This window comes from Bradyrhizobium sp. SZCCHNR3119, from assembly GCF_032487775.1.
In the GTDB taxonomy this organism is placed as follows: domain Bacteria; phylum Pseudomonadota; class Alphaproteobacteria; order Rhizobiales; family Xanthobacteraceae; genus Bradyrhizobium.
The window spans coordinates 3,976,588-4,034,258 of the sequence record NZ_JAUEUV010000001.1; the positions used below are offsets into that span (position 1 = coordinate 3,976,588).

Genomic DNA, 57,671 nt, shown 5'->3' on the forward strand with positions numbered 1-57,671 from the left:
GCGTGCCCTCGCCGAGCAGATGCAGGTCGAAATCGCTCAAGATCGGCGGGAAGCGATAGGGATCATCGAGGTCGACCACGTGCTCGCCGAAATGCGCCCGCAGGCGGTAGCGTTGCGGGCCGCCTGCGATCGCCCCGGCGAACAGGCCGGATTCGTGGATACGCGCCAGCGGCGCGACCTCACCGTGTTCGCCGACCACGTCAACGCGCGACGCTTCGGGCAGCAGCGCGCGGACGACCGTCTTATCCTCAACTAGGTGTTGGCCGAGATAGCGAAACGGGTCGGCATGCCGACCCTCAATGATCGCAAACGCCTCGGGGGAAAGATGGGTCATGAGGACTCGCTGGCTGACAGAGACATAACGCGAAGCAGGTTACTGAAAGCAATACGCAGCCGATCTGGCCGGTGAGCCAGATCATAATCGAGTTCTGCGACAGCCCTTTCCAGCATGAAAAAGCGCAACATTGCCTCGGCCGCGTGTGGATCGGCCGGCCAGAGGCGTTGATTCGCCTTGATCTCGCGGTATCCGGCCAGAAAGGCGGCGACAGCGTGATCACGCCAAGCCATCAGCGCTGTACCGAGCCGGCCATGATCGTCGGAAGCGGTGGCCAGGGCGCGCTCGAGCGCTGCCCGCGCCGAGCAATCGATCGACCGGACGAAGCCGGCAACGTCGCGCGCCGGCGGCGTCTTGCGACGGCGCTCGGCGAGCGGCAGCTCTTCGTCGCCGTCGAAGTCGACAATGAAGATGTCGTCCTTCACGATCAGGACCTGTCTCAGATCGAAGTCGCCATGACCGCGAATCTTGAGACCATCAATGTCCTGGGGCCGCAGCGCACCGAGCTGCTCGGAGAGATCTGACTGTCTTGCGAGCACCTGATCGACCAGGGCGCGGTCGGCGTCCTTGAAGCGGTCACGGCGCTCACTCAAGGTCGCGAACACCCGGTCGGCTTGGGCGCGGATGCCGTCGACCCAATGCTCGATATCATCGGGGCGGATCGATTCGGGCGCGAAATCAGGGAGGTCTGCGCGCGATGCGAGCACGGCGTGCAGTTCGCCGACGCGACGGCCGGCCTGCATCATATAGCGCAGGTAAGGCGGCTGTTCCTGGCTCGAGCGCGGGTCGTCGTTCGTCGCCCGGATGCGCTGTTCGTCGATGAAACGATCGAGGTAAGCCGCGCTCACGGTCCAGCCGTCGCCCTGATTCTCGATAAAGCCGTGTACGATCCCGACCGCCTGATGTTCGTCCTCGTGGATCAGCTCGACGCTGCCGAGCAGCGGCGGGACATTGGGGAAGGGGGCGATCTCGGTGAGGAAGCGGCCGATCTCGATCTCGGGATGTGGGCCGGCCTCGAGCTGGCGGTAGATCTTGATGAAGAACGCGCTGTCGACCACGGCCTTGCTGCTGCAGCGATCGGTCTCGATGACTTTGATCTGGTCCGTTTCGCGGATCGGCTTGTGGGGAAATCTGCTGGTCGGGCGGAATTCCAGCCGCAGACCGTTCTCTTCCACCGTCAGCGACTGCCGCAGATTGCGCAGCAGCAGCGCCAGGAAGATTGGGCTGGTCGGGACATCAAGCAAGGTGCCTTCGCGCGCGCCCTGGCGGACGGCGGCAAAGGCTTGCGGATTGTAACGCTCCCGGTCGAAGCGCACCCATTCGATCTGCATCGGCAGCAGATAGCGAAGCGACTGCGGCCGTTCCGCGGCTTTGAAAAAGATCAGCCAGGGCCGATTGTCGCCGATATCGCAGAATGGAATCGCGGCGGTGAGCGTCGGATGAATCTCCTCTGCCTGGTGGACGGGGTACCAGCGGGTCCGTGCCAGGAAGCCCGGTAGAACGTCGCGCTCGAAGACGCTGCGGGTGCGCGCGAGCGACACCCAGGTGGAGCCGAGCGGCACCACCAGCGTTTCGAATTCCGGCACCACGCGCTGGACGACCGGCTCGGACTTGTCGCGCTCCTTCAGTTGGAACCAGTAGAAGCCGTAAGGCCCCAGCGTGATCATATAGGGCAGCTCGCCGATCGCGGGAAAGCGCGAGCGGCCCAGCATCTCGATCGGGATGCGGTCCTTGAATGCGGAGAGATCGAGCTCGGTCGCCTGCGCCGAGCGTGAGAGGTTGGCGACGCAAAGGATCACCTCATCCTTATATTGCCGGACATAGGCGAGCACCGCCCGGTTGGCCGGCCGGATGAAGCTCATGGCGCCGCGGCCAAAGGCGAGCGTGCTCTTGCGCACCGAGATCAGCTTCTTGGTGGCATTCAACAGCGAGGACAGGCTACGCGACTGCGCCTCGACATTGACCGCCTCATAGCCATAGACCGGGTCCATGATCATCGGCGCGTAGAGCCGGGCAGGGTCGGCGCGCGAGAAGCCACCATTGCGGTCCGGCGTCCACTGCATCGGCGTGCGTACACCGTTGCGGTCGCCGAGATAGATGTTGTCGCCCATGCCGATCTCGTCGCCGTAATAGATGATCGGCGTGCCCGGGAACGACAGCAGGAGCGAGTTCATCAGCTCGATCTTGCGCCGATCATTATCCATCAAGGGGGCGAGCCGGCGGCGGATGCCGACATTGATCCGCGCCCGCGGATCGTTGGCATAGGTCGACCACAGATAATCGCGCTCGACATCGGTAACCATTTCCAGCGTCAGCTCGTCATGGTTGCGCAGGAACAGCGCCCATTGGCAGTTCGTCGGAATGTCCGGGGTCTGGCGCAGGATGTCGGTGATCGGAAAACGGTCTTCCTGGGCGATCGCCATATAGATGCGCGGCATAAGCGGGAAATGATAGGCCATGTGGCATTCGTCGCCCTGGCCGAAATATTCCTGCACATCCTCCGGCCACTGATTGGCTTCGGCGAGCAAGAGCTTGCCTTGCGCGTAATTGTCGAGCTCGGTCCGGAGCCGCTTGATGACGGCATGCGTCTCGGGAAGGTTCTCGTTGTTGGTGCCATCACGCTCGCAGAGATAGGGAATGGCGTCCAGCCGGAAGCCGTCGACGCCGGCGTCCAGCCATCGCTTCATCACCTGGATGATGGCGTTGACCACGCGCGGATTGTCGAAATTGAGATCCGGCTGGTGCGAGAAGAAACGATGCCAGTAGAACTGGCCGGCTTCATGGTCCCAGGTCCAGTTCGACTTCTCGGTGTCCGTAAAAATAATCCGCGTGCCCAGATATTTCTGGTCGGTATCGCTCCAGACATACCAGTTGCGGGCACTCGAGCCCGGCGCGCTTCGGCGGGCGCGCTTGAACCAGTGGTGCTGGTCCGAGGTGTGGTTGACGACGAGCTCGGTGATCACCCGCAAGCCCCGGCGCTTCGCCTCCTGGATGAAGCGCTTGAAATCCTTCATCGTCCCGAAATCGGGATTGACGCTGCCGTAATCGGAGATGTCGTAGCCGTCATCGCGGCCGGGGGAGGGATAGAACGGCAACAGCCAGAGTGCCGTCACGCCGAGGTCCTGCAGATAATCGAGCTTCTCGGTCAGCCCGACGAAGTCGCCGATGCCGTCATTGTTGCTGTCGGCGAAGGCCTTCACGTGCAGTTGGTAGATGATGGCATCCTTGTACCAGAGGCCGTCGCCTTCCAGGTCGGGGGCGAGATCGGTCGCATCCAGGGACGACAAAAGGTTCATGAGACCCTCACGCTTCTCAGCTGCGGACGAAGTGGCGGACAGAGAGAAAGGTGGGTTCGATCCGCCGGATGCGGCTCTCCCGACAAGAGGGCAAAATAGGGGAAAATCGGTCGGGAATGGAGCCGCTCCCGACGGTTTGAGAGAATTTGTTCACGGTGATGCCATTGACAAGAAACTGACGTCCCGTTTCGTTGCCGAAACGAGACGCCGACCCTATACAAAGCCGCTCGTCCGGCCTTGGTTCCCTGCGGAACCCAAGGCCGGGCGGTGCGTTAGGCGAGACTATCCTCTTGTGGTCCCACAACAATTCCGTGACGTCTGACCCCGTTGCGGGGAAACTGCGTGCCGAATGGATCTCTTCAGCCAAGCCCAAAGCCTCGGAATCCTGACCGAATTTTTCGATGGTCAGGGGCGCCGCCATGTCACCGATGAAGCAGCGCTGAAGATCATCATCGAAGCCTTTCCCCAACCGACGCCGCGCCGGCTGCTCGACGGCACCGTGGTGATTCGTACCGGTCAGCCGGCGCGCAGTCGGCTCGGCGAGGCCGCCAAGCTGCCGGTCAGCTGGACCATCAGAAGCGGAGACGAGCCGATTGCGGTCGGCAAGGCCGACGAGCCGATGATCGAGTGGCCGGACGATCTTCCTGTCGGCTCCTATCGGCTGCAACTCATCGATGCGTCATTGTGCCGTGAGGAGCTACCGCTGATCGTGGCACCGCAGAAGGCATTCGGTGGCGACTTCGACCGCGGCTGGCTGCTTGCCGTGCAGCTTTACAGCATTCGCTCCGGCCGCAATTGGGGCATGGGCGATTTCACCGATCTTGCCGGCCTGGTCGAGCTTGGCGCGCAGCTCGGGGCCGATGGGGTCGGGCTCAATCCGCTGCATGCGCTGTTCGACGACCGGCCCGGGGACTTCAGTCCTTATGCGCCGAACAGCCGGCTGTTTCTCAATGCACTTTACATCGATGTCGAGAAGGCGCCGGGTTTCCAGGGCGGGATCGATCGTGCCGGGCTGAAGGCCGTCAGGCAGACCGAGCATGTGGATTATAAGAACGTTGCGGCCTTGAAGTGGCCGGCCTTGCGCGCAGCTTTCGCCGCCTTTCGTCGTGGCGGTGCGGCCGCGGATGCGGCTGAGTTCGCAGCCTATCGCGCTGAACGCGGCGAGCTCCTCGAACGGTTCTGCTGCTTCGAGGTGCTGCGTCACCGGTTCAATCAGCCCTGGTGGGAGTGGCCGCAGGAATGGCGGCAGCCAGATGCGGCCCGATGCCGTAAGCTGCTGCAAGGCCCTGAGCGCGACGAAGCCGACTTCGTGGCCTATGTGCAATGGCTTGCTGAGCGCCAATTGCGCGCCTGTAAGGAGCTCGCCGGCCGGCTCGGCATGAAGGTCGGGCTCTATCTCGACGTGGCCGTGGGCGTGCAGGCCGACGGTTTCGATGCCTGGAACGAGCAGGAGGCGATCTCGCGAACCTTATCGGTCGGCGCGCCGCCCGACCCGTTGAACACGCTCGGACAGAACTGGGGCCTTGCCGGTTTCAATGCGCCGGGTCTCGAGCTCAGGTCGTTCGAGCCGTTCAGGGAGATGATCCGCGCCTCGATGCGCCACGCCGGCGCGATCCGGCTCGATCACGTCCTCGGATTGAAGCGGCTCTATCTCGTGCCGCATGGCTTTCCGGCGCGGCAAGGCGCCTATGTGCAGATGCCGTTCGATGCGCTGCTTGCGGCCACTGCACTGGAAAGCGACGCCAACGCATGCGTGGTCATCGGGGAAGACCTCGGCACGGTGCCGCAAGGTTTTCGCGAGCAGATGGTCGACTGGGGCGTTTGGTCCTATAAGGTCCTGATCTTCGAGCGCGAAGACAACGGCCATTTCCGTGACGTCGATTATTACCCGCCGAATGCACTGGTGACGCTGAACACACACGATCTCTCGACCTACGCCGGCTGGCGCTCGTTCGGCGACCTCAAGACCAAGCGGTCGCTGGGAATCGATCCCGGCGAGACCGACGAGCAACGCTGGCGTGCGCTCGGCATGCTGGACGAGGTGCTGGGGCACAACGCGATCCACAAGAACGATGTCTATTCGGCCATCGGCTTCCTGTCCCGTACGCGCTCCCGCCTGCTGGCCATCTCGCTGGAGGATCTGCTCGGCGTGGTCGATCAGCCCAATATTCCCGGCACCATCGATGAGCATCCGAACTGGCGCCAGAAAATTCCAGTTGCATTGGAAGACATCACCAACGCTGTGGACTGCACCGCGTTGACGACGGCAACCGCCGAGCGGATCAGTGCGGCGGCGATGAAGTAACCGAACAGAGCGGGGCACTCTGACATGGTGGGCGTTTGCATCAGAGGGTGGAATGTCCTGCAGAATCGAAGACTATGCCCTGATTGGCGATTGTGAGACCGCTGCGCTCGTCAGCCGCAATGGATCGATCGACTGGCTGTGCTGGCCAGCTTTCGATTCGGATGCCTGCTTTGCAGCTCTGCTGGGCGATCACAATAACGGTCGCTGGCTGATCGCGCCCAAGGATGAGGTCAAGAGCTGCTCCCGGCGCTATCGCGGCGACACCCTCATCCTGGAAACGCGGTTCGAGACGGATGAAGGCGTGGTCGAACTGATCGACTTCATGCCTCCGCGCGGCCACGCCTCGGACATCGTCCGAATGGTTCGGGGCGTCAGCGGCACTGTGACGATGCGGATGGATATGATCATTCGCTTCGGCTTCGGCGTCGATATTCCCTGGGTCAGGCGCTCGGAGGACCGTACCGCGCTGCTCGCGATCTGCGGGCAGGACATGGCGGTGTTGCGCACCCCGGTCGAAACCCGCGGTGAAAACATGACAACGGTCGCCGACTTCACGGTCAAGACGGGCGAGACCGTGCCCTTCGTGCTGACCTATACGCCATCGCACCTGCCGCCGGCGCGCCCGATCGATCCTGATTGCGCCCTCGCCGACACCGAAAAGTTCTGGCACAGCTGGTCCAGCCACTGCAGCTATCGGGGCCACTGCCGCGAGCTCGTGCTGCGCTCGCTCATCACGCTCAAGGCGCTGACCTATGCGCCGACCGGCGGCATCGTGGCGGCGCCGACCACGTCGCTGCCGGAGAAGCTCGGCGGCAAGAGGAACTGGGACTACCGGTTCTGCTGGCTGCGCGATGCGACTTTCACCCTGCTGGCGCTGATGAACTCCGGCTATACCGAAGAGGCGGTGGCGTGGCACAATTGGCTGTTGCGCGCCGCAGCCGGAGCTCCGGCTCATATGCAGATCATGTACGGCATCATGGGACAACGGCGGCTGACCGAATGGATTGCGGAGTGGCTCTCGGGCTATGAAGGGTCGCAGCCGGTGCGGATCGGCAATGCCGCGCATGCGCAGCTGCAGATCGATGTCTTCGGAGAACTGATCGACGCCTTCCATCAGGCGCGCATGGCCAAGCTCAAGCTCTATGATGGCACCTGGGCGCTGGAATGCGCCGTGCTGGATCATCTCACGGATGTGTGGGACGAGCCCGATCACGGCATCTGGGAAATCCGCGGGGATGGCCGCCACTACGTTTTCTCCAAGGTGATGGCCTGGGTGGCGTTCGATCGCGCGATCAAGAGCGCGGAGAAGTTCGATCTCGACGCGCCGCTCGATCGCTGGTGCCGCCTGCGCGAGACGATCCACGAGGATGTGTGCGCGAAAGGCTTCGATTCCGCGCTGAACACCTTTGTCGAGTCCTACGGTTCGAAACTGCTCGACGCGAGCCTGTTGTTGCTGCCGGCGGTTGGCTTCCTGCCGTGTTCGGACGCGCGCATTCGCGGCACCGTCGAAGCGGTCGAGCGTCATCTGATGCGAGACGGTTTCGTGCTGCGCCACGACCCCCGCGAGCTGCGGGCCGATGAGCAGGAGCCGATCGAAGGCGCGTTTCTGGCCTGCACGCTGTGGCTCGCCGACGCACATGTTCTTGCGGGCAACGCCGCGAAGGCCGAAGCCCTGTTCACGCGTGTGGTCGAGATCGCCAACGATGTCGGGCTGCTCGCCGAGGAGTACGACACCCGCGCGCGGCGTCAGACCGGGAACTTCCCGCAGGCCTTGACGCACATCGCGCTTATCAATACTGCGCACAATCTGAGCGCTGCGAAAGCCATGAGCAAGAAGCCGGCCATACAGCGGTCGGAGTCCTGATAGTTAAAACACAGCGGCCCCGCGTCTTAACGCTTGGCGTTCTCGCCCAAGATCATCTCGATCGCGTTGGCAAAGCCCTCATCCTCGTTCGAGGTGGTGATACGGCTGGCATAGCCCTTCACGTCGTCGCTGGCATTGCCCATCGCAATCGATAACCCGCTCACCTTGAACATCGCGACGTCGTTGTGCATGTCGCCGATGGTCGCGACGGATTCCAGCGGAATCCCGAGCCGCTCGGCGGTCGCGGTGACGAAGGTGCCTTTGTCGCGGCCGGGCGGGGTGATGTCGAGATAATAGCTTTGCGAGCGCACGGCGAGCGCCTCGGCGCCGAGGGCCTCGCGCATCGCCCCCTCGCAGCGGACCAGGAGTTCGAAATCTCGGCTCGAGCCCACGATCTTGCAGGCGTCGGAGACGTAAGGCGAGAAGTCGTCGATGACGGTCGGATCGGCCCGGATCGCGCGCTTCTCGTTCGGCACGTAGTCGCCATCCGGCTTGCGCGTCAGCCAGGCATCGTTGGTGAACAGCCAGGTATCGACGCCGAACTGATGGAACAGATCGAGACTGCGCTCCGCGGCCGATCGCGGGATCAGGCTCTGCTCGATCGGATCCATGTTGGGGCTGACGATCGAACTGCCGTTGAAAGGACCGACCGGAAGGCTGATCTGCAGCGGCTCGACCAGGAAGCGCATGCCGATCGCGGGCCGGCTTGAGGTGATGGTGAAGGCGATGCCTGCCTCGTGCAGGCGCTGAGCTGCGCTCCGCGCGCGATCGGTCAGGACCTTGTCTTTGGTCAGCAGGGTGCCGTCGACGTCCGAGACGACGAGCGCAATACGGGACATCAGGAACTCCTGTTTGGCTGATAGCCTGGATCGATGTCGAGCTGCTGCAAGATGCGATCCACGATCACCTCGACCGGTGCGTCGACGGAGACCGTGACGGGATGCTCTTGATCGGCAGGTGGTTCCAAGGTCGCGAATTGGCTGGCAAGGAGACCGGGCGGCATGAAATGCCCCTTGCGATGACCTATCCGGTCCGCGATGAGCGCCTCGCTGCCCTTGAGGTAGACCATGCGGATGTCGTCGCGGCCATGCACGAGGATGTCGCGATAGGCCTTCTTGAGCGCCGAGCAGGCAATGATGACGTGCTCGCCGGCGGCGCGGCAGCGCTCGATTTCGGCCGCGATCGCCTGCAGCCAAGGCCACCGATCCGCGTCGGTCAGGGGATGGCCAGCGCTCATCTTGGCGACGTTGGCGGCGGGGTGAAAACGATCGCCGTCTTCGTAGCGCCAGCCGAGCCGGGCACTCAGTGCTTCGCCGATCGTGCTTTTTCCTGAGCCCGACACGCCCATGATCACCAGTGCGGAAGGCAGGTCAGACGTCAGGTTGTTCACTCAAGTTCTCCGGCCAGGCCGCCGCATCGATCAGGAAGATGGTCTCCTGATCCGAACGGGCGTGATTGGCCGGCAGATTCTCGCCCGAAAGCACGCGCGTCAAGATCGAACGCTTGTCCGCGCCCGCCACCTCGAACAGCATTTTGCGGCAGGCGTTCAGGGCGGGGAAGGTCAGGGTCACCCGAGGTACCAACGGTGCGACGTTGGCCTTTCCGACGCCAACGACCCAGCGATCGCGCACCTCGGTGGCCGGAAAGCCGGGGAAGAGTGAGGCGACATGCCCATCCGGCCCGATGCCGAGCAGCACCAGGTCGAACAGTGGTCGCGCCGGATCGAGGGCATCTGCACCGTAAAATTCCTGCAGCGTGCGCTGATAGGCGCGGGCGCTCTCATGCACATCCCCTGCTCCCGTCGGAATAGGGTGGATATTCGCAGCCGGTGCGCAGGCGTCCAGGAACGCCTGCCGCGCCATTGTCATGTTGTGGAGTGCATCGCCGGGCGCGACGAAGCGCTCGTCCCCTATGAACCAGTGGACGCGATCCCATGGCAGGCGGCGACGGAAGGGCTCGGCCCCCAGCAACTGATACAACTGTTTCGGGCTGGAGCCGCCGGTGAGGCAGATTGCGACACGGCCTGGATTGGCATCGATCTGCGCCAACAAGTGCTCGGCGGCCGCCCTCGCCATCGCTTCCTTGTCGGCGAGACGAACCAGCTGGCGTCCTGAACCCGACATCGTCAATCGAGCTTTCGCCAGCTGCGGCCGTCGCGCGTCAGCAGCTCGGCGGCGGTGGCCGGGCCGTCGCTGCCGGCTGCATAGGTCTGCAGGCCGTGATGGCCGGCCTTCTTCCACGCCTCGATGAATGGCTGCACAGCCCTCCAGCCAGCTTCCACACTGTCGGCGCGCTGGAACAGGATATTGTCACCAATCATGCAGTCATAGATCAGCGTTTCGTAACCGGTTGCGGGCTCGGCCTGGAAATAGTCCTTGTAGTTGAACTTCATCTGCACGCCGTCGGTGCGGACCGACGGCCCCGGCACCTTGGTGTTGAACTGCAGGGTGATACCCTGGGCAGGCTCGATGCCGATGACGAGATAGTTCTCGGCAAGCGTCTCGACCGGCGTGCAGCTGAACATCGCGAACGGCGCCTGGCGGAACTTGATCGCAACTTCCGTGCGCTTCAGGCCGAGCGCTTTGCCCGTCCGCAAGTAGAACGGCACGCCGGCCCAGCGCCAATTGTCGATCGTGAGCTTCAGCGCGGCATAGGTCTCGGTCGTGCTTTCCGGATCGACCTCCCGGGTGCTGCGATAGTCGGGAAGCCTGGTGTCGCCGATGTGACCGCTGGTATATTGGCCTCGGACCGAGTTTTGCAGCGCCTCGGCTTCGGTCTGGATCTGGATCGCGGACAGCACCTCCGCCTTCTCCGAGCGCACGGTATGCGCATCGAACCGCGCCGGAGGCTCCATGGCGACCAGCGACAACAGTTGGAAAAGATGGTTCGGGACCATGTCGCGCAGCGCGCCGGTCGCATCATAGAAGCTGCCGCGGGTGCCGACGCCAAGCTTCTCTTCGACCGTGATCTGGATGTGGTCGATGTGGTGGCGGTTCCAGATCGGCTCGAACATGCCATTGGCAAAGCGCAGCACCAGGATGTTCTGCACCGTCTCCTTGCCGAGGTAGTGATCGATCCGGTAGATCTGGTGCTCGGTCACGAGCTTCAGGAGCTCGTCGTTGAGTGCCTTGGCGGAGGCGAGGTCGGTGCCGAAAGGTTTCTCCACCACGAGCCGCCGCCACGCGCCGCCTTCCTCACGCAGCAGGCCGACGCGGCCGAGCTGGCGGGCAATCGGCGCAAACGCGCTGGGTGGCGTCGCCAGATAAAACAGACGGTTGCCGCCGGTCTCGCGATTGGCTTCCAGCTTCTCCAGCCGTGACTTCAACGCATCGAAACTGTCGGGCTCCGATGGATCGGCCTCGATCGCGGTGACGCATTGGAGCAGCCGCTTCGCGATCTCGTCCTCGATCGGCCGGGTCGCGAATTTGCGCAAACCCTCCATCAGGTCGTCGCGCAGCTTCTCGCTCGGCATACCTTTGCGGGTGATGCCGACGATGCAGAAGCGATCCGGCAGCAGATTGGCGGCGGCGAGATTATAGAGCGAAGGGATCACGAGGCGATGGGTGAGATCCCCGGTCACGCCGAAGATCACGAAGGCGCAGGAGTCCGGCTTCTGATACTCATATGATCCGTTCGCCATCGCTCATGCCTTTGGCTTGACCATCTCGGGGGCCGCTTGGCGCGCCGGATCAGCATGCTGCTCGGGCTCCTTGTGGCCACCGAACCCTTCCCGCATTGCGGATAGAATTTTTTCTGCGAATGTGTGTTCCTGTCGGGAGCGGAAGCGGGCGAACAGCGCTGCGGTCAACACTTCGGCCGGCACGGCCTCGTCGATCGCGGCGTTCACTGTCCAGCGGCCTTCGCCGGAATCTTCCACAAAGCCCGAATATGTCTCGAGGCTGGGCTGCCTTGCGAGCGCGATCGCGGTGAGATCGAGCAGCCAGGATGGGATGACGCTGCCCCTGCGCCAGACCTCCGCGATATCGGCAAGATCGAAATCGAAGCGGTGATCGGCCGGCAGCACCTCGCTGCTGGCATTCTTGAGGATGTCGAACCCCTCGGCATAGGCCTGCATCAGGCCATATTCGATGCCGTTATGGATCATCTTGACGAAGTGGCCAGCACCGATCGGACCGGCATGGAGATATCCCTGCTCGACGCGTCGGTCACGCTTGTCACGGCCGGGCGTACGCGAGATCTCGCCGACGCCCGGAGCAAGCGCGGCGAAAATCGGATCGAGCCGGTCCACCACGGCCTTCTCGCCGCCGATCATCATGCAATAACCGCGCTCCAGGCCCCAGACGCCGCCGGACGTGCCGACGTCGACATAATGCAGGCCGCGCTCCTTCAGAGCCTTGCCGCGGCGAACGTCATCCTGCCAGAAGCTGTTGCCGCCGTCGATGATGACGTCGTCGGGCTCCATCAGCTTGGTGAGTTGCTCGATGGTCGCCTCAGTGATCTTGCCCGCCGGCAGCATGACCCAAACGGTACGAGGCTTGTCGAGCTTGGCAACGAACTCGTCCAAACCACCAGTACCGATCGATCCGTCCGCGGCGAGCGCCGCGACCGCTTTCGGGTCGCGGTCATAAACGACGGTAGAGTGTCCTGCGCGCATCAGGCGGCGGACGATGTTGCCGCCCATCCGCCCAAGGCCAATCATGCCGAGCTGCATCACTTGCTTCCTTGTACTTAACTCAGCGCGTCCGTGATCGCGGCATCCAGCATCTTCAGGCCGGACTTCAAATCGCCTTTCAGATGTACGCGGAGCGCACGGCGGCCGCGCTCGGTCAGCACGTCGAAATCGCCACGCGCCTGCGCCGCCTTGACCACGCCGAAGCTCGCCTTCCAGCCGGGGATCGGCAAGTCCTTGGCGTCGTCAGCGGTGATCTGCAGGAACACACCGCTGTCGGGGCCGCCCTTGTAGGCTTGGCCGGTCGAATGCAGGAAGCGCGGGCCGAACTCGGCGCAGGTGGCGACATGTTTGGCATCGCGCAACTTGAGTCGCATGGCCTGCAGCGCGTCGATGTTGCCTTCGTTGCGCTGGATATAACCGAGCAGGGCGACATAGTCCCGTTCGCCGGCGCGCGCGAGATGTGCCTTGAGCCAGGAGGCCAGGCTGCCGTCGGCGCCATGCCCGCGCAGCGCCTCCGCATTGTGCGCGTCGGTGTAGAGCTCGCAGCCCTTGGCCGACATCACAGGCTCTTCCTCCGGCAGCGCACCGGTCTTCTCGAACGCGGCAGTGAGCTCCCGCGTCTTGATCTTTGCGGATTCGACGTCCGGCTGATCGAACGGGTTGATCCCCAGCACGGCGCCGGTGACCGCGGTCGCCATCTCGAAGCGGAAGAACTCCTGGCCGATGTGGTCGATCGATTTCACCACGATCCGCGCCAGCGGATGGCCGGCTTGTTCCAGCGCGGCCAACTTCTCCTCATGGGCGGCGTCCTGTTCGCCCTCGGTGCGGATGTCGATGAAGAAGCGGTCGTCGCCGTAAAGCGCGGGCTCCCCGGGCGGCTCCCCGTCGATCGGAATCAGGCCCTTGCCCTCCTTGCCCGTCGATTCCGCAATCAGCTGCTCCGCCCAGGCGCCGAAATCGGCAAGCTTCGGCGATGCGAAGATCGTCACCTTGTCGCGGCCCTCGAGACCCGCGAGGCCCATGGCGAGCCCAAGCTGTACGCCCGGATTCTCGTGCGGTGGCACATCGGCCCCGCAGGAGCGCACCATCGACAGCGCGTGCGTGATCAGCTTCTTGACCTCGATTCCGGCTGTCGCCGCCGGCACCAGACCGAAGGGGGAAAGCACGGAGTAGCGGCCCCCGATGCTCGGTTCGCCATAGAAGATGCGCGCGAAGCCTTGGTGCTTGGCCGCCTTTTCCAACGACGAGCCGGGGTCGGTGACCGCGATGAAGCGGTGGCCGGCCTTGGCCGCGCCGATCGCCTCGGACACCCGCGCAAAGAAGTAATCCTTCATTGCATTCGGCTCGGTGGTGCCGCCCGATTTCGAGGAGACGATGAACAGGGTTTTCGAAATATCGATCGCCTTCTCCATCGCGCGTACCTGCGCCGGATCGGTCGAATCGAGCACATGCAGCTTGGGGAAGCCGGCCTTGCGCGGGAAAGTCTCGGCGAACACCTCGGGCCCCAGGCTCGAGCCGCCCATGCCGAGCACCACGGCGTCGGAGAATTTCTGTCCTTTCACGCGCCGCGAATAATCCTCGTAATCGGCGAGATCGGCTTTTGCCGGGCTGGTCAGCCAGCCCAGCCATTTATGCTCGTCGTGGCCGGTCCAGATCGCGGAGTCCCTCGACCAGAGGCGGCGGATCTTGGCGTCCGCCCGCCACTCCTCGGTGGTTTTCTCGATCTTCTTGCCGAGGTCGGCCGCCGTTGCGACCGTCTGTTCGCCAAGCTCAACGCCGAGGACTTTGGCCCGCTTGTGCGCGACCGCGCCATAGAGCTTGTCGGCGGCATCGGCGAACTGCTTGACCCCATCGATGACCAGATCGGCCGTGATCTGGTCGAGCGAGATACCGGACCGCTCCAGCTCCTCGAGCGCGGCCTGCGCGTCTTCGACATTCTCCTCGAGGCTGTCGCGTACTTTGCCGTGATCACGGAAGGCGTCGAGGGTCGCCGGCGGGACCGTGTTCACGGTGTTCGGCCCGATCAGCTCCTCGACGTAAAGGACGTCGCTGTAATCCTTGTTCTTGGTGCCGGTGGAGGCCCAGAGCAACCGCTGCGGTTTGGCGCCCTTGGCGGCAAGTCGCTCCCAGCGCTCCCCGGCAAATAGCTGCTTGTAGTCCTGATAGGCCATCTTGGCGTTGGCGATGGCGATACGCCCCTTCAGGTCGGCCAGCCGCTCTTTCTCGGTCGGATCGTTGGCCTGAGCGATCTTCTGGTCCAGCTGCTTGTCAACCATGGTGTCGATGCGGCTGACGAAGAACGATGCCACGCTGGCGACGTGGGACGGATCGCCGCCGTCGGCAACGTAGGCCTCGAGGCCCGCCAGATAGGCTTCGGCGACCTGGCGATACACCGCCTGCGAGAACAGGAGCGTGATGTTGACGCTGATGCCCTTCGAGATCAGGTGCTGGATCGCCGGCAGGCCGGCATCGGTGGCCGGCACCTTGATCATCAGATTCCTGCGATCGACCGCTTTCCAGAGGTGTTTCGCCTCGGCGATCGTGCCCTTCGTGTCCATCGCCAGATAGGGCGAGACCTCGAGACTGACGAAGCCGTCGTTGCCGTCGAAGCGATCGTAGACCGGGTCCAGCACGTCGGCGGCATGCCGGATATCTTCGATGGCCAGCGCCTCGAACAGGTCTGCGACCGAGCGGTCGCCGCTCTTCAGCGCCTTGCCGATCGGCGCGTCATATTCGTCCGAGCTGCCGATCGCTTTTTCGAAGATCGACGGGTTGGACGTCACCCCTTTGACGCCGTCCTGGTCGATCAGCCGCTTCAGGTCGCCTTTCGCAATGAAGCCGCGGGCGAGGAAATCGAGCCAGACTGCCTGGCCGTGCTGTTCGAGTGTTTTGACGGGATTCATGGTGCCTATCTATGTGCGCTGGCTTGCTTTTTTGGGTTCCGGGGCGGGCAGGATACCGGCCCGGGCGGGCCCCTGACGACTATGCGCTACCACCCCGGATAACGCCATTCATATCGGATTGATCCCTGTGAAAACCCGGCGGATGCGAGCCGCCCGCCCCCGCGGCTCGGCGCGTCGGGGCCTGCAGATAGCCTTTCGCCGCAGTTCGGCGATTCGGAGCTCGCTGCCTTTCTCCGCTTTCCATGAATCCGGATCGCGGATCTGCCAAGGTGATGTTCTGCGCTTTCATCGTATTGCCACATGCCGCGCGTTCGAGGCCGCCGCTTGAGATCTGGCCAATGCGGCGGTTGACGTTGTGGCCCCCCGTCGGATGCGACGATGGCGAGCAACGCAGAGCCGTGCACCACCAGTACAATGGTCGGTCGCTGCTGGCGTCCGAGGCCACGAAAATGCCGCCAATGGCGGACAGCACGCTGAGCAAAACAACAAATTAAATTGCTTCGAAGCATTCTTGCTCTCCTTGCAAAGCCAACAACATCATCACATGTTTTGATTCGAGATGGTGTTGTTTGTGTCTGAGAGTCGCAAGCTCCTTACGACCAGTGAGGACGTCTGTGCGATCACTGATATCGGTGCTGACGAGAGGAAGGATCTTGTCGTCGTTGCCGCAGCCATCCCTACCGACGGGATGGGCGTAGCTGATTGCGCCCTGCGCATCTTCGGCCAACATGTGATCGCACGAGCGGCTCGAACTAAACTCGGCGGGATAGCCGCAGCAACGCCACGAACATTCACGACGGCGCCGGCTCTCGGCTTGCTGATCATCGTGTTCGCGCGAACGCAGCCTGGAGAGCAGATCCGGCTCCCGGCCACGAGCTTGGTGCAGGCAAGCGCGATCTCCAGCTTCGATCTGATCTTCCTCAATACGACTCCTCGATGTCTCGGCATCATGGGCTGCAGGGACCGCGCGAGATTCGTTCCAAATATTCGTCGCTTCAGGGAAGATCTGCGTTCAGCCGCGGTTCACGTGCGACAGGAGACTGATGCCGTCGCGCAAGGGCGGCGAGGTTTGCCCGGCTTCACAATGTCTTGTGCGGCGCAAGGCGACGAGCGTGCCGGGGTTTTGCGGATGTTGCGAAGCAGAGACAATGGGTTACAAATGACCGCTACGGCTCGATTTTGCCGAACTATTGAGCGAACTGCTTGTTGATAGGGCAGTTGCTGCTTGCGCTTTGCGTTGCGGAAGAGGGTCAAGAGGGTGCCCAATAGGGGCTGGCGCGCTTCACTCTGAGTCGGTGTCGAGATCAGGAGGAACGTAGTCTGATCTCGCCTCGTTGCAGCAGTGCAGCGGAACCTACGTGGAGAGGGATCATGTACAACGATTCGTTGTTCAACGCGTTCGCGAGGTCGTTCGAGGCGAGAAGCCAGACCGACATGTCGATGGCGGAATATCTTGAATCGTGTCGAACCGACCCGATGCGATATGCGAATGCCGCTGAACGACTACTAGCTGCGATCGGTGAGCCTCAGATGATCGACACGGCCAAGGACCCACGCCTTGGCCGTATCTTTTTGAACCGGACTATACGGATGTATCCGGCGTTTTCCGGCTTCTACGGGATGGAAGATACGATCGAGCGTATCGTTGGATTCTTCCGCCACGCCGCGCAGGGCTTGGAAGAGCGCAAGCAGATCCTCTATCTGCTCGGACCGGTCGGCGGCGGCAAATCGTCGCTCGCCGAGCGCCTGAAGCAGTTGATGGAGGTGCATCCGATCTACGTGCTCAAGGCCGGCGATGAGTTGAGTCCGGTGTTCGAGTCGCCGCTCGGGCTGTTCGACCCCGATGCCCTCGGGCCGATGCTGGAAGAGAAGTACGGCATTCCGCGCCGCCGGCTCACCGGCTTGATGAGCCCGTGGTGCTACAAGCGGCTCGAAGCGTTCGGCGGCGACATCTCGCAATTCCGCGTGGCCAAGTTGCAGCCGTCGCGGTTGCGCCAGATTGGCATTGCCAAGACCGAGCCGGGCGACGAGAACAACCAGGACATCTCCTCGCTGGTCGGCAAGGTCGATATCCGCAAGCTCGAGACTTACGCGCAGAACGATCCCGACGCCTACAGCTATTCCGGCGGGCTTAACCGCGCCAACCAGGGCGTGCTTGAATTCGTCGAGATGTTCAAGGCGCCGATCAAGATGTTGCATCCGCTGCTGACCGCGACGCAGGAAGGCAATTACATCGGGACCGAGAATATCGGTGCGATCCCGTTCAACGGCATCATTCTCGCCCATTCCAATGAGGCGGAGTGGCAGAGCTTCAAGACCAACAAGAACAACGAAGCCTTCATCGACCGCATCTGCGTGATCAAGGTGCCGTACTGCCTGCGTGTCACCGAGGAGCGCAAGATCTACGAAAAGCTGATCCAGAGCTCCGAACTCGCCACCGCGCCTTGCGCGCCGGCGACGCTGGATACGCTGGCCCGCTTCTCGGTGATGTCACGCCTGCGCAAGCACGAGAACTCGACGCTCTACGCCAAGATGCGGGTCTATGACGGCGAAAGCCTGAAGGAGTCGGATCCCAAGGCGCGCAGCGTCCAGGAATATCGCGATGCCGCCGGCGTCGACGAGGGCATGGACGGCGTCTCCACCCGCTTTGCCTTCAAGGTTCTGGCTGCGACCTACAATCACGACACCGCGGAAATCTCGGCGGATGCCGTGCACCTGATGTATGTGCTGGAGCAGTCGATCCGCCGCGAGCAACTGCCGGAAGAAGTCGAGAAGCGCTACCTCGAATTCATCAAGGCCGACCTCGTCCCGCGTTACGCCGAGTTCATCGGTCACGAGATCCAGAAGGCCTATCTGGAATCCTACTCCGATTACGGCCAGAACCTGTTCGACCGCTATGTCGATTACGCGGACGCGTGGATCGAGGATCAGGATTTCAAGGATCCCGATACGGGCCAGCTGCTCAATCGCGAGCTGTTGAACCAGGAGCTGACCAAGATCGAGAAGCCGGCTGGGATTGCGAATCCGAAAGACTTCCGCAACGAGGTTGTCAAGTTCTCTTTGCGCTCGCGGGCCCAGAACGGCGGCAAAAATCCCGGCTGGACCTCCTACGAAAAGATCCGCGAAGTCATCGAAAAGCGGATATTCTCGCAAGTCGAGGATCTTCTCCCGGTCATCTCGTTCGGGACCAAGAAGGACGGCGAGACCGAGAAGAAGCACGCCGACTTCGTCGCGCGCATGGTCGAGCGCGGCTACACCGAGCGGCAGGTGCGCCGCCTGGTCGAGTGGTACATGCGCGTGAAGCAGGCCGGCTGAGACGGAGGCGTATGAAACGTGGTCATGCACATCATTGATCGGCGCCTGAATCCCGGCGGCAAGAGTCTGGAGAACCGTCAGCGATTTTTGCGCAGGGCCAAGGCGCTGGTCCAGGGCGCGGTCAAGAAGACGTCGCAGGACCGCGACATCAAAGACGTGTTGGAGGGCGGGGAGGTGAGCATCCCGCTCGACGGCATGGACGAGCCGCGCTTTCGCCGCGAAGGCGGCACCCGTGACATGGTGCTGCCGGGCAACAAGAAGTTCGTCGAAGGCGACATCCTGCCGCGGTCCGGCGAGGGCAGCGGTCGGAAATCGGCGCCGGGACAGGGCGACAGCGAGGACGCGTTCCGCTTCGTGCTCACCAAGGAAGAGTTCGTCAATCTCTTCCTCGACGATCTCGAACTTCCCGATCTCGCCAAGCGCAAATTCGCCGAGGCCGAGAGCGAGGGCCTGCAGCGCGCCGGCTATGCGACCTCCGGCTCGCCCGCCAACATCTCGATCAGCCGTACCGTCACCCGCGCGCTCGCGCGCCGCGTCGCGCTCAGGCGGCCGCGGCCGGAGGAGATTGCAGAGCTGGAGGCCGAACTGGCGGAGGAGACGGATGAAGAGCGCCGCGTAGCGCTGGCGGCCAAGATCGAGGCCTTGAAGGCCAAGGCCAAGCGCATCCCATTCATCGATCCGATCGATATCCGCTACCGCAGATTCGAGACGGTGCCGAAGCCGATTGCGCAGGCCGTCATGTTCTGTCTGATGGACGTCTCGGGCTCGATGTCCGAGCACATGAAGGACCTCGCCAAGCGGTTCTACATGCTGCTCTACGTGTTTCTGACGCGGCGCTATCGCCACGTCGAGATCGTCTTCATCCGCCACACCGATCGTGCCGAGGAGGTTGACGAGCAGACCTTTTTCTATGGTCCGGCCTCGGGCGGCACGCTGGTGTCGAGCGCGCTGCAATGTATGCACGAGATCGTCCGGTCGCGCTTCAGCCCGTCAGACTGGAACATCTACGCGGCGCAGGCCTCCGACGGCGACAATGCGACCTCGGATTCCGAGAACGTCGCGCGCATCCTGACCAGCAACATCCTGCCGGTGTCGCAATTCTTTGCCTATCTGGAGGTCGGCGAGTCCGGCACCTATTCGTTCGAAATGCCGGACTCGGCATTGTGGTCGCTCTATGAGCGGCTGCGCGCGGGGGGCGAGCCGCTGTCGATGCGCAAGGTGCGCGACCGCAGCGAGATCTTTCCGGTCTTCCACGACCTGTTTCAGCGCCGCAAGACCCAGGAAAGGGCCGCCTCATGAGCGAGCTTCTGTTCGAAGGCGCGGACTGGAATTTTGCGACCTTGCAGCGCATCCACGATGTCTGCGAGGGCATCGCACGTGGCGAGCTCGGGCTGGACACCTATCCCAACCAGATCGAGGTGATCACCGCCGAGCAGATGCTCGACGCCTATTCCTCGGTCGGCATGCCGCTGTTCTACAAGCACTGGTCGTTCGGCAAGCACTTCGCGTTCCACGAAGCCTCTTACCGCAAGGGGCTGATGGGGCTCGCTTATGAGATCGTGATCAACTCCTCGCCCTGTATCTCCTACCTGATGGAGGAGAACACGGCGACGATGCAGACGCTGGTCATCGCGCATGCGGCCTTCGGTCACAACCACTTCTTCAAGAACAATTATCTGTTCAAGCAGTGGACCGACGCCGACGGCATCCTCGACTATCTCGAATTCGCCCGCGGCTATGTCGCGCAATGCGAGGAGCGGCATGGCCGGCTCGCGGTGGAACACACGCTGGATGCCGCGCATGCGCTGATGTCGCATGGCGTCGATCGCTATCCCGGCAAGAAGAAGCTCGATCTGCGGGACGAGGAGAAGCGGGCCGGCAAGCGCAGGCTTTATGAAGAGGCTGCCTTCAACGATCTGTGGCGCACGGTGCCGAGCGGACCGGCCAAGACCAAGGCCGTCCTCAATGTCGAGCGACGCCGCGCGCTGCTCGGCTTGCCGCAGGAGAACCTGCTCTACTTCCTGGAAAAGACCGCGCCGCGCCTCGCCCCGTGGCAGCGTGAGCTCCTGCGGATCGTGCGCCATATCGCGCAGTACTTCTATCCGCAGGGCCAGACCAAGGTCATGAACGAGGGCACAGCGACCTACGTGCATTATCGGATCATGAGCCGGCTGCACCAGGACGGGCGCCTGACCGACGGCAACTTCCTGGAGTTCCTGCAGTCGCACACCAATGTGGTGTTTCAGCCGGAGTTTGACGATCCGCGCTTCTCCGGCTTCAATCCTTACGCGCTCGGCTTTGCGATGATGCAGGATATCGAGCGCATCGTGACCCAGCCGACCGACGAGGATCGCGAATGGTTCCCGGAGATCGCCGGCACTGGGGACGCGATGGCCGTGCTGCGCGATGTCTGGGCCAACTATCGCGACGAGAGCTTCGTCAGCCAGTTCATGAGCCCGCATCTGATGCGGCAGTTGCGCCTCTTCCACCTGCACGACGATCCGGCCGAGCGCGCCGGCATCCGGGTCGATGCCATTCACGACGAGCGCGGCTATCGCCGCATCCGCCGCGAATTATCCAAGCAGTATGACGTCGGATATATCGATCCCAATATCGAGGTGATCGATGTCGACCTCGCCGGCGACCGCCGGCTGATGCTGCGTCACACCGTCGTCAAGGGCGCGCAGCTTAACGAGACGGATACCAAGCGCGTCCTGCAGCATCTCGCCGACCTCTGGACTTACGACGTCTCGCTCACGGAAGTCGATGCAGCGACCGACAAGGTGCTGAAGGAGTATGTGCTCAATCCGCGGATACAACCGGCGGCCGCCTGACGCGGCCGCCGCTCCGTGATGCCTGCTAGATTCTCTCGTCGCAACCTCGCTATTTTTCGGGTTATGATGCGACGAGAAGGGCCGGGAAGCTTCTCGCCGGCCTCGGGGCCATATCCGAACCTTTGGCAGGGACTGTGTGAGTGAGCCGGATGATGGTGCGGCCTTGTCTGGGCCGCGGGATCGTTTCATTCCCTTGCGGAAGTCGGACATTCTGGACGGGGTCATCGCCCATTTTGGCTTGAATGACGATCGGGCGAGGCAGCTCCGGCAGTTCGCTCAGATGCTCGGTGCCATCCTCCACCACCAATATTTCACCGAGCTCGACCGGCTGCGACAGACCTATTTCTATTTCGATCCGGAGTTGAGGCCACCCGGGCATCTCTCTGCCGAGTCGCTCGAATCCGCCTATCGCGATCTGCGCGAGGAATTTGTCCGCGTTCTCACCGAGGCCAACTTCGTCGAGATCGGTCACGAGGAGATCCTGCGCGCGTTCGCCGAGCACGCGCTGGTGCGGGTCAAGGTCAAGGTGCCGCTCGGGGATTATCGGGATGTCCGAATGTTCCGCCGCGGGTACCACCGGGAAACGGTATCCATCCCGTCCCTGTTCGGCTTGCGCCGCCGCTCGGTCGAGGTCGAAGTCTATGACGACGTGGTGCTGATGGTCGCGACCAGGCCGGACATCGCAGGCGCGGAGCCGCGTCTATCGCTGCTGAGCGCCCGCCGTAGCACGACGAAGGCTCGCGGTGGCGCCGTGCTGTTCAAATATTTCCGCCACATCCCGCGCTGGGACCTGGAGGCGCTGTTTCCGAACGTGCGCGTCGTGATGGGGATCCGCGACCAGCTGACCCTCGGCGTGCCGGCGCTGGTCGGCGGCGTGCCGATCCTGCTCAAGCTCGCCTCGACCCTGACCGTTTTATTCGTTGTCGCCGGCTTCTATCTCGGCCTCAGCGGCAAGCTGCACGACAATGACGCCGAGCAGGCGCTGGCCGCGATCAGTGGTCTGTTCGCGCTGGGCGCATTCGTTCTGCGGCAATGGAGCAATTTCCATCGCCAGTCGCTGATCCATCAGAAGCAGCTTACCGACAACATCTATTACCGCAACGTCAACAACAATTCCGGGATTTTCAACTATCTGATCGGCGAGGCTGAGGAGCAGGACTGGAAAGAAGCACTGCTCGCTTATTGCAGCTTGCTCGCGCCGCCCGCATCGCTGAGCCGCGACGAAGTGAAGTTGCGCGCCGAGGATTTTGTGATGCAGCGGTTCGGCCTGCAGATCACATTTGGTGTTGACGACGCGTTGGCTCGGCTAACGAGCCTTGGCCTGCTCCGCAAGGACGGCAACCATCTCGCCGTGCTGCCGCTGGCGGATGCGCTCACAGGGCTCGAGCGCAACTGGGTCGCCCTTCTACGCACCTGATCCCAACTCCGGTTGGGGACGGATTTGATTGTCCTCTGGCCGCATGGACCTGCCGACCGACGAGGCGGGTGCGGGCCGGGCGATTGTGTCCGCTGGTCGCAATTGGATTTCGTGCGTAACCGTTTTCCTGGCGTCGGCAGCTCAATTGTAGCGCTGCGGCGACAATGTCCTTCACCGGATCGACACGGGAAAATGGGCGCGAGCCGCTCTTCCGTGCCGATATTCACGGCAGGAGGAGACCCCCATGAAAGTTCTGATCGCTTCGACGCCCGCGACCGGTCATCTCAATCCTTTGCTTTCGATCACCCACGACCTCCTCGAGGACGGGCATGAGGTGACGATTCTGACAGGAAGCAGGCTGCGTCAGCGGGTCGAGGCGAGTGGAGCGAGGTTCAGGGCGCTTCCGGACGGTGCCGATATCGATCCGAGCGATGTTCATGCGATTGCGCCCGAGCTGAAGACCATGGAGCCTGGTCCGGAATGGCTGCGGCTGTGTCTACAACGGGTCTTCGTGGAAACTATTCCGGCGCAATACGAGGGCTTGCAGCAGGCGTTGCGCGACGGCCAACCCGACGTCATCGTCGGTGACGACATGGTCTTCGGCGTGCTGCCGATGCTGCTCGGCCCGCGTGCGAACCGGCCTCCTGTCGTGCTCTGTGGAACGTCGATCCTGCATTCGACGCGAGATGACGGCGCGCCGCATTTTCTCGGGCTGCCACATGCCACCACGCAGGCCGAGCGCAAACGCTATGCTGAGATCGCCAGGGATTACGATCGTGCCGTCAACGAGCCAGTCGGCCGTCGGTTGAACGAGATTCTGGCGGAGCTCGGCGGCCGTCCGCTGGACATGGTGATGTTCGATTCCGTTTCCGTACTTGCCGATGTCTATCTCCAGCTGACGGTACCGGGCTTCGAATTCCCCCGCAAACTGCCTCCGACGGTCCATTTCGTGGGCCGGCCGCCGATCGTCCCAAATCAGGCGCCGCTGCCGCCGTGGGCGGATGATCTCGGCGGTTCGCGCAAGGTCGTCCTGGTCACGCAGGGAACAGTCGCCAATCACGATTTCGGGCTTCTGGTAGCACCGACGCTCGCGGCGCTTGCCGACGAAAAGGATCTGCTGGTCATGGTGACCACCGGCGGCCGTCCGACGGACACCATTCCAGGAGCGATTCCCGCCAACGCTCGCGTATCCCGCTTTCTGCCGTTCGAATGGGCGCTGGCGAAGGCGGACGTGTTCGTCACCAACGGCGGCTATGGCAGCGTCAACCAGGCTTTGAGCTACGGGCTGCCGATCGTCAGCGCGGGTCTGACCGAAGACAAGGCGGACGTGAACATGCGTGTCGCCTGGTCCGGCGTCGGCATCGATCTCGCCACCAATCAGCCCACCCCGCAAGCGGTACGCGAGGCGGTCAGGGCCGTGCTCGATCGGCCGAACTATCGCGCCCGGGCCAGGAGGATGGCGCGTGAATTCGCCAAGCTCGACACGCGCTCAGAGGTGCTTCGTATCATCAATCAGGTCGTCAATGCGCAGAGGACGCCCGATGTCGGGGCAAGGCTGTCGGCCGGATAGCCGGCAGCTACGGTCGATCAGCGCAGGTTGGCGTTGATTTTGTCCAGGACCGCCGAGCCCGGACAGAGATCCGCAGCTTCCATCCGGTTCAGCGGCCGCTCAACCGTATTGAGATGGCTGTGCAGATCCTCTGCGTCCGGATCGACATAGAGCAGGCCGGTAACGATCTGGCCTTGGGCGGCGTGTTTCTGCAGGAAAGTCATGGCCCCAAGCCGGTCATGCGGATCGTAGTCCGCGTCGATCTTGCGTAGCGCCAGCCTGCTGCCGTCATGCTGCTCGACGATCTGCACCGTGCCGGGCGCGTAGTCGACCGTGATCGGATCTCGCCCGGTGAACACGTCGAGCCGGTTTACGGCGTCGTTGTGCTCGCGCACGTAGTCGTAGCTCTTGGTCGAGCCCGCGTGATTGTTGAAGGCGATACAGGGGCTGACGACGTCGATGAAGGCCGCGCCTTTGTGCTGGATCGCGCCGGCAATGATCGGCACCAGCTGCTTCTTGTCGCCGGAGAAGGAACGGGCGACATAGGTCGCGCCCAGCTGCAGCGCGATCCCGACCAGGTCGATGGCATTGTCGGTGTTGGTCACGCCCTTCTTCGATTTCGAACCGCGGTCAGCGGTTGCCGAGAACTGGCCCTTGGTGAGGCCGTAGACGCCGTTGTTCTCGACGATATAGGTCATGTTGACGCCACGCCGGATCGCGTGCGCGAACTGGCCGAAGCCGATCGAGGCGGAATCGCCGTCGCCGGAGACGCCAAGATAGATCAGCTCGCGATTGGCGAGATTGGCGCCGGTCAGCACCGACGGCATGCGGCCATGGACCGAATTGAATCCGTGCGAATTGCCGAGGAAATAGTCCGGCGTTTTCGACGAACAGCCGATGCCGGAGATCTTCGCGACCCGGTGCGGTTCGATCGACAGCTCGAAACAGGCTTCGATGATCGAGGCAGTGATCGAATCATGACCGCAGCCGGCGCACAGCGTCGAGATCTTGCCCTCGTAGTCGCGGTGGGTGAAGCCGAGCGCGTTGGTCTTGATGCCGGGATGATGGAATTTCGGCTTGGCAATGTAGGTCATGAGAGCACCTCGCATCCCAGGCTCGTCATGGCCGGGCTTGTCCCGGCCATCCGTGTCTGGGCCAGGAAAAAGAAAGACGTGGATGCCCGGCACAAGGCCGGGCATGACGGCGGAGAGCTCTTGGCCAAAGTCATGACACGGCCTTGCGCAGCGGTGTGACTTTGAGGTGATCCTGGTGATCGCCGATGCTATCTGCAATGAAGCGCGCCGTGATCGGGGTGCCATCATAGTGCAGGATCGGGATCAGCCGGACCGGATCGATGCCGTTCTCGTTGACGATCAACTGGCGTAGTTGGGCGTCACGGTTCTGCTCGACCACATAGACGAAGTCGTGTTCGGCGAGGAAGCTCGCTACGCTCGAATGGAACGGGAAGGCGCGGATGCGCAGGCGATCAAGCAGATGGCCGCGCGCTTCCAGGATCTCGATCGCCTCGTCCATCGCCGGCGCCGTCGAGCCGAAATAGATGACGCCGTATTTGGTGGGCTTCGCCGCATTGGCCTGCAGCGGCCGCGGCACGAGGTCCCGCGCGGTCTCGAACTTGCGCAGCAGCCGCTGCACATTGTCGGCGTAGACGGCGCCTTCCTCCGAATAGCGTGCGTAAGGATCGCGCGAGGTGCCGCGGGTGAAGTAGGAGCCCTTGGTCGGGTGGGTGCCGGGATCGGTGCGATAAGGGATGCCGTCGCCGTCGACATCGAGATAGCGGCCGAAGTCGCGGCCTTCCTCGAGCATCTCCGCGGTCATGATCTTGCCGCGGTCATACTGCCGCGCATCATCCCATTTCAGCGGCCGGCACAGCCGCTGATTCATGCCGATGTCGAGGTCGAGCATCAGGAAGATCACGGTCTGCATCCGCTCGGCGAGATCGAAGGCTGTCGCCGCGAATTCGAACGCTTCGGCGGGATCCTCGGGGAAGAGCAGCACATGCTTGGTGTCGCCATGCGACGCATAGGCGCAGGCGATGATGTCGCATTGCTGGGTGCGGGTCGGCATCCCCGTTGATGGCCCGGCGCGCTGCACGTTCATGATGACGGCTGGAATCTCGGCGAAGTAGGACAGGCCGATGAATTCCGTCATCAGCGAGATGCCGGGACCGGAGGTCGTGGTGAAGGCTCGCGCGCCGTTCCAGGACGCGCCGATCACCATGCCGATCGAAGCCAGCTCGTCCTCTGCTTGCACGATCGCATATTTGGCCTGTCCGGTCTCCGGATCGTGCCGCAGCTTCTTGCAATGGTTGGTGAAGGCTTCCGCCAGCGACGAGGACGGCGTGATCGGATACCAGGCGCAGACAGTGGCGCCGCCATAGACCGCGCCGAGCGCAGCGGCATTGTTGCCCTCGATGAAGATGCGGTCGCCGACCTTGTCGGCCTTCCTGATCTTCAACCCGATCGGGCATTTCAGGTTCTGCAGCGCCCAGTCGCGCCCGAGATGCAGCGCATGCACGTTCGAGGAGAGCAGCTTCTCCTTGCCCTTGTATTGCTCGCCGATCAGCTGCTCGACGAGTTTCGGGTCCATGTCGAGCAGCGCGCAGAGCGAGCCGAGATAGATGATGTTCTTGAACAGCTGGCGCTGTCGCGGGTCGCTATAGGTCGAATTGGTGATTGCCGTCAGCGGCACGCCGATCACCGTGATGTCGTCGCGAAATTTGCTCGACGGCATCGGCTTGGTTGAGTCGTAGAACAGATAGCCGCCGGGCACGATGCCGGCGACATCCTTGTCCCAGGTCTGCGGGTTCATCGCGACCATCAGGTCGGTGCCGCCCCCGCGGGCGCCGAGATGACCAGCCTCCGTGACGCGCACCTCGTACCAGGTCGGCAGGCCCTGGATGTTGGAGGGGAAGATGTTGCGCGGGCTGACCGGCACGCCATGGCGCAGCACGGCACGCGCGAACAGCTCGTTGGCGCTCGCCGAGCCCGAGCCGTTGATGTTGGCGAAGCGGACGACGAAGTCGTTTACGCGGCTGAGCGGCGCTTGCTGGGGCATGCGTGACCTGCGTGAGTGATCTCGAGGAAATATTTCTGCATGTCCCACGCACCGGTGGGGCAGCGCTCGGCGCACAGGCCGCAATGGAGGCAGACGTCCTCGTCCTTCACCATCACGCGGCCGGTCTTCAGATCATCCGACACATAGAGGCTCTGGTCCGGATGTAGCGACGGTGCCTTCAGCCGCTGCCGCAGATCGGCCTCGTCGCCATTCTGGGTGAAGGTGATGCAATCCATCGGACAGATGTCGACGCAGGCGTCGCACTCGATGCAGAGCGTGTTCGAGAACACCGTCTGCACGTCGCAATTCAGGCAACGGTGCGCCTCGCCAAGCGCGAGCTTGACGTCATAGCCGAGTTCGACCTCGGCGCGGATGTCCTTGAGCGCCACCACTTTGTCGCGATGCGGCACCTGGTAGCGCTTCTCGGGCGAGACGTCGTTGTCGTAGCTCCAATCGTGAATGCCCATCTTCTGCGAGGTGACGTGCACCTCGGGCAGCGGCCGCTCGCTGATATCCTCGCCGGACAGCAGGCGATGGATCGACAGCGCCGCCTCATGGCCGTGCGCCACCGCCCAGATGATGTTCTTCGGACCGAATGCGGCGTCGCCGCCGAAGAACACTTTCGGATTGGTCGAGACGAACGTATTGGGATCGACCACCGGCATGTGCCATTTGTCGAAGGCGACGCCGCAGTCCGGCTCGATCCAGGGGAACGCATTCTCCTGACCGACCGCGACCAGCACGTCGTCGCATTCGAAGGTCTGGTCCGGCTCGCCTGACGGCACCAGGTTGCGGCGGCCCTTGGCATCATATTCGGCGCGGACCTTCTGGAAGGTCACCCCGGTGAGCCTGCCGTTGTCGTGGTTGAACGCGACCGGCACCAGATAGTTGAGGATCGGGATGTCCTCGTGCATCGCGTCTTCCTTCTCCCAGGGAGACGCCTTCATCTCCTCGAAGGCGGAGCGCACGATCACCTTGACGTCTTCGCCGCCGAGCCGACGCGCGGTGCGGCAGCAATCCATCGCGGTGTTGCCGCCGCCGAGCACGATCACCCGGCGGCCGATCTTGTCGGTGTGGCCGAATGAGACGTTGGCGAGCCACTCGATACCGATGTGGATATTGGCCGCAGCTTCCTTCCGGCCAGGAATGTTGAGCTCGCGACCGCGCGGCGCGCCGGAGCCGATGAAAACAGCGTCATATTTGTCCGCGAGCAGCTGCTTCAGGCTGTCGATGCGGTGGCCGCCCTTGAACTCGACGCCGAGGTTCAGGACGTAGTCCGTCTCTTCGTCGACCACGCTGTCGGGCAGACGGAACTTCGGAATCTGGGAGCGCATCATGCCGCCGGGCTTCGGGTCGGCATCGAATACGGTGCAGTGATAGCCGAGCGGGGCGAGATCGCGCGCCACGGTGAGTGAGGCCGGGCCGCCGCCGACCAGCGCGATCCGCTTGCCGTTCTTTGCGACCGGCCGCGGCATCCGCTGCGTCACATCGTCTTTGAAGTCGGCCGCGACGCGTTTCAAGCGGCAGATCGCCACCGGGCTCTCTTCGACGCGGCCGCGCCGACAGGCCGGCTCGCACGGACGATCGCAGGTGCGGCCGAGAATGCCCGGGAACACGTTCGATTTCCAGTTGATCATGTAGGCGTCGCTATAGCGACCCTCGGCGATCAGGCGGATATATTCCGGGACGGGAGTATGAGCGGGGCAAGCCCATTGGCAGTCGACTACTTTATGAAAGTAGTCGGGAGCCGAAATATCAGTCGGTTTCATTCCCACCTCGCCCGCGCGCATAAACGGACGCGCGGCCTTCCTGACGTGAGGATGACTAGCCATTCGGCATCATCGGATCGGAGGCGGTTACCTGCTCTTCCGGATCACACCCTGGCTGCCGTCCTTCTGTTTTTGAAATGGTTCAATATCGTTGTCCTATTAGACTAGAGCCATTCCAAGGCGGGCACAAAGGCAAATTTGTGTAACCGATGCGCTGCAGCGCGCGTGCTGCACTGCGGCGTATCTATGCTGTTGAATGCCATCACCCCGCCGAAGCCAAGCATGCGCCGCGGCGAGGGGACGTCATTGATCCATCACAAGGCGCCATCAGCTCTGCGTGATGTCGGTCCGGCTTAGATCCCACATCAGACGGTAGATGCCGACCGACATCTGGGTTGCCAGTGGTCCGTCGATCGCAGCAAAGCGCGTCGTCATCAGCGTGGCGATGGCGTGGCTTTCGGTGCCGTCGATCAGGACAAACCAATCCGCGCCGCGATCGGTTGCGGGCAGCTCGGCGCTCGGTCCGGACAGGGCTGCGTCGCCTTCGAGCAGATGCATCGAGATGATGCTGTCGAGATCGTCAGGATCGAGCTCGACCTGCAACGCAGCACGCAGTGCCGCGTCTTGTCCCGGTTTCGGACGCAGGCGGATGATGCCGAGGATGGCGCCGCGGCCGGTGCCCTTCGAGATCGTGATGCGGGCGACTGACCGGATCATGTTCTTGAACCGCGCCATCGTCGTCTTCGACCAGTCGGTCGGTGCATTGAGCCGAGCGCGATAGGCTTCGCTGCTCAGCACGTCGATGGTTTCGGTGGAGTAGAGGCAGAGATATTTCGGGCTCGCCTGCTCGGCGACATAGCGCCTGGCCTCGATGAAGCCCGGGATCGCCACGCGCTCCTCCAGATGCTCGCGGTCGTACCAGCGGTTGAAATCGGCTTCGTCAGCCGCATCGATGTTCATCGATGTCAGCAGCATGCCTTTTCCGGCGATGGGCATTGGGAGGTGTCCTTACTGCAGTTCGTTCCTCGTCGTGAGGAGCGCCTTCGCAGACGCGTCTCAACCATCGGGGCCGGATGCATTTGGAGGGCCTCATCCTGCGAGACGCCATGCTCCGCATCGCTCCTCAGGACGAGGTGATGGCGACGTGTTTAAGGCGCAGCCGTGCGAGACGCCATATCGGCGATCGATTTCATGACCGCATCGCGGATGCCGGGATCATAAAGATTGTGACCTGCGGCTTCGATGACACGGATTTCGGCCTCATGCCACAGGTCGGCGAGCGCCGCGGAGGTCGCGGGCGGGCAGAGCAGGTCGTAGCGGCCCTGCACGACGATGCCGGGGATGCCGGTGAGCCTGCCGGCTTGGCGCAGCAATTGGTCCGGCGCCATGAAGCAGTCGTTCTGGAAGTAATGCGCCTCCATGAAGGCTGTCGCGGGCAGCGGGCCGGTCGCGCGCAGCGTCGCCTGATCGAGCCTGAAGCGGGCGGGTCTCACTTCCGAAAGCGCACGCTCGGTGTCATGCCAGGCGCGTGCTGCGGGCGCATGGACGGCCGGATCTGGATCAAGGATACGCCGCCAATAGGCCGCGCAGGGCTCACCGCGTTCGGCTTCGGGAAGCACTTCGAGGAAGTCGCGATGCAGCGCCGGGTAGAACCGGGCCAGTGTCTCGCCGAACGCGGTTTCCACCTCGGCCCTTGTGCCCAGAAACGTCGCCCGCAGCACCAGTCCCGCGACGCGGCTCGGATGCGCCTGCGCGTAGGCCAGCGCCAAGGTTGCGCCCCAGGACCCGCCGGCCACGATCCACCGCGAGAAACCGAACTTCTCGCGGATCAACTCCGTGTCTGCGATCAGATCGGGCAGGGTGTTGTTGTCGCGGCTGCGGGCCGGCCGGCTGCGCCCGGCGCCGCGCTGATCGAACAGCACGGCATGGAAACGCTCGGGATCGAACAGGCGGCGGTGATCGGGCTGGCAGCCGGAACCGGGGCCGCCATGCAGATACACCGCCGGAATGCCGCCGACGCGGCCGACGCTTTCGACATAGATCTCGTGGCCGCCGGAGACCTGCAGCCATTCCGAAGTCAGCGGTGCGAAGGGATCAGCGCGGCGCGCCGAAGCTTTGCCGGCCTCGGCGTCAGGCATTGTCGTTGTGCTCGGCCGGATCGCCTTCCCAGCTGCCGCCGGCAAAATTGCGGTAGAGGAAGCGGTCCTGGCCGGAAGCCGCGTCGCGCTCGGCCTGCTTGAAAATGCTCTCATGCAGCGGCGACAAGGTGCAGGCCGGGTCGGTGTTGCCGGCGTCCCCGGTGAGCGCAAAGGCCTGGCAGCGGCAGCCCCCGAAATCGATCTCGCGGAATTCGCAACTCTTGCACGGCTCCTTCATCCAGCCGGTGCCGCGATAGCGATTGAAGGCCTCCGAATTCTGCCAGATCCAGGCGATCGAATGGTTCGAGCGCACGGATTCGAACTCGAGCCCGGTAATGCTCTCGGCGGCGTGGCAGGGCAGGATCTTGCCGGAAGGCGAGATGTTGAAGAACTGGCGGCCCCACCCGCCCATGCATTTCTTCGGCCGCAGCGCGTAGTAGTCCGGCACCACGTAGTCGATCGTGAGGACGCCCTTCAGCCGTTCGCGCGCTTCGGCAACCAGGCGATCGGTTTCTTCGAGTTGCGCGTAGGTCGGCATCAGGCTGGCGCGGTTCTTCAAGGCCCAGCCGTAATACTGCACATTGGCGACTTCCAGCCGGTCGGCATCGAGATTGATCGCCATCTGGATCATGTCGGGCAGCTGGTGCAGGTTCTGCCGGTGCATCACCGCGTTGACGGTGAGCGGGAGGTCGAGCTCGCGCGTCCAGCGCGCGACTTCGAGCTTCTTGGCGTGGCCGCCTTTGTAGCCACCAACGCGATCGGCAAGAGGAGCCTCCGAGGCCTGGAAGCTGATCTGAACGTGGCAGAGCCCGGCGTCGGCCAGCGCCTGCAGCCGCTCGCGCGTCAGCAGCACCGCAGAGGTGATCAGATTGGTGTAGAGCCCGACATCGTTGGCATGCTGCACCAGTTCGACCAGGTCCTTGCGCGCGGTCGGCTCGCCGCCGGAGAAATGTATCTGCAGCACGCCGATCTCGGCGAGCTCGGACAGCACCTTCTTCCATTCAGCCGTGGTGAGCTCGCTTGCGCCGCGGTCGAGCTCCAGCGGGTTGGAGCAATAGGGGCATTGCAGCGGGCAACGGTGAGTCAGTTCGGCCAGCACCGCAAGCGGAATGCCATAGGTCTCCGCGACCGAGCGGCGCTGTTCCAGCACGGTCAACCCGTCATTGCTGTCGGTCCGCGGATGCACGTCTGTCAGTTCGGTCATAGCGTCTTCTCCCGAACCTCGGTCAAAAATCCCTTGTCAGCCAAATCCTGCAGCATGGCGACCACATCGGTGGCGATCATGTCGCGCGGTGCGGCGTATTTTTCCGCAAGCTCGTTCACGATCGCTGCGACGTCGCGTGCGCCGTCGCAGAGCTTGAGCACCTCGACCGCGATCTCGTCCGGCGCCAGCACCCGTTCCGGCGCCAGGATCACCCACACCTGCCGCGTCTCGTCGTATCTCAGCTTGGTGTGACGCGGCAGCACCACGCGGCTTACTTCGGTGACTTGGATGTTGCGTGGTGCTGCCATGGCGTCTCAGCCCTCTTTCGGCACGAAGGCGCCGGGCGGAATATGGCCATCGACATAGGCGTGATAGAGCGCGTCGAGCTGCACCCAGAGCACGTTGGTCTTGAATATCAGCGCGTTGCAGACCGCGGCGCGCTGCTCGGGCGTGGTCGCGTGCTCCTTCACGTAATGCAGCGCAAAGTTGGCGTCGCGTGGTGCCTGCGTCAGCCGGCGCTTGAAATAGCTCATCGTGTCGTGGTTGACGAAATTGTAGTGATCGAGCATGCCCGCGATGCGCTCCTCATGGATGCTGGGCGCGAACAGTTCGGTGAGCGAGGAGGCGATCGCTTCGAGCGGCGAGCGGTCGCGGCAGAAATGCACGTACGCCTCGACCGCAAAACGCGTCGCGGGCAGGATGCCTTCGGTCGACTCGACGTAAGCGGTGTCGAGCCCGAGGCCTTCCGTCAGCTTGATCCAGCGTTCGATCCCGCCCTCGCTGCCGACGTCGCCGTCATGATCCTCGATCCGGTGCCGCCATTCCAGCCGGGTGGCGCGATCGCGGAAGCGCGAGATCACCACTGCATCCTTGATCGGGATCGTGCTCTGATAGTAGTAGCGGTTCAGCGCCCAGGCCTGCACCTGGCCCTTGTTGAGCTTGCCGCCATGCAAGAGCTTATGGAACGGATGCAGGTTGTGATAGCGGGTCGCGCCGATATGGCGGAGCGCGGCCTCCAATTCGCCGGCGCTGTTCAGCCTCACATTGTTGCCGATCGACAGCGCGGTCATTTCACTCAAATTCACATCACTCACAGCAAGATCTCCATCCCTTGAGCGGGGATTTCCCATCCCTCGCGTTCCAATGTCTGCCGCTCGAGTGAGGCGTGGAGCCACGCCGGATTTGAGTTGTTGATGTGCAGGAAAAGCTTCCTGCCGATCCCGATGTCCGCCAGCGACTTGATTGCGCCGCTTTCTCCGGACATCGCGATATGCCCCATGCTCTGCCCGGTCTTGTTGCCAAGACCGGCTTGGATCATTTCGTCGTCCCGCCATACCGTGCCGTCGAAGAACACCAGCGGCGCGCCCTTCAGCCGCTGCCTCAGGGCATCGTCCACGTCGGCGCAGGCGGCGATGACATAGAAATATTGGCCGCTGGCCTTGTCCGCAATCTTCAGGCCCAGCGTGTCGCCGGTCGATGCGCTGCCCCCCGGATGCTCCTTCCCGCGCAGATACCAGGCGCTGGTACCCGATACCGCAAAGGGCAGGATTTCGAGCCCGGATGGGGTGCCGTCCGGCAATTGCGGGGCGAAGGCGGCATCAACCTCGATCGGTACCCGCCGGACGTTCTCTTCCTTCAACACATCGAAGATGCTGTTCGATTTCAGGATCGCAAGCACCTTGGGATGCCCATAGATCGTGAAGGGCGAACTCTCGCGCATCGACAGCAGGCCGGTGACCGCATCGATCTCGCCATTGGTCAGGATCACGCCCGCGATCGGGCTGTGGCGGAGCGCGCCCGGCTTGGGATGAAGCTGCGGTGTATCGGTAACCTGTTGGCGCAGGTCTGGTGACGCATTGACCAGGAACCAATGCTCGCCGTCGGCGCTCACCGCGATCGAGGCCTGGCTATTCCGGATCTCAGGATGATCAGTCCTGGCGGCCTGGCATACCGCACAGCCGCAATTCCATTGCGGCACTCCGCCGCCGGCAGCGGCGCCCAGGACGACGACGCGCAGCATAATCCGTCTCCTGGAAGTCAAACGAGGGACTTCAATGCGGGGCTTCGGATAATGGCTTCAGGCGCATCCGCAAGCCGTAACCGGCGGGACGGGGCGAAGCGGCGAAGAAGCCGAGGGTGAACGCCCGATCCCGTGCCTTGGGTTTCGCCAATGCGCTGACCTTCGGCGTCCACCCTCACGGTGTTGACGTCACACTCGCAAATTATTTGCGAGCGGCGCAGGCATACATGTTGATTTCCATGCCGACCGGCACTTCAACGATCTTGGGGGCTTTCCAGGCCATTGTCCTCTCCTTTTCGATCGGGACGATTTTCGTCCTCAACGATAAACTACCGCGCCATGAAAAGTTCGCCAGTGGAATCTTTTTCGTTTGAACCGGTCGGCCTATTTATTGCAGTGCGACGTGGCAGAGGAGAACGAGTGGCAATGTCGGGAAAGCAGGGCTGTCAATACAACGAATTCGTGATCGATCGCTTCGCAACCGCGTCCGGTTCTCCTCCTAGGCTGCGGGGAACCGCCCGGATAAGGCAGTTGTGAGTTCTTGGAGCTTTCTATCTCAACGCGCGACCCGATTGGAATCTGTCCATGCCCCGATATTTCTTCAACACCCGGATTGGCGACGAGCTGGTCTCCGATACCGATGGTGAGCTGCTGCGCAATCCCGACCGCGCCTGGGAAGTCGCGCGCGACATGATCCGGGAGCTGCTGCGCACGGAAGGCGCCAACGCGGCGCTCCTCTCGGCCGTCATCGAGGTGACGGACGAGGAAGGCGACATCGTCCTGGAATTTCCGTTCTCGGAGGCGATCTTCGACGTGCCCGCCCGATCGATGACGCGGCACTGAGGCTGTGGCCCCTTGCCGACCCGTCGCTCAGACCGAATGCCGCGGCTGGATGATCTCTCCGCGCGTGGTTGCGATCCCCATCTCGAAGCTGTCGGCGATGCGTCGGGCGCGCAGAATGAAGATCTCGGCGATCTCGGGCGAGAACAGCTCGCGCGCCGTGGCTTCGAACAGTTTGAGCCAGCGGTCGAAATGCGCGCCCTGCAGGGACAGCAGCAGGTGTGGGCGCATGGGGGCGCCGCTGTAGCGGCCGGTCTTCAAGAGCATCGATGACCAGAAATCGGCGATCTTGCCGATATGCTCGTCCCAGTCCTGTACCGTCGTATTGAAGATCGGGCCGATCAGTTCATCCTGCCGGGCGCGACCATAGAAGGTCTCGACCAGGAGCCGGATGGATCCCTCATCAAGTTCCGGATGTTGAACGGCGAGCGGGTGGCGGGAGGGGGTGGTCGTGGGCTTGGCGGTCATGGCGCTGTATATAAGCAGCCACAACGTGCATTGAAATGGCCAATCGGTGCCTCAGTCGGCCGTTGGTTCCCTGATTCCGCCGCCGTTTACGGCAGGCTGACGAACTCCACCCAGTTCGGCTTCTTGCCTACGGAATAGGACTTCAACCTGCGCAAGGCTCCGCTGGTCTGATCGATACCGTAGACAGTCATGCCGTTGGAGACCTCGCCGACGGCTGCAAGATAACGGCCGCTCGGATCGATGTTGAAGCCGCGCGGCTGGGTCTCGGTCGGAACGCTGCCGATCGTGGTGAGATGGCCGGTCGAGGCGTCGACCTTGAAGGCCGCCAACGTGTTCGAGGTCCGCTCCGAGGCATAGAGAAAGCGGCCGTCCGCGGTCACGTGCAGATCCGCCGCCCAGGGTTTTCCTGAGAAGCCCGGCGGCAGCACGGAGGTGCGCTGCTCCTCGCGCCAGGTGCCTTTGTCGGCATCGTAGGCATAGACCGCGAGATCGGCGTTCAGCTCGTGCAAGAGATAGATGAACTTGCCGTTCGGGTGAAAGATGAAGTGGCGTGGCCCTGATTTTTCCGGCGTTTTGATCGTCCCCGCCGCGTTGGGCGTCAGCGCCCCGGAGCTCGCGTCGAAGGTGAAGCTGAGCACCTGGTCGGAGCCGAGATTGGTCACGAACACGAAGCGGTTGTCGGGCGCAGGCAGGAATGCGTGCGCGTTCAGCCCGGTCGGAATCACCTGTGCAGGCGCGGCAACGACGCTGTTCGCCTGCACCGGGTTGACCGCGACTTTGTTGCCGCCATAAGAGGCGCTGAACAGGAACCTGCCGGACCGGTCGAAGGCGATATTGGCCATGCTGTCGGCCAGCGGGCCGTTACCCAGATGGCTCAGGTGCCCGCTTATGGGATCGATCGCGAAGCTCACGGCCAGGAAGGGCTTGGAGCGGATGCCTGCGATCAGCGTGCGACGATCGGGGCTGATCGCCAGCGGCGTCGATGAGCCGGGCGTTTCGATAGCAGGGAAGGCCGCGGTTTGGACCGGCGTCATCTCTCCCGTACCGGAATCGAGCCGGAATACGCTGATATCGTTGCTGTCGGCATTGCCGATATAGGCGAACGTTTCGGCGCTGGACATACGCGGCGCCAGTGCGGTCGCGAGCGCGGCGATCATCAACGTCGTTGCTACGACGGTGCCCGATCCGAGCATGTTGTTCCCCCCCGTAATTTAGTTGCGGATTCTTAGTCTCGATTGTCGGTGCTGGCCAAGATCGATGTCGTATGAATCAATTCAGAATTAGCATTGGTCGGGAGGGAGGCCGGACGGGCGGGCGCCCATCTCTTCCACGCATGGCCGTGTGCCGGGACGGGCAGGGCACGGCGCTGGTTCCTCCGCCGCTCCGGCGCTAAAAGCGGACCACATCACGGAGTTGCCCATGACCGACCTCTGGCGCCTTTCGGCCGCTGACCTCGCCGCCCTCATCAAGTCCAAGCAGGTTTCCGCCAAGGAAGCGGCCACGTCGGCGCTGGCGCGTCTCGGCGCGGTCAATCCGAAGGTCAACGCGGTGATCGACCATCGTCCCGAGCAGGTGCTGCGACAGGCCGAGAGCATCGACGCGGCGCTTTCGCGCGGCGAAGATCCGGGCCCCTTGGCCGGCGTGCCGGTCACGATCAAGGTCAATGTCGATCAGGCCGGCTTCGCCACCACCAATGGGTTGAAGCTGCAGAAGGACGCGATCGCCAAGAGCAACAATCCGGTGGTGGAGAACCTGGTCAAGGCGGGGGCCGTGCTGCTCGGCCGGACCAATACGCCGGCGGTGTCCTACCGCTGGTTCACAAGCAACCTCGTCCACGGCGACACCAAGAATCCGCGTGATCCGGCGATCACGCCGGGCGGCTCCTCGGGCGGTGCGGGATCGGCGACAGCCGCGGGCATCGGCCATATCGGCCACGGCACCGACATTGCCGGCTCCGTCCGTTACCCGGCCTATGCCTGCGGCATTCATGGCCTGCGTCCGACCGTCGGGCGCATTCCCGCGTTCAACGCCTCCCTTCCGGAACGCCCGATCGGACCGCAGATCAGTGCCGTCTCCGGCCCCCTGGCGCGTACCATCAAGGACGTCCGGCTTGCCTTGGCAGCCATGTCCGCGCGCGATGTGCGCGATCCCTGGTGGATGCCGGTGCCGCTGGAAGGTCCGCCGATGCCGAAGCGCGTGGCGCTCTGCGTCAATCCGGATGGGCTCAATCCGGTGCCGGAGGTGCAGGCCGCGGTGCGCGATGCGGGCCAGCGGCTGGAGCGGGCGGGTTGGACGGTGGAGGAGATCAAGGACACCCCGCCGATGCAGGAGGCCGCGATTCTGCAGACAAAGCTCTGGCTCGGTGACGGCTATGAGGCGCAACTCGCTCTCGCCGAGAAGGAAGGCGATCCCGGCGCGCTGGCCTGCCTGCGCGGCAACCGTGCAAAGGTGTTTCCGTTCGACTCCACCGAGCTTTCCAGGGCGCTGACCCGCCGGGCGACGCTGACCCGCGAGTGGCTGCTGTTCCTCGAACAACATCCGGTGCTGTTGATGCCGGTCTCGGGTGAACTGCCGTTCGCAGATCAGCTCGATCGCAAGGACGAAGAATCGTTCCAGCGAGTCTGGCACGCACAGCTGACCCAGATCGCGATCCCGTTTTTCGGCGTTCCGGCCCTGACGGTCTCGACCGGCCTGGTCGGGCGCCTCCCGGTCGGCGTGCAGCTCGTGTCGCAGCGCTTCCGGGAGGATTTGTGCCTTGCCGCCGGCGAGGCGATCGAGGCTGGCGGAACCCCACCCATGCCGATCGATCCCGTGGGCTAGCTGATGCCGAGCATCTACGATTTCACCGCGGCGTCGCTCAGTGGTGAAGAGGTGCCGCTGAAGCGCTTCGAGGGGCAGGTGTTGCTGGTCGTGAACACCGCGAGCGCCTGCGGCTTCACGCCGCAATATCGCGGCCTCGAAGCACTTTACCGGGAGTATGCGAGCCGGGGCTTTGCCGTGCTGGGATTTCCCTGTAACCAGTTCGGCGCCCAGGAGCCGGGCACCGCAGAGGAGATTGGCGCGTTTTGCGCGGGCAAGTACGACGTGACGTTTCCGCTGTTTGCGAAGGTCGCCGTCAACGGCGCGGCCGCGCATCCGCTGTTCAAGTTCCTGAAACGTGAGAAGAGCGGGCTATTGGGTTCGGCGATCAAATGGAATTTCACCAAATTCCTGGTCGACCGGTCGGGGCAGGTGGTGGGTCGCTATGCGCCGACCACCAAGCCTGAGGCATTGAAGAAAGAGATCGAGGCGCTGTTGTGAGCGAAACGAAGACCACTGCGAACGAACTGCCGGACCGTTTGTCGGTCGATCCGAAGAGCCCGTACTACAATGCGGAGGTTCTGGCCCGCGACGTCGGCATCCGCTTCAAGGGCGTCGAGAAGACCAATGTCGAGGAATATTGCGTGAGCGAGGGCTGGGTCCGCGTGACCGCGGGCAATGCCAAGGATCGTCACGGCAATCCGCTCACCATCAAGGTGCACGGGCCGGTCGAGCCGTATTTCAGGGATCTGAGCTCGTCCTGACGCGCTCAGGCGGCATTGCGAGCGACCCGGTCCGCGCGAAGCGCGGCCGGATGACAAGCTCGGCGGCGCAATCCAGGAACCACACGAGACATCTGGATTGCCTCGTCGCCGATGCTCCCTGCAACGGCGTCATCGCATGGAGCCCTTCGGAAGACCTGCCTCTTCCCGTCCATCGGCTAGGCGGGCCACTGCCGCGCCGATGCTGCGACCGCTTACGACAGCCGCATGTCCAGAAGCCTGCGACCTTCCGTCTTGATCAGCTTCTTCACCGCGCTGGAGGCGACCACCTCGCCTTCATTGGCGTAGGCCTCGTGGTTCTTCTCGATATCGTCGAGGCGGTAGAGATAGTTGACCATGATGCCGGCGGATTCGCGCAAACCCTTGGCCGAGAGATCGCCGAGCCAGTTGATGCGCTCCAACCGCGCGCCGTTGCCGAGATGGAAGCGCGCGACGGAGTCGATCAGCTTGCCCTTGGGCGTGCGCGCTTTCAGGAAATAATAGGCGGCGATCGGCTCCAGCACCGTGCGCAATTGCGCAGCGATCTCGGGATCCTCGAACCATTTGGGCTCGTCCAGCAGCTTGAGCACCGCACGGTCTTCATCGCTGACCTCGGTGGTCTGCTTCAGCCAGCCCATGAAGCCCGGCACCGGCGACAGCGTCACGAACGTGTCGAGCTTCGGCAGCTCGCGCCGGAGCTCTTCGACCACCTGCTTGATCAGGAAGTTGCCGAAGGAAATGCCGCCGAGCCCGCGCTGGGTATTGGAAATCGAGTAGAACACTGCGGTGCGCGCGCGATCGATCGGGACCGGCTGACGATCGACCGCGAGCAGCGGCGAGATTGCGCCGGGTATCGTTTCGGTCAGCGCCACCTCGACGAAAATCAAGGGCGCATCCGGCAGTGCCGGATGGAAAAAGGCGTAGCAACGGCGATCGGCCGGGTCGATGCGGCGGCGCAGATCGTCCCAGTCATGAATTTCGTGCACGGCCTCGTAGCGGATGATCTGTTCCAGGATGTTGGCAGGTGTCGACCAATCGATCCGGCGTAACACGAGAAACCCCCTGTTAAACCAAGAGCTCAAGAGATGGACGATATCCCGATCGAGCGCCACGAGCTCGGGGGTGGCCTTCGTCAAGCCGAGCAGATCGGTCCGCATCGCGACCAGTTCGCCGGTCCCGCCCGGCGCACGGTTGAGCCGGCGGATCAATTCCTGCCGCCGCGGCTCGGAGGCGAAATGCAACTCGCTGGCGTCCTCGTCGGTCGGATGCGCGCGCCAGTTCTCGATGGCCTTGGTGAGCTTGGCCTTGTCAGGTCCGAATTCATGCACCAGCGCCGTGAAGAACGCCTTGCGTCCATCGGCATCGAGATCATGGTAGCCGTCGAGCACGTCGCGGGCCATCGCGGTGCCGGATGCTTCGCCGGCCCCCGATAGCAGGGCCTGGCAGAGCTCGGCCAGGCTCTCTGCATCGTGTTTTTCGGCTGGCGATCCGCCGCGGCGAAGAAACGTGCGGCCACGCTCGGAGATTGTGGTGAGCAGGTCGGTGAAAAAAGCGTTGGCCATCTGATCTCGTCGAATCCCCCGCGGAGAAGGTCGATCTTACATGGATTTATGGCAAAGCTTGTCACAATCAAGTATAAGAATTGGTCAAAGTCGTCGGACGAAATCTGTCGGCGACTTGCCGGTCACTTGCCGGAAGGCGTGTGAAAAGGCCGGCATGCTGGCATAGCCGAGATCGGACGCCAGCGCCTTGATCGAGAGATGACGCTCGGTCGACAGCCGTTCGATGGCGGTGGCGATCCGCGCCCGTCGGCACCAGGCTTTGAAGCTCAGCTTGGTCTCTGCGGCAAACAGCCGCGACAGCGTGCGTGCGGATGTGCCGACCTTGCGTGCAAGCGTCTCGATTTCATGCGTCATCGCCGGCGTGGCCAGCACGATGTCGGCGGCGCGCCGGCAGCGCGGCTCCTGCGGAAGCGGAATGAAGGTCGCGGAATCCTCGGTGCGGCGCAATTCCAGCATCGCCAGCCGGACCAGCAGGTCGGCGCGTTCGCGGTCTTTCCGGTCTTCGAACAGCGCCAGGATCGCATGATGCAACAGCGGCGACACCAGCACCACGAATTCCTTGCTGAGCCGCGGCTTGCGCATATGGCCCTGCAGCAAATCGCCGTCGAAGAAGATCGTCCGCATTTCGCTATCGGACAACATGTCGATCGCATGTGCGTGGTGCGCGGGCACCCAGACCGCGCGGTCGGGGGGCACCAGCCAGCGGCCTTTCGGTGTCGTGACCTGCATCGTGCCGCTCGCGGCATAGACCAGCTGTGCCTCGCGGTGCATATGCGGCGCGAGCCGCATGCCTTTCTTGTAGCTGCGGGCGACCAGGTGAACCCCGGCCTGCACGGCGCGGCGGTCGGCGACAAGAGGGCGGATTGGCGTTTCGACGATGGTCATTGGCGGCATCCCGTCAGGGCAAGCGACTATAATCGATTTCAAGACAACATGAGCGCCAGCCCCATGAACCATCCGAGCCGGGTGATCGGCTTTGTCAATGCCGGTCACTTCATCGATCACTATGCGATGCTGATTTTTGCCGCCGCGGTCGTCATCATGGGCCCGGCCCTCGACATGAGCTATGCGGAACTATTGCCTTACGCCACGCCTGGCTTCATCGCCTTCGGCGCCGGATCGCTGCTGACGGGCTGGCTCGGCGACCGCTGGAGCCGCCGTCATATGATGCTCATCTTCTATCTCGGCATCGGCGCGTCCATGGTCGCGGTCGGGCTGGTCCGGACGCCGGTGCAGCTCGGCACAGCCTTGCTCGCCATCGGCCTGTTCGCCTCGATCTACCATCCGGTCGGCACCGCGATGATCGTCTCCTATGCGGAGAGACTGGGGCGCGAGATGGGGATCAACGGCGTGTGGGGCAATCTCGGCGTGGCCTCGTCGGCGCTGGTGACGGGCGTGATCGGCGAATATCTCGGCTGGCGCTTTGCGTTCATCGTTCCGGGCGTTCTCACGATGCTGATCGGCGTCGCCTTCGCATGCGCCGTGACGCATGAGGACCGTCGCGGCGCGCGGCAGGCGGCGGCGCAGGCGCGGGTCGCGCGCGAGCACATGTGGCGGGTCGTCGTCGCGCTGCTGATGGTCGTCATCGCGATCTCGACCACCTTCAATGCGGTCACGGTGGCGCTGCCGAAGCTGTTCGCCGAGCGGCTCGCCGGCCTGACGCAGAGCCCGGCGCTGCTGGGCCTGATCGCGGCCGGGGTCTATGTGTTCGGCGCGATGACCCAATACACGATCGGGCGGCTGCTGGACCGGCATGCGCTGAAGGCGGTGGCGCTGCCGCTGTCGGTCGTGCTGGCGCCGCTGCTTTATCTCGCCGCCGATTTCACCGATCTGGCCTTGATCCTGGTCTCGGTCGGCATCGTGATGGGCGCGTTCGGCCAGGTTACGGTCAATGACGCCATGGTCGGCAAGTACACATCGGAAGAATGGCGCTCGCGCGCTTATGCGGTGCGCTATTTCGTCGGCTTCACCGCCGCGGGCGCCTCGGTCGGTCTGGTCGCCTGGCTCCATGAGCATGGCGGCTTTTCGACCATGCTGCACGCCTTCGCCGGCCTCTGCCTGTTCGCGGTCGCAGCGGCGCTGATCCTGCCGCCTGAGATCAGGGTGCCCGCGCCCACGAATTGAGAACGTCGCCTTCGGCTCCTCGCAATGACGGAGAATTACGGCAGTGTCTGCGCGCTTGCGACATCCACCGGCGCCTTGCGCTCTGCCAGCCAGTTCTCGAACCGTTGCACCACGACGAAGAACGCCGGCACGAACAGCACGGCGAGGCAGGTCGAGGCCAGCATGCCGGAGAACACAGTGATGCCGATCGACTTGCGGGCGCTCGCGCCGGCGCCGGTTGCGAACACCAGCGGCGCCACGCCGAGGATGAATGCGAACGACGTCATCAGGATCGGGCGGAAACGGGCGCGGGCCGCCTCGATCGCCGATTCCAGCAGCGGCTTGCCGTCGCGGCCATGTAGTTCGAGGCCGACCTCGACGATCAGGATCGCGTTCTTGGCCGACAGCGCGATGAGCAGGATCAGCCCGATCTGGACATAGAGATTGTTGTCGATCTTGAGCGCCGAGAGCACCGCCATCGGGCCGAGCAGCGACAGCGGTACGGCCAATATCACCGAGATCGGCGCGTACCAGCTTTCATATTGGCCGGCGAGCACGAGATAGACGAGCAGCAGCGCAAGACCGAAGGTCAGGTAGATCTGGTTCGAGACCGCCTTCTCCTGATAGGACATCGCGGTCCACTCGTAACCGGCGCCCGGCGGCAAGGTCCGGTCCGCGACCTGCTCCATCAGTGTCAGCGATTGTCCGGAGCTGTAGCCCTGCGCCGGCAGGCCGACGATGGTGGCGGAGGGATAGAGATTGTACAGGCTGATCAGCGAGGGGCCGACGCTCGGACGGATCGTGGCAACGGTGCCGAGCGGGATCATGTCGCCGGCCTGGTTGCGCACCATCAGGTTCTCGATCTCGCGCGTGGTCAGCCGGGCGCTGGCGTCGGCCTGCACATAGACCTGGAACACGCGGCCGAATTTGTTGAACTGATTGACGAAAGAGGAGCCGAGATAGGACGAGAGCGCCGAGAACACGGCATCGGTGGTGACGTGCAAGGTCTGCGTCTTGATGCGGTCGATCTCGATATCGAATTGCGGCACCATGGCGCGGAACGGCGATTGCACGTGCTGCAGCGCGCTTTGGCTCTCGGCGTTGGTGACCATGGCGGAGGTCAAGGCTTGCAGCTTGGCATAATCGTTGTTGCCGTCGCGCAGCTCGACCTGCATGGAAAAGCCCGCGGCATTGCCGATGCCTTGAATCGGTGGCGGCGGCAGCACCGAGACTTGCGCCTCCATTACCGCCGCCATCTTGTCGTTCAGCCCATAGACCAGTGAACGCAGGTCTTCGCCCTTGCCGCGGGCGTCCCAATCCTTCAAGACGATATAGGCGACGCCGGCATTGGCCAGGCTTGCGCTATTGTCCAACGCGGATATGCCGGCGATGGTGGTGACCTGGGCGACGCCGGGCGTCTGGCCCGCGATCTCGCTCACCTTCTCCAGCGCCTTCTGTGTCCGGTCCAGCGCGGCGCCGTCGGGCAATTGGACGGCGGCGATCAGGTAGCCCTGGTCCTCGATCGGGAGAAAGCCGGTCGGGACGCGCGACAGGCCATAACCGCCGATCGCGATCAGGAGCAGCGCTGCGATCACCGACATGTTGCTGTGTGCGACCAGCCAGCCGATCAGCGATTCATAGCGCCGCTCCAGCCGCGCGTAGACGTTGTTGAAGGCGCGGTAGAAGACATTGCGCTGCTCCGGCGGCACCGGCGGGCGCAGCCAAAGCGCGCATTGCGTCGGCTTCAAGGTCGCAGCATTGATGGCGGAGAGCAGCGCGGTCGCGGCGATCACCAGGGCAAACTGCGCGTAGATCCGTCCCGTCAGTCCCGGCAGGAATGCGGCCGGCAGGAACACCGAGATCAGCACCAGGGTGATGCCGACGATCGGGGCGAACAGCTGGTCCATGGCGCGGATCGCCGCGTCATGGCCGTTCATGCCGCGCTCGATGTTGTGGGCGGCGCCTTCGACCACCACGATGGCGTCGTCGACCACGATGCCGATCGCGAGCACGATCGCAAACAGGGTCGACATGTTGATGGTGAAGCCGAGCGCCGCCATCGCGGCGAACGCGCCGATGATGGTGACCGGAACCGTCGTGGTCGGCACCAGCATCGCGCGCCAGTCCTGCAGGAACACCAGGATGACGATCAGCACCAGCACGCCGGCCTCGATCAAGGTCTTGTAGACCTCGTGGACGGAGGCGCTGACGAATTTCGTCGTGTCGAACGGCGTCTCGTATTTGACCCCCGGCGGGAAGGCTCTTGCGAGTTCCGCCATCTTCTTCTCGACGGTCTGCTCGACCTCGAGCGCATTGGCCCCGGGAGATTGGAAGATGCCGATGCCGGCGGCCGGTTGCCGGTTGAGCGAAAAGATCTGGCTGTAAGTCTGTGCGCCGAGCTCGACCGAGCCGACGTCGCGCACGCGCGTCACGTCGCCATTGTCGCCGGTCTTGACGATGATGTCTTCGAATTGCCTGACATCGTCGAGTCGGCCGGCGACGTTGAGGGTGTACTGAAAGGCCTGGCCCGGCGGAGTCGGCGGTGCGCCGATCTGGCCGGCCGCGACCTGCTGGCTTTGCTGCTGAATGGCCTGGATCACGTCCTGCGGCACCAGCCCGCGCACCTGCAGTTTGCTCGGATCGAGCCAGATGCGCATCGAATACTGGCCGGACCCGAACACCGTGACGTTGCCGACGCCGGGCAGCCGCGCCAGTTCGTCCTTCAGATTGATGGCGGCATAGTTGCTCAGGTACAGGCTGTCATATTTGGCGTCCGGCGAAGTCAAGGTGACGAACAACAGAATCGAGGTCGACCGCTTCTGCACGGTGACGCCCTGGTTCTGCACCGCCGGCGGCAATTGCGACAGCGCGCTGGAGACGCGGTTCTGCACCAGCACTTGCGCGAAGTTGAGATCGGTGCCGATCTTGAAGGTCACTGTCAGCGTGTAGGTGCCGTCGGCGGCGCTGTAGGACTGCATATAGAGCATGTCCTCGACGCCGTTGACCTGCTGCTCGATCGGCAACGCGACCGTGTCGATCACGGTCTTGGCGCTGGCGCCGGGATAGCGCGTTGTGACCTGCACGGTCGGCGGCACCACATCGGGGTATTGCGCGACCGCGAGGTTGAACAGCGCGACCGCGCCGATCAGCATCATCAGGATCGCGATGACGTTGGAGAGGACCGGGCGTTCGATGAAGAATTTGGAGATCATCGCCGCTCCTATTTGCCGGCGGAGGCCTGCTGTTCGATCGTCTTGACTTGTGGGTCGACTTTCTGGCCCGGAATTGCCCGCAGCAGCCCGGCGATGACCACGCGATCGTCGGGCTTCAGTCCGCTTTCGATCACGCGCAACTCCCCTTCGCGCGCTCCGACCGTCACAGTGCGCTGCTCGACCGTATTGTCGCCGTTGACGATGAGAACATAGCGGCCACTTTGGTCGCTGCCGAGCGCGGTGTCCGGAACGAGAAGCGCATTCGGCACGCGCTCCAGCGGAACGCGGATGCGGACGAAATAGCCGGGCAGCAGCACGCGGTTCGGGTTCGGGACGATGCCGCGGACGGCGAGTGTACCGGTGGCCTGATTGATCGTCGGCGCAGCGTAGTCGAGCTTGCCTTGGTGCGGATAACCGTCCTCCGTCTGCAGCCCGATCTCGATCGGAATTTGTTTGAAGTCGGACTCCGTCAACCCGCGCTGCCGCGCGTCAGCCCGGATCCGCAACACGTCCTGCTCGTTGACATTGAAGTTCACGTAAATCGGGTCGAGCGCGACGATGGTCGCAAGCTGTGTCGGCGAGGCAACGCCGACAAGTTCGCCCACCGAGACCAGATGCGCGCTGACCACGCCGTCGAACGGCGCGGTCACCTTGGTATAGTCGTAGTTGACTTGGGCGATTCGTGTGTTGGCCTCGGCTTGCGCCAGATTGGCCTTGGCGTTGTCGCGCGCCGCGGTGGAGCTATCGAGCGTTGCCTGTGACACGGCCTGCCGGGCGACGAGCTCGGACTGGCGTCTGTAGTCCGCTTCGGCCTGCTTCAGCGAGGCCTGCGCGCCGGCCTCGGCGGCTTGGGCCTGGTCGAGCTTGAACTTGTAGGTCTCGGGCTCGATGGTGAACAGCGTCGTGCCTTCCTTCACCGCGTCGCCGTCCTTGTAGTCGATCGACTGCAGGAAGCCTTGGACCCGCGCCACCAGATCGACGCTCTTCACGGGCGCGGTATTGCCGGTCGCGTCGAGGTAGCGCGTGACCGCGCGTTGCACCGGCTGTGCGACGTCCACCTTGGGCGGAGGCGGTGGCTGGAACGAATTCTGTTCGCACCCGGCCAGCAGCGTTGCTGTGAGCGCAATCGACATGATGCTCGGCAGATGTTGCCGAGCAGACCTTGGCTGGGAATGCGATGACAAGTGCGTCGACATCATCTCCGGAAAACCATTTGAACAGGCTTTGAGACCACGCGCACCAAAAAAAGGCATCGGATAGAGTCTATCCGTTGTGTTTCCTACCAACAATCCACCTGGAGCGAAACACGAAAGCCGATATGTCACCGGAAAGTTGCATGACCGCGCGGATATGTCGCCGGATCGTCAACTGATTGGGAGGCCGGCCGATGGTCGATCCAGCGCTTGAACGCTGCCCGCCGCTCTCGACCGTCGTCGTGATTGCGCTCGCCGCACCGGTCCTTTTCCGCATAGGCGCGCACGCGATGTCGTGTCGCGCCACCGGCCGAGCCGGAGGCGAAGCCGGTGCCTGGCTCGGTCGCTGAAAGCAAGCCAGCCGCGGGCAGGGGGCGGGCGGTGCTGCGGCACCTGCATCTCCATCTGCAGCCCATCGGCGGTACCAGTTGTTCCTGCCGCGGGGGCATCGGACCGGTGGCTATTCCGGCAACGCCGAGGTTCCTGCTGCGGCTGGGTCCGCTCGATGAGCGAGTGATTATCAATGCTGCATGTGCCGGCCGAAGCTCTCTCTCGGCCGTCCTTCCCGACGTTCGCCTCCGGCGAGTGCCTCGGGACGAGGGCTTGCTTTGCGGCAAAAGGACAGACCCTCATGGTGAGGGGCGCCGCCTGCGGCGCGCCGCGAACCATGAGGCCGGTCCGGTTTGGGCCATATGCGATAGCCCTGCCTCGGGCGGCGGCACCGTCGCAGCACCTACAAAACGGCGAAATCTGCCTCGCGTGTCGCAGTCGTCTGCGTCGCCGCATTTGATCAAAATTCTGCATCGATTGATTTGATTTCGCGATGACAACGATGCAGATTTTACGCGTTGCCTTTGCCTTTACGTTGCCGAAGTAATTTGTATTTAACGAGCCCCTCGCCATGGTGGACGCTGTTTCCACCCGTGCAAATTGATGGGAGAGGCCATGTTGTTGAAGTGGCGCGGCCTATGCGCTGCAGTCTTTGCGTTTACCGCCGCGGCGGCGGTAACGAACAGCGCACATGCTGCGAACTTGAAGGACGAGATCGCCCCGGGCGGCAAGCTGCGCGTCGCGATCGCGATCAGTCCGGCCGGAGGCGCCTTCTGGTGCACGAAGGCGGAGAATGGTTACGCGGGCGTTCCGGTCGATCTCGGCAAGGCCATGGCTGCACAGCTTGGCGTGCCGGTCGAATATGTCGAATACCACAATTCCGGCGAGATCGCCGATGCGGCCTCCAAGGGCGGCTGGAGTGTCGCCTTCCTGCCCAAGGATCCGGAGCGCGAGGGCAAGTTGTCGTTTGGCCCGATCTATGAGGTCGGCGATGCGACCTACATCGTCCGGGCGGGCTCGACTGCGACGAATTTTGCAACGCTCGACCAGGGCGGCACCGAGGTTGCGGCGATCGAGGACACGACCACGCTGCGCGGCGCGAAGGCGCATCTGAAGAAGGCGACGGTAACGCCCTTCAAGACCTATGACGAGGTCTACAGCCTGCTCGCCGCCGGCGAGATCGACGCCTTCGCATTGTCGCGCGATCAGCTCAACGAAATGGCGAAGAAGCTGCCGGGCACGAAAGTGCTCGACGAGACCTTCAAGAAGACGTTCACCGCGGTCGCGGTGCCGCCCAGCCATCCGCAGGCGCTTGCCTTCGTCACCAAGTTCATGACCGACGCCAAGTCGAACGGCGTGTTGCGCAAGGCCTATGATGACAACGGCCTCAAGGACACGCCGCTACGCACGCAGTGATCAGTTCGCGGCGGGCGCGATGGGATCGAGCCCGCTGTCGACGATCGTCGTGCGGGCGGCCGGGGAGGCCAGAAACCTGATCAGCGCCTTTCCGGCCTCGGGCTCCTTCGACGATGTGGCGATGCCGGCCGAGAAGATCGTGATCTTCTGCAACTCGTCCGGCAACGGTCCGACGATATCGATGCCGGCGACCGGCTTCAATTCGCTGATCTGCTGAAAGCCGAGTTCGGCCTCGCCATGGGCGACGATCTCGCCGACCGGGGTCGCCGGGATCATTCGCGCTTTGTCTTTCATCTGGTCCTTGATGCCGAGCTTGTCGAACATCTCGGTCGAGACGTAAACGCCGCTGGCGCTGTCGGAGTAGGCGACCGATTTCGTCGCCAGCAAGGCGCGCTTCACCGCGTCAGCGGTTGAAATGTCAGGGTGCGGCGTACCGGATTTCACCGCGATGCCGATCGGAGATTTCACCAGATCGACGCGGCTGTCGGCCGCGACCTTGCCCTTTGTGATGAGGTCGCCCAGCGCATAGCCGACCATGATGAGGACGTCGGCCGGCTCGCCGCGCTCGAGTCGCATCGGGATCGCATTCACGGTCGTGCCCATCGAGGGCCCGTAGGCGACCACGACCTTGTTGCCGGTGGTCCGCTCGAACTCCGGCGCCAGCTTCTTGAACGCCGCGGTCAGCCCGCCGGAGATCATCACGTGAACATCGGCGGCGCTCGCGCCGGTGCTGACCGCAAGGGCGGTGGCGACACCGAGCGCAAGAATGCGGACGCGTGCGGAAATTGTCATATGGAATCCTCCCCAGACGAGCGTTGCGCGCAGTTCGTTGGCTGCGCCGCGCAGCTTGCTTATCCCGCTTCTCAGACGAGGACCAGAGGGGGAGTTGAACGACAGATTTTGCGATGCGTCCCAGGGGCGCGCGCCATTTGGTGGCATCCGCCGCTGTCGGATCGCGGCACGCAGGCTGGCGTCAGGTGCCGACCTGGTAGTCAGGGGCGGAGGCCAGGAAGCCGGCATAGGCGTCGGCATCCGGCGGGGCGAACTTCTCGGCCAGCGGACTGCGGCGTCGTTTCGCGGCACCGATGTCGGCCAGCAGCTCGTCGAAATGTTTGAAGTGATAGGGGGCGACGCAGAGCCCGCCATAGACGCCCGCCGCCGGCCGCTCGACACGCTTGAAGTGCAGCATCATCTCGATGTTGTCGCGCATCTGGCGGTCGGTGGGCTGGTGCGCGAGCTGTCCGTCGGCGTAACGCACCAGCCAGTTGGCCGCCATGTCGGCACATAGCACGGTGCAGAAGCTCGAGTTGAAACCGACGAAGCCGAGCTCGGGCAGGTCCGGATTGGCGATCAACCGATACAGCCGATATTGCCCGTCCGCGTCGACCAGCCTGGCGCGATCGGCCTCGGAGAGGAACGGCACGCCCAGTCTGTAGCCGATCGCGAGCACGGCAATGTCAGCCTTGACCCGCTCGCCGCCGCTGGTCACGATCGTGTTCGGCTCGTAGTGATCGAAGGTGCCGCGGATGGCCTTGATCCGGCCGTCGGCCACCATCGGGAAGAAGTCCGGAGTTGCGATCGGGACTGAGCAGTTGACCCCGACCTCGATCGGCTCTTTGGGGACCATCTTGCATTTCTCAAGCTGTAGCTGCGCCTTGAGCAGCGCCTCCAAGCCGCGCCAATTGGCCCAGACGAAAGGCTTGGCGATGGCGTGGGCGAGGCGGGCGAGCGGACCGATGTTCCAACTCGCGAACATCTGCTCCTGCGCGCGAATGTAGAGGATCCGCTTGAAGTTGATCAGGCCGCCGATGAAATACGGAATGCGCCAGACCGGCTCACGATAGACCAGCGTCACCTCGCGCGCGCCGGACTTCACGGCGTTCACCGCGATGTCGGTTGCCGACTTGGAGCCGCCGAGCACCACGACGCTTCTGCCCTTGGCCAGGGCTGCATCGTTGTATTTCGACGAGTGGATGATCTCGCCGCCGGCGGCCGTGAAGCTGTCCTCGCCCGGCAGGTTCAAGCTTTGCGGCTCGTTGAACTGGCCGATGCAGATCGCGACGAAGTCGAAATCTTCGCGGCTGGTCCCGCCATCCTTTGCTGCGAGATCGAGCGTCCAGCCCGGCTTGCCGTCGGCGCGGCGGTTCATCGCCACCACCGCCGTGTTCAGGCGCAGCATGCGGTCGAGGCCGTGGTCTCGCGCATAGCCCGCCAGATAGGCGTGGACCTGCGGTCCCTTGGGCCATTCCGGGTAGGCTTCCGGCATCGCCTTGTCGGTGTAGCGATAGAGCTCTTTCGGGCTCTGGGTCTGAACGTCGGGATAGGATCGGGCCGGCTCCCAGACGCCGCCGAGATCGCCGCTCTTCTCGATGATCGTGACCTTGTGACCTCGTTTCGAAAACGCCTTCGCAGCCGCGAGGCCCGAGACGCCGGCACCGATTACGCACACGTTCTTCCGAATGATCATGGCAGGTTACCTCATCGAATGATTGGCGGGGCGTGCGGGCGAGCCGCATCGAATGCAGGTGGCACGAAGCTCGCCGCTTGCCTCCTCCGCGTCGAGAGCAGTTTGGTTACGCCTGCAATCGGCCGCATGCGCGATCGACGCGCCGCGTCATAGGCCAGACGCCAAGATCGCAGCGCGTCGTTAGACCTAATCGTTGGCCTCGGGCGGCAGGAAGTCGACCTCATGCTCGGCCGAGATCCTGACGACCTCGGCCGGATCGGTGAGGTCATGCAGTTTATTGAACAGCGCTTCGAGCTTCTGCATCGGCGACACCCAGAACAGCGCCCGCGCCGGCTTGTCGGACTTGTTGAAATAGCCGTGTGGAATGCCGCGCGGCATCCGGACCAGATCGCCGGCGTGAGCCTTGACCCAGACACCGTCGAGCTTGAGGTCGAGGACGCCTTCCTGAACCAGGATGAACTCGTCCTGAGTGGGGTGGATGTGGACGGGTACGAACTGGCCGGGCTCGCTGTTGGTCTCGAACGCAAAGGCGGAGTCGGTGATGGCCTTCGGAAAATAGAGCTGGCCGAGGATGTTCCAACTCTTGCCGCCATAGCCGGTGCCGGCCGCGGTGATGCCTTTCTCGAGTGGTGTCATGGCTCGTCTCCCTCGTGGACCTTGCGAAAGGATCGGGCGGCCGGCACGCACTGTCTATCCGGAAAACGAATCCCTCGACCGGATCAGCTAATTATTATAGGCTTAAAATGATCTCGTGATGGCGATGACGGCAATGTTGTCTGTAGCAGCGGGCATTGATTGCACTCCTGGTGGCTCCGCAACGATGCGGCTTGCCGAGTTTTGCCGCGTTGCAACAACCTCTGTCGACGAGGCGGCCGAACAAATAGGTCGCATCTTCTGTCCACATCGGCTGCAACCGGCCGTCCGGACCGCCCAGCATTTCTGCGCTGTGCACAATTGCGCGCCATTTGACGGCTTCTCGATCAACTACGTGGCCTATGGCAGCGTGGTGACCATCGATCCCGGCTACCTCGAGCGCTTCTTCCTGATCCAGCTTCCCCTGTCCGGAACGGCGCGCATCCACGCAGGGTCGCGCGAGGTGGCGAGCTGTCCCGGTCTTGCCGCCTCGCTGCTGTCGCCGACGGTGCCGACGCGGATGCTCTGGGAGGATTGCGAGCAATTGATCCTGCTCGTGGATCGTCGCGTTCTCGAGCAGCGTGCCGCAGCGTTGTCTGGCAAGGCGGTGCAGCCGGTCGTGTTCGACCCGTCTATCGATGTGTCGAAGGGCGCCGGATCGATGCTGGCGGCGCGGATGCATGAGCTCGCCGGGCTGGCCGAGCGGATCGGCCCCGATCGCGAGCTGTCCGCCGTGGCGGCCGCGGATCGGCGGGAGGCGCTGCTCGAACTCCTGCTCATTCACCGCAGTCACGATCTGTCGGATGCCATCCGCAGGTTTTCCGGCCGATCGGAGGCGCTGCCCCGCGGCTTGCAAAGGGCGCGGGACTTTCTGCACGCGCATGCCGCGGAACCGTTGGATCTTGTGCGACTGGCGGAGATAGCTGGTATCGGCATCCGCGCGCTGCAATGCGGCTTCCGCCGCCATTTCGGCAGTTCGATCTCGGAGATGCTGCAGGATCTCAGGCTGGCGCAGCTGAATGCGCGATTGATGAATGCGCCCCCGGAGGCACATATCATCGATATCGCCTTCGATCTCGGCTTCAGCCATCTCGGGCGGATGGCCGGTGCTTACAAGGCGAAGTTCGGCGAGACGCCATCGGCGACGCGGCGGCGTGCCTGTGGTCCTGCGATGCCGAGCCGCGCCTTCACGAATTGACGTGAACGAAATCGCGCAGCAGCGGATAGATCTCGTTGTTCCACTTCCTGCCGCTGAAGACGCCGTAATGGCCGACGCCGGCCTGCATGTGATGCACGCGGCGATAGTTGCGCACGCCGGTGCAGAGCTCCTGCGCGGCCAGGGTCTGACCGATCGAGCAGATGTCGTCGCGCTCGCCTTCCACCGTCATCAGGCCCATCCGGCGCACGGCGGCCGGATTCACCGGGCGGCCGCGATAGGTCAGCTTGCCCTGCGGCAACAGATGCTCCTGGAAGACGTCGCGCACGGTCTCGATGTAGAACTCCGCGGGCAGGTCCATCACGGCGAAATATTCGTCATAGAAAGTCTTGATCACCTCGGCCTTCTCGGTCTCGCCTTTGGCGAGATGGTTGGCGAGGTCGATGTGCTGCTTGAGGTGCCGCTCGAGGTTCATCGACACGAAGGCGGTCAGCTGCACGAAGCCGGGATAGACCTTGCGGAAGGCGCCCTTGCACTGCAGCGGCACGTAATGGATCAGATTGTCCTCGAACCATTTGATCGGCTTGCTCTTGGCGAACTCGTTGACCTTGGTCGGCTGGATGCGGGTGTCGATCGGGCCGGCCATCAAAGTGAGCGTTGCCGGGCGCGAGGGATGGTCGTCCTCGCACATGATCGCGGTGGCGGCGAGCGCGGGCACTGAGGGCTGACAGATCGCGACCATATGCGGCCGCGGCCCGAGCTGGCCCAGGAAGGTGATCAGGTGCTCGGTGTAGTCGTCCAGGCCGAAGCGGCCATGCGCCTGCGGAATGTTCCGTGGATTGTGCCAGTCGGTGATGTAGACGTCGTGGTCCTGCAGCAGCGTCTTGACCGTGCCGCGGAGCAGCGTGGCGAAATGGCCGGACATCGGCGCCACCAGCAAGATGCGGGGCTGTTCAGGCGCGCCCTCCTTCTTGAAACGCAGCAGCGAGCCGAACGGCGTCCTGAACGTCACCTCTTCACTGACCGGCCATTCGCGGTTGCCCACCATGACACTGTCGATCCCGTAGGCCGGCCGCGAATAGGTCAGGGCGGAGCGCGAAATCAGCTCCAGCGCCGCAGCAAGGCGCCGCCAGGCGCGATGCGAAAGCCCGGGTGGGATCAGGTTGAGCGCGCGCAGCGCCGCCGTCGCTCCCTGGCGCCAGGGCTCGGTCAGGTCCATGTGGTTCTGAAAAGCTTGGTACAGCAGCGCCATGCTCGGGTCCGTCACTCCAATTGCTCGCATGCAATATCGGAGCCAAGGCTGACGCGCGCCGCCTCGAGAACTGGCATGTCGCTTGCTGCGTGAAACGTCGGCGCATCAGGCCATGTCCGGCGCTCATCGCCGCCCCGTCGCGATGGGCGATCGGCCTGAGCCGGAGACGAGAGGGAGGTAAACGGCATGGCCAAGGCGACGTTGACGATCAGCAGCAAGAATTATTCGTCGTGGTCGCTGCGCGGCTGGCTGCTTGCCAGGTTTGCGGGGCTGGAGTTCGAGGAAATCATCGTGGCACCCGACGACCCGGCGGCGCGCGCGGAAATCCTGCTGCTCTCGTCCTCGATCCTGGTGCCGTGCCTGCGCCACGAGGGCGCGACCGTCTGGGATACGCTGGCGATTGCCGAATACCTCAACGAGACTTTCCCGCAGGCCGGCCTGCTGCCGGCGGATCGCATCCAGCGCGCGCATTGCCGCTCGATATCGGGCGAGATCCATTCCGGCTTCACCACCTTGCGCGCCTCGCTCCCGGTTAATCTGAAAGCGCATCTCCCGGGCTTCAAGATCTGGAGCCGGGCCCAGGCCGATATCGACCGCGTCTGCACGATCTGGCGTGAATGCCTGGAGGCTTCGGGCGGGCCGTTCCTGTTCGGCGAGCGCTGCATGGCGGACGCGATGTACGCCCCGGTCGTGACCCGCTTCATAACCTACGATGTCAAGCTGGAGCCGCGGCTTCGGGCCTATGCCGATGTGATCATGGCGATGCCGGAGATGCGGGAATGGGTCGAGGCGGCCAAGGCCGAGCCCGCAGAGATCGAGGAGCTCGAGGTGGAATACTGACGCGAGTTGCACTCATCTTGCTGCCAGCACGGTCGCTTCGAAATATTCCCTGATGCGGAATCCTATCGCGATGCCGGCCCCTCAACCGATCGCAGGAATTAACAACTGCGGGCCGCCGCAAGCCATTCCCGGAACTGTCATGCGCTGCATGTTGTAAGTCCTTCCAGGCTCAGCACCAGAGCTGGCCGTGAACAGATCTTGTACCGTGCCTCGCGGCTGATTCGGGCGCGATTCGTTCCAGTCGCGTTCCGGAGGTTAACAGCCCGCATCCGAGCGTTACGTTTCGAGACAGGCTGCGCATTCTAATCTGTCGCTTTTACTGCGATCGGCATGCCTGGCTCTTTGCGGATTGATCGCGGGCCGCTACACCGGCGGCCGGGGGAGGAGCCATCATGGATCTGACGACATGGGCCTGGCTCGCGCTGGCCGCCTACGGCATGCACATTCTCGAAGAATACACCTTCGATTGGCGCAATTGGGCGCGCGCCGTCATGAAGCTTCCGGTGGAGTGGAGCGATTTCTACGTCACCAATGCGCTGGTGATCGTGCTCGGCGCGGTGCAGGCCATCGTGGCCCACGCGCTGCCGTTGGCGCCGCTTGCTTATGCCGCGCTGATGATCATCAACGCCATCTTCTTTCATATTCTGCCGTTCGTGCGGAGCGGCGGGCGCTTCTCGCCGGGACTTGCGACGGCTGTCGTGCTGTTCCTGCCCACGGCTCTTGCGGTCTGGCGTCGGGCGGCGATCGACGGAGTGCTTGACGGCGGGACGGCCGTGTCAGCAATTGCGATTGGCGCGCTGCTGATGGCCTATCCCGTCGTGATGCTCAATTTGCGTTCAAAACCATATTTCCGGCAAGACCATTCCTAAGCAGCGCTCAGGTGGCGCGGTACGATCAATAGGATGTTGCGCGAGCTGCCGCGAAAGCAGCGCCGCCGCGCTCGGAGCGCCCGTTGCGCGATTGAAAGCCCACGCGCGGAAAGCGCCAGGCGACGACGGTCGCTTCCAGCATGCCGCCGGATTCCTGATTGTGCCACTTGCCATCGACATAGAGACATGGAAACGGCAGTTGGTAGGTGCCGCTGTGATCTTCGCAGAGCACCTCGACCGCTTGTCCCGGCGGCGGTTCGCCGCTGCCATCGAACTGCGCCAGCCGTTTTTCGCGCGTAGCCATTCTGTGCATCTCCCTCGAAACGGGTCCCAGCGCTTGCAACCTCAATGCGGGATTGAGGTCGCAGTATGGTATCATCAGGACAAGCGGTCTGTTCCATGCAAATTCATGTGTTTGGCGACGTGATGAGGAAATTGTGATGTGGTTGATTCGCGGCTTGTCTCCGCTTTGTTTCTGCGTTGCTCTTGCTGGTCAAACGGCACATGCGCAGGACGTTCCGGGAATCGAGATCTGCACGGTCGAGAAGACGATGGAACGTCGCACCTCGTGCCTGCAGAGCAATGTGGATTTCCTGCAGAAGACGATCACCAAGCTCTCACTCGACCATCAGCAGAAGATCGACGTCGCAAGCCGTCAGATCCAGGCGCTGAAGGCTGCGTTGATCAGCCAGCAAGGGACGATCGACGAGCTCAAATCGGCGCAGGCAAAGCTGCTCGATGAGCTGAAGAAAAAAGCAGATGCTCCGGTTGCGAAGGATGCCGCGCCGGCAGCAGCCGGTAAGTAGCTATAGAACCCGGCGCAGAAGGCCGCGGCGTAGCTTGCAACGCAGCCTTGCAACGCAGCCCTGCAACTCAGCCCTGCAGCGCATGGCAAGCCGGCTTGCTTGGCAAGCTCGTGCGCCTTTGCCATAAGAGCCCGCATAAGAACGTGCGGCGGGCGATCGAACATCCGCTTGCAGTCATAGAAGCGGGAGGTTGTCCGATGTCCAATCTGCGGGTGCTTGCTACCGATCTGGAATTTCCGGAAGGTCCGGTCGCGATGCCGGACGGCTCGGTCGTGCTGGTGGAGATCCGCGGCCGGCGCCTGACCCGC

General features: G+C 63.3%; 48 protein-coding genes (2 of these 48 only partly in view). 19 read left to right on the top strand and 29 right to left on the bottom strand.

The window, feature by feature from the left end; all coding sequences use genetic code 11:
* Both glgB and treS read right to left on the bottom strand, forming a co-directional pair.
* Positions 1-334, bottom strand: partial view of a 1,4-alpha-glucan branching protein GlgB gene (gene glgB, locus QX034_RS18390; RefSeq protein WP_315701102.1) — the beginning only. 1,811 nt of this gene lie to the left of the window's left edge; 334 of the gene's 2,145 nt are visible here — the first part of the coding sequence; its start codon is at positions 332-334; its stop codon lies off the left edge, out of view.
* Positions 331-3,630, bottom strand: a complete 3,300-nt coding sequence (gene treS / locus QX034_RS18395) for a maltose alpha-D-glucosyltransferase (RefSeq protein WP_315701101.1) — start codon at positions 3,628-3,630, stop codon at positions 331-333. Before treS ends, glgB begins: the two co-directional genes overlap by 4 nt.
* 349 nt (positions 3,631-3,979) lie before the next feature.
* Here treS and malQ point away from each other — a divergent pair, with 349 nt between their 5' ends.
* Positions 3,980-5,935, top strand: coding sequence for a 4-alpha-glucanotransferase (gene malQ / locus QX034_RS18400; RefSeq protein ID WP_315701100.1), 1,956 nt, complete (start codon positions 3,980-3,982; stop codon positions 5,933-5,935).
* Between the two features lie 52 nt (positions 5,936-5,987).
* The gene (locus QX034_RS18405) at positions 5,988-7,799 is read left to right on the top strand and encodes a glycoside hydrolase family 15 protein (protein ID WP_315701099.1); all 1,812 of its coding nucleotides are present in this window, start codon (positions 5,988-5,990) and stop codon (positions 7,797-7,799) included.
* A 26-nt stretch (positions 7,800-7,825) separates the two neighbouring features.
* Here the strand turns inward: QX034_RS18405 and QX034_RS18410 are convergent, their stop codons facing one another.
* The 6 genes from QX034_RS18410 to QX034_RS18435 form a co-directional block, all read right to left on the bottom strand.
* On the bottom strand, positions 7,826-8,638 hold the full coding sequence (locus QX034_RS18410) for an HAD family hydrolase (protein WP_315701098.1): 813 nt from the start codon (positions 8,636-8,638) through the stop codon (positions 7,826-7,828).
* Entirely contained in the window at positions 8,638-9,189 is a 552-nt protein-coding gene (locus tag QX034_RS18415; RefSeq protein ID WP_315701097.1) for a gluconokinase, read from the bottom strand. Before QX034_RS18415 ends, QX034_RS18410 begins: the two co-directional genes overlap by 1 nt.
* A complete protein-coding gene (pgl, locus tag QX034_RS18420; protein ID WP_315701096.1) occupies positions 9,170-9,847 on the bottom strand; it encodes a 6-phosphogluconolactonase in 678 nt (225 codons plus the stop codon). The genes QX034_RS18415 and pgl overlap by 20 nt, the downstream gene beginning before the upstream one ends.
* A gap of 77 nt (positions 9,848-9,924) precedes the next feature.
* Positions 9,925-11,439 (bottom strand): glucose-6-phosphate dehydrogenase, encoded by a 1,515-nt coding sequence (zwf, locus tag QX034_RS18425; protein ID WP_315701095.1) that lies wholly within the window; start codon positions 11,437-11,439, stop codon positions 9,925-9,927.
* Positions 11,440-11,442: 3 nt separating this feature from the next.
* Complete coding sequence (gene gnd / locus QX034_RS18430) at positions 11,443-12,471, bottom strand: phosphogluconate dehydrogenase (NAD(+)-dependent, decarboxylating) (protein WP_315767233.1); 1,029 nt, start codon at positions 12,469-12,471, stop codon at positions 11,443-11,445.
* Positions 12,472-12,488: 17 nt separating this feature from the next.
* Entirely contained in the window at positions 12,489-15,335 is a 2,847-nt protein-coding gene (locus tag QX034_RS18435) for a bifunctional transaldolase/phosoglucose isomerase (RefSeq protein WP_316195658.1), read from the bottom strand.
* 559 nt (positions 15,336-15,894) lie between these two features.
* Between QX034_RS18435 and QX034_RS18440 the strand changes: the two genes are divergently transcribed.
* The 6 genes from QX034_RS18440 to QX034_RS18465 all read left to right on the top strand — a co-directional run bounded on the left by QX034_RS18440 (position 15,895) and on the right by QX034_RS18465 (position 24,471).
* Positions 15,895-16,545 carry a hypothetical protein gene (locus QX034_RS18440; RefSeq protein ID WP_315701092.1) on the top strand — a complete coding sequence of 217 codons (651 nt, stop codon included), beginning with the start codon at positions 15,895-15,897 and terminating at the stop codon, positions 16,543-16,545.
* A 161-nt stretch (positions 16,546-16,706) separates the two neighbouring features.
* Complete coding sequence (locus QX034_RS18445; protein WP_315701091.1) at positions 16,707-18,650, top strand: PrkA family serine protein kinase; 1,944 nt, start codon at positions 16,707-16,709, stop codon at positions 18,648-18,650.
* 24 nt (positions 18,651-18,674) lie between these two features.
* Complete coding sequence (locus QX034_RS18450; RefSeq protein ID WP_315701090.1) at positions 18,675-19,949, top strand: YeaH/YhbH family protein; 1,275 nt, start codon at positions 18,675-18,677, stop codon at positions 19,947-19,949.
* Positions 19,946-21,484 (top strand): SpoVR family protein, encoded by a 1,539-nt coding sequence (locus QX034_RS18455; protein WP_315750959.1) that lies wholly within the window; start codon positions 19,946-19,948, stop codon positions 21,482-21,484. Before QX034_RS18450 ends, QX034_RS18455 begins: the two co-directional genes overlap by 4 nt.
* A gap of 280 nt (positions 21,485-21,764) precedes the next feature.
* Complete coding sequence (locus QX034_RS18460) at positions 21,765-22,901, top strand: TMEM143 family protein (protein WP_315701088.1); 1,137 nt, start codon at positions 21,765-21,767, stop codon at positions 22,899-22,901.
* A gap of 244 nt (positions 22,902-23,145) precedes the next feature.
* Positions 23,146-24,471: a glycosyltransferase gene (locus tag QX034_RS18465; RefSeq protein ID WP_315750964.1), complete on the top strand. Its 1,326-nt coding sequence runs from the start codon at positions 23,146-23,148 to the stop codon at positions 24,469-24,471.
* A 17-nt stretch (positions 24,472-24,488) separates the two neighbouring features.
* On the opposite strand, the gene QX034_RS18470 is transcribed toward QX034_RS18465, so the two are convergent.
* The 10 genes from QX034_RS18470 to pqqA all read right to left on the bottom strand — a co-directional run bounded on the left by QX034_RS18470 (position 24,489) and on the right by pqqA (position 34,939).
* Entirely contained in the window at positions 24,489-25,544 is a 1,056-nt protein-coding gene (locus tag QX034_RS18470) for a 2-oxoacid:ferredoxin oxidoreductase subunit beta (protein ID WP_315750966.1), read from the bottom strand.
* Positions 25,545-25,674: 130 nt separating this feature from the next.
* Positions 25,675-27,525 (bottom strand): 2-oxoacid:acceptor oxidoreductase subunit alpha, encoded by a 1,851-nt coding sequence (locus QX034_RS18475; RefSeq protein ID WP_316195659.1) that lies wholly within the window; start codon positions 27,523-27,525, stop codon positions 25,675-25,677.
* The gene (locus tag QX034_RS18480; RefSeq protein ID WP_316195660.1) at positions 27,495-29,294 is read right to left on the bottom strand and encodes an FAD-dependent oxidoreductase; all 1,800 of its coding nucleotides are present in this window, start codon (positions 29,292-29,294) and stop codon (positions 27,495-27,497) included. The genes QX034_RS18475 and QX034_RS18480 overlap by 31 nt, the downstream gene beginning before the upstream one ends.
* A gap of 327 nt (positions 29,295-29,621) precedes the next feature.
* Complete coding sequence (locus tag QX034_RS18485) at positions 29,622-30,290, bottom strand: DUF4286 family protein (RefSeq protein WP_315701083.1); 669 nt, start codon at positions 30,288-30,290, stop codon at positions 29,622-29,624.
* Positions 30,291-30,442: 152 nt separating this feature from the next.
* Entirely contained in the window at positions 30,443-31,432 is a 990-nt protein-coding gene (pip, locus tag QX034_RS18490) for a prolyl aminopeptidase (protein WP_316195661.1), read from the bottom strand.
* Positions 31,425-32,636: a pyrroloquinoline quinone biosynthesis protein PqqE gene (pqqE, locus tag QX034_RS18495; RefSeq protein ID WP_315701081.1), complete on the bottom strand. Its 1,212-nt coding sequence runs from the start codon at positions 32,634-32,636 to the stop codon at positions 31,425-31,427. Before pqqE ends, pip begins: the two co-directional genes overlap by 8 nt.
* Complete coding sequence (gene pqqD, locus QX034_RS18500; RefSeq protein WP_315701080.1) at positions 32,633-32,944, bottom strand: pyrroloquinoline quinone biosynthesis peptide chaperone PqqD; 312 nt, start codon at positions 32,942-32,944, stop codon at positions 32,633-32,635. The genes pqqE and pqqD overlap by 4 nt, the downstream gene beginning before the upstream one ends.
* A gap of 6 nt (positions 32,945-32,950) precedes the next feature.
* Positions 32,951-33,706: a pyrroloquinoline-quinone synthase PqqC gene (pqqC, locus tag QX034_RS18505; RefSeq protein WP_410050917.1), complete on the bottom strand. Its 756-nt coding sequence runs from the start codon at positions 33,704-33,706 to the stop codon at positions 32,951-32,953.
* 20 nt (positions 33,707-33,726) lie between these two features.
* Entirely contained in the window at positions 33,727-34,656 is a 930-nt protein-coding gene (pqqB, locus tag QX034_RS18510) for a pyrroloquinoline quinone biosynthesis protein PqqB (RefSeq protein WP_315701078.1), read from the bottom strand.
* 202 nt (positions 34,657-34,858) lie between these two features.
* A complete protein-coding gene (pqqA, locus tag QX034_RS18515; protein WP_012029362.1) occupies positions 34,859-34,939 on the bottom strand; it encodes a pyrroloquinoline quinone precursor peptide PqqA in 81 nt (26 codons plus the stop codon).
* 302 nt (positions 34,940-35,241) lie between these two features.
* Between pqqA and QX034_RS18520 the strand changes: the two genes are divergently transcribed.
* Positions 35,242-35,499: a DUF6894 family protein gene (locus QX034_RS18520; protein WP_315701077.1), complete on the top strand. Its 258-nt coding sequence runs from the start codon at positions 35,242-35,244 to the stop codon at positions 35,497-35,499.
* 27 nt (positions 35,500-35,526) lie between these two features.
* Here the strand turns inward: QX034_RS18520 and QX034_RS18525 are convergent, their stop codons facing one another.
* Positions 35,527-35,964 (bottom strand): group III truncated hemoglobin, encoded by a 438-nt coding sequence (locus QX034_RS18525; protein WP_315701076.1) that lies wholly within the window; start codon positions 35,962-35,964, stop codon positions 35,527-35,529.
* Between the two features lie 86 nt (positions 35,965-36,050).
* Positions 36,051-37,157, bottom strand: coding sequence for a lactonase family protein (locus QX034_RS18530; protein ID WP_315701075.1), 1,107 nt, complete (start codon positions 37,155-37,157; stop codon positions 36,051-36,053).
* A gap of 226 nt (positions 37,158-37,383) precedes the next feature.
* Between QX034_RS18530 and QX034_RS18535 the strand changes: the two genes are divergently transcribed.
* From QX034_RS18535 to QX034_RS18545, 3 genes are read left to right on the top strand one after another with little or no spacing between them, the layout of a single operon-like run.
* On the top strand, positions 37,384-38,784 hold the full coding sequence (locus tag QX034_RS18535) for an amidase family protein (RefSeq protein ID WP_315701074.1): 1,401 nt from the start codon (positions 37,384-37,386) through the stop codon (positions 38,782-38,784).
* 3 nt (positions 38,785-38,787) lie between these two features.
* Positions 38,788-39,264 (top strand): glutathione peroxidase, encoded by a 477-nt coding sequence (locus QX034_RS18540; RefSeq protein WP_315701073.1) that lies wholly within the window; start codon positions 38,788-38,790, stop codon positions 39,262-39,264.
* A complete protein-coding gene (locus QX034_RS18545; protein ID WP_315701072.1) occupies positions 39,261-39,527 on the top strand; it encodes a DUF3297 family protein in 267 nt (88 codons plus the stop codon). Before QX034_RS18540 ends, QX034_RS18545 begins: the two co-directional genes overlap by 4 nt.
* 212 nt (positions 39,528-39,739) lie before the next feature.
* Here QX034_RS18545 and QX034_RS18550 read toward each other — a convergent pair whose 3' ends face one another.
* Both QX034_RS18550 and QX034_RS18555 read right to left on the bottom strand, forming a co-directional pair.
* Entirely contained in the window at positions 39,740-41,086 is a 1,347-nt protein-coding gene (locus QX034_RS18550; RefSeq protein ID WP_315701071.1) for a malonyl-CoA decarboxylase, read from the bottom strand.
* Between the two features lie 84 nt (positions 41,087-41,170).
* Complete coding sequence (locus QX034_RS18555) at positions 41,171-41,971, bottom strand: helix-turn-helix transcriptional regulator (RefSeq protein WP_315701070.1); 801 nt, start codon at positions 41,969-41,971, stop codon at positions 41,171-41,173.
* Positions 41,972-42,034: 63 nt separating this feature from the next.
* On the opposite strand from QX034_RS18555, the gene QX034_RS18560 reads away from it, so the two are divergent.
* Positions 42,035-43,210, top strand: coding sequence for an MFS transporter (locus tag QX034_RS18560; RefSeq protein WP_315701069.1), 1,176 nt, complete (start codon positions 42,035-42,037; stop codon positions 43,208-43,210).
* Positions 43,211-43,245: 35 nt separating this feature from the next.
* Here the strand turns inward: QX034_RS18560 and QX034_RS18565 are convergent, their stop codons facing one another.
* Together QX034_RS18565 and QX034_RS18570 are read right to left on the bottom strand one after the other, a co-directional pair.
* Positions 43,246-46,401: a multidrug efflux RND transporter permease subunit gene (locus tag QX034_RS18565; RefSeq protein ID WP_315701068.1), complete on the bottom strand. Its 3,156-nt coding sequence runs from the start codon at positions 46,399-46,401 to the stop codon at positions 43,246-43,248.
* An 8-nt stretch (positions 46,402-46,409) separates the two neighbouring features.
* Complete coding sequence (locus QX034_RS18570) at positions 46,410-47,534, bottom strand: efflux RND transporter periplasmic adaptor subunit (RefSeq protein ID WP_315701067.1); 1,125 nt, start codon at positions 47,532-47,534, stop codon at positions 46,410-46,412.
* A 1,005-nt stretch (positions 47,535-48,539) separates the two neighbouring features.
* Between QX034_RS18570 and QX034_RS18575 the strand changes: the two genes are divergently transcribed.
* Positions 48,540-49,340, top strand: coding sequence for a transporter substrate-binding domain-containing protein (locus QX034_RS18575; RefSeq protein WP_315701066.1), 801 nt, complete (start codon positions 48,540-48,542; stop codon positions 49,338-49,340).
* Here the strand turns inward: QX034_RS18575 and QX034_RS18580 are convergent, their stop codons facing one another.
* The 3 genes from QX034_RS18580 to QX034_RS18590 form a co-directional block, all read right to left on the bottom strand.
* Positions 49,341-50,132, bottom strand: coding sequence for a substrate-binding domain-containing protein (locus QX034_RS18580; protein ID WP_315701065.1), 792 nt, complete (start codon positions 50,130-50,132; stop codon positions 49,341-49,343).
* Between the two features lie 181 nt (positions 50,133-50,313).
* Complete coding sequence (locus QX034_RS18585; RefSeq protein WP_316195662.1) at positions 50,314-51,807, bottom strand: NAD(P)/FAD-dependent oxidoreductase; 1,494 nt, start codon at positions 51,805-51,807, stop codon at positions 50,314-50,316.
* A gap of 186 nt (positions 51,808-51,993) precedes the next feature.
* Positions 51,994-52,443 carry a cupin domain-containing protein gene (locus QX034_RS18590; RefSeq protein ID WP_315701063.1) on the bottom strand — a complete coding sequence of 150 codons (450 nt, stop codon included), beginning with the start codon at positions 52,441-52,443 and terminating at the stop codon, positions 51,994-51,996.
* Between the two features lie 124 nt (positions 52,444-52,567).
* Between QX034_RS18590 and QX034_RS18595 the strand changes: the two genes are divergently transcribed.
* Positions 52,568-53,638 carry an AraC family transcriptional regulator gene (locus QX034_RS18595; protein ID WP_316196092.1) on the top strand — a complete coding sequence of 357 codons (1,071 nt, stop codon included), beginning with the start codon at positions 52,568-52,570 and terminating at the stop codon, positions 53,636-53,638.
* Here QX034_RS18595 and QX034_RS18600 read toward each other — a convergent pair.
* A complete protein-coding gene (locus tag QX034_RS18600) occupies positions 53,628-54,848 on the bottom strand; it encodes a polyhydroxyalkanoate depolymerase (protein ID WP_315703086.1) in 1,221 nt (406 codons plus the stop codon). The genes QX034_RS18595 and QX034_RS18600 overlap by 11 nt on opposite strands.
* Before the next feature lie 186 nt (positions 54,849-55,034).
* Here QX034_RS18600 and QX034_RS18605 point away from each other — a divergent pair, with 186 nt between their 5' ends.
* Positions 55,035-55,688, top strand: a complete 654-nt coding sequence (locus QX034_RS18605; protein ID WP_315701061.1) for a glutathione S-transferase family protein — start codon at positions 55,035-55,037, stop codon at positions 55,686-55,688.
* Positions 55,689-56,080: 392 nt separating this feature from the next.
* Positions 56,081-56,557, top strand: a complete 477-nt coding sequence (locus QX034_RS18610; RefSeq protein WP_315701060.1) for an HXXEE domain-containing protein — start codon at positions 56,081-56,083, stop codon at positions 56,555-56,557.
* A 25-nt stretch (positions 56,558-56,582) separates the two neighbouring features.
* Here QX034_RS18610 and QX034_RS18615 read toward each other — a convergent pair whose 3' ends face one another.
* Positions 56,583-56,861, bottom strand: a complete 279-nt coding sequence (locus QX034_RS18615; protein WP_315701059.1) for a hypothetical protein — start codon at positions 56,859-56,861, stop codon at positions 56,583-56,585.
* Positions 56,862-56,997: 136 nt separating this feature from the next.
* On the opposite strand from QX034_RS18615, the gene QX034_RS18620 reads away from it, so the two are divergent.
* On the top strand, positions 56,998-57,363 hold the full coding sequence (locus tag QX034_RS18620) for a hypothetical protein (protein ID WP_315703085.1): 366 nt from the start codon (positions 56,998-57,000) through the stop codon (positions 57,361-57,363).
* A gap of 197 nt (positions 57,364-57,560) precedes the next feature.
* Positions 57,561-57,671: the 5' portion of an SMP-30/gluconolactonase/LRE family protein gene (locus QX034_RS18625; RefSeq protein ID WP_315701058.1), read on the top strand. It continues 816 nt past the right edge of the window; 111 of the gene's 927 nt are visible here — the first part of the coding sequence; it begins with the start codon at positions 57,561-57,563; its stop codon lies off the right edge, out of view.

Coding starts and splice junctions, on each gene's coding strand:
- QX034_RS18535 (WP_315701074.1), top strand. CDS start 37,384: ATGACCGACCTCTGGCGCCTTTCGGCCGCTGACCTCGCCGCCCTCATC.
- pqqA (WP_012029362.1), bottom strand. CDS start 34,939: ATGGCCTGGAAAGCCCCCAAGATCGTTGAAGTGCCGGTCGGCATGGAA.
- QX034_RS18590 (WP_315701063.1), bottom strand. CDS start 52,443: ATGACACCACTCGAGAAAGGCATCACCGCGGCCGGCACCGGCTATGGC.
- QX034_RS18405 (WP_315701099.1), top strand. CDS start 5,988: ATGTCCTGCAGAATCGAAGACTATGCCCTGATTGGCGATTGTGAGACC.
- QX034_RS18565 (WP_315701068.1), bottom strand. CDS start 46,401: ATGATCTCCAAATTCTTCATCGAACGCCCGGTCCTCTCCAACGTCATC.
- zwf (WP_315701095.1), bottom strand. CDS start 11,439: ATGGCGAACGGATCATATGAGTATCAGAAGCCGGACTCCTGCGCCTTC.
- QX034_RS18605 (WP_315701061.1), top strand. CDS start 55,035: ATGGCCAAGGCGACGTTGACGATCAGCAGCAAGAATTATTCGTCGTGG.
- QX034_RS18575 (WP_315701066.1), top strand. CDS start 48,540: ATGTTGTTGAAGTGGCGCGGCCTATGCGCTGCAGTCTTTGCGTTTACC.
- QX034_RS18475 (WP_316195659.1), bottom strand. CDS start 27,525: ATGCCCCAGCAAGCGCCGCTCAGCCGCGTAAACGACTTCGTCGTCCGC.
- QX034_RS18550 (WP_315701071.1), bottom strand. CDS start 41,086: ATGGCCAACGCTTTTTTCACCGACCTGCTCACCACAATCTCCGAGCGT.
- QX034_RS18410 (WP_315701098.1), bottom strand. CDS start 8,638: ATGTCCCGTATTGCGCTCGTCGTCTCGGACGTCGACGGCACCCTGCTG.
- QX034_RS18520 (WP_315701077.1), top strand. CDS start 35,242: ATGCCCCGATATTTCTTCAACACCCGGATTGGCGACGAGCTGGTCTCC.
- treS (WP_315701101.1), bottom strand. CDS start 3,630: ATGAACCTTTTGTCGTCCCTGGATGCGACCGATCTCGCCCCCGACCTG.
- QX034_RS18480 (WP_316195660.1), bottom strand. CDS start 29,294: ATGAAACCGACTGATATTTCGGCTCCCGACTACTTTCATAAAGTAGTC.
- pip (WP_316195661.1), bottom strand. CDS start 31,432: ATGCCTGACGCCGAGGCCGGCAAAGCTTCGGCGCGCCGCGCTGATCCC.
- pqqB (WP_315701078.1), bottom strand. CDS start 34,656: ATGCTGCGCGTCGTCGTCCTGGGCGCCGCTGCCGGCGGCGGAGTGCCG.
- malQ (WP_315701100.1), top strand. CDS start 3,980: ATGGATCTCTTCAGCCAAGCCCAAAGCCTCGGAATCCTGACCGAATTT.
- QX034_RS18455 (WP_315750959.1), top strand. CDS start 19,946: ATGAGCGAGCTTCTGTTCGAAGGCGCGGACTGGAATTTTGCGACCTTG.
- QX034_RS18555 (WP_315701070.1), bottom strand. CDS start 41,971: ATGACCATCGTCGAAACGCCAATCCGCCCTCTTGTCGCCGACCGCCGC.
- QX034_RS18530 (WP_315701075.1), bottom strand. CDS start 37,157: ATGCTCGGATCGGGCACCGTCGTAGCAACGACGTTGATGATCGCCGCG.
- QX034_RS18595 (WP_316196092.1), top strand. CDS start 52,568: ATGACGGCAATGTTGTCTGTAGCAGCGGGCATTGATTGCACTCCTGGT.
- QX034_RS18620 (WP_315703085.1), top strand. CDS start 56,998: ATGTGGTTGATTCGCGGCTTGTCTCCGCTTTGTTTCTGCGTTGCTCTT.
- pqqD (WP_315701080.1), bottom strand. CDS start 32,944: ATGGCAGCACCACGCAACATCCAAGTCACCGAAGTAAGCCGCGTGGTG.
- gnd (WP_315767233.1), bottom strand. CDS start 12,471: ATGCAGCTCGGCATGATTGGCCTTGGGCGGATGGGCGGCAACATCGTC.
- QX034_RS18560 (WP_315701069.1), top strand. CDS start 42,035: ATGAACCATCCGAGCCGGGTGATCGGCTTTGTCAATGCCGGTCACTTC.
- pqqE (WP_315701081.1), bottom strand. CDS start 32,636: ATGACCGAACTGACAGACGTGCATCCGCGGACCGACAGCAATGACGGG.
- QX034_RS18580 (WP_315701065.1), bottom strand. CDS start 50,132: ATGACAATTTCCGCACGCGTCCGCATTCTTGCGCTCGGTGTCGCCACC.
- QX034_RS18485 (WP_315701083.1), bottom strand. CDS start 30,290: ATGCCCATCGCCGGAAAAGGCATGCTGCTGACATCGATGAACATCGAT.
- QX034_RS18600 (WP_315703086.1), bottom strand. CDS start 54,848: ATGGCGCTGCTGTACCAAGCTTTTCAGAACCACATGGACCTGACCGAG.
- QX034_RS18615 (WP_315701059.1), bottom strand. CDS start 56,861: ATGGCTACGCGCGAAAAACGGCTGGCGCAGTTCGATGGCAGCGGCGAA.
- QX034_RS18610 (WP_315701060.1), top strand. CDS start 56,081: ATGGATCTGACGACATGGGCCTGGCTCGCGCTGGCCGCCTACGGCATG.
- QX034_RS18445 (WP_315701091.1), top strand. CDS start 16,707: ATGTACAACGATTCGTTGTTCAACGCGTTCGCGAGGTCGTTCGAGGCG.
- QX034_RS18465 (WP_315750964.1), top strand. CDS start 23,146: ATGAAAGTTCTGATCGCTTCGACGCCCGCGACCGGTCATCTCAATCCT.
- QX034_RS18470 (WP_315750966.1), bottom strand. CDS start 25,544: ATGACCTACATTGCCAAGCCGAAATTCCATCATCCCGGCATCAAGACC.
- pqqC (WP_410050917.1), bottom strand. CDS start 33,706: ATGACCGCGCTGTCGATCGGCAACAATGTGAGGCTGAACAGCGCCGGC.
- QX034_RS18440 (WP_315701092.1), top strand. CDS start 15,895: ATGGTGTTGTTTGTGTCTGAGAGTCGCAAGCTCCTTACGACCAGTGAG.
- QX034_RS18450 (WP_315701090.1), top strand. CDS start 18,675: ATGCACATCATTGATCGGCGCCTGAATCCCGGCGGCAAGAGTCTGGAG.
- QX034_RS18540 (WP_315701073.1), top strand. CDS start 38,788: ATGCCGAGCATCTACGATTTCACCGCGGCGTCGCTCAGTGGTGAAGAG.
- QX034_RS18435 (WP_316195658.1), bottom strand. CDS start 15,335: ATGAATCCCGTCAAAACACTCGAACAGCACGGCCAGGCAGTCTGGCTC.
- QX034_RS18525 (WP_315701076.1), bottom strand. CDS start 35,964: ATGACCGCCAAGCCCACGACCACCCCCTCCCGCCACCCGCTCGCCGTT.
- QX034_RS18570 (WP_315701067.1), bottom strand. CDS start 47,534: ATGTCGATTGCGCTCACAGCAACGCTGCTGGCCGGGTGCGAACAGAAT.
- QX034_RS18585 (WP_316195662.1), bottom strand. CDS start 51,807: ATGATCATTCGGAAGAACGTGTGCGTAATCGGTGCCGGCGTCTCGGGC.
- QX034_RS18460 (WP_315701088.1), top strand. CDS start 21,765: ATGCTCGGTGCCATCCTCCACCACCAATATTTCACCGAGCTCGACCGG.